The sequence below is a fragment of the uncultured Tateyamaria sp. genome (genome assembly GCF_947488715.1).
GTDB lineage: Bacteria > Pseudomonadota > Alphaproteobacteria > Rhodobacterales > Rhodobacteraceae > Tateyamaria.
The window spans coordinates 1-56839 of sequence record NZ_CANLAG010000006.1; the positions used below are offsets into that span (position 1 = coordinate 1).

Here is a 56839-nt window from a genome sequence, read left to right on the forward strand (position 1 = left end):
GGCCGAGGTCCAGGCCCTCTGCGCACGCTTCCCGATGTATCCGAATTTGTGAGATAAAGACAAAAAGCCCGCGGCGTGTTCAGCTCACGCCCCGGCCACCCGCAACGGCTCAAAGGACACCATCACATGTTCCGCATAGGCCGGGCGATCACACAGTTGGTCATAGTACCGCCGCAGATGCGGATAATCCGCACGCTCAAATGGTAGCGTGAAATACCGATACAGGGATGTGCCAAACGCTATGTCCGCCAACGACATCTCTGGCCCCGCCAACCACCCATGTTGCGCAATCTGCGCCTCTGCGACCTGCATCAGGGCTTTGGCCTCGGCCACACCTTCGGCAAGGGTCGCGTGGTCGCGGTCTGCCTTGGCAGTGCGCACAAGCTGCCAAAACACCTTGTAGACCACCGCCGGGGCAACAGCCGTCTTGGCCCACTCCATCCACTGATCCACCGGTGCACGCGCCACGGCGCCCTCCGGCCAGAACGCCCCTGTGCCATAACGCGCCGCAACATATCGCAAGATCGCCTGGCTTTCGAACATCGTCACATCGCCGTCCTGCAACACCGGCACGCGGCCCATCGGGTTCATAGCCCGAAACGCATCTGTGTCCGTGCCGCCAAAGGCTCCGCCCACGTCGCGGCGTTCATGCGCCAGGCCCAGCTCTGCCACTGCCCACATCACCGCCTGCACATTGCTCGACGTGGCCCGTCCATGGATTGTCAGCACGCTTTGGTCCTCACCTCTGGGAAATCTGGCGCGACCTTACGACCGCCCGCAGCGACTGCAAACACAGATTTTCTAAACGCACCTCAGACCATACAACAACGGCAGGGTGCCGCACCCAATCGCGTACGGCACCCCAAATGCTGGCGTCAGTTGATGTCCTGCACATCCATCACCAGATCACCCCACTTGCGCTGGTTCTCGATGTCGTGCTCCAGCCCCTGCTCATCCGCAATGGTGAACCGCTTGATCGCGGGCGTCTTGCTGGTCGCCTGATAGAGCCAATAGGCCTCGGCCTTCAGGGCATCCGCAATTGGCGTGTCGATCGATTCATAAACCATCTGCTTGCAGGCATTGATCGAGTCCGCCGGGAATTGCGCAATCCGTTGCGCCAGCGCGTCCACATATGGCCCAATCTCATCAGGGTCCAACGCCTTGTTTATCGTACCCAACCGCTCCGCATCATCCGCGTCATAGTCCTGCGCGCTCAGAATGATCTCCAGCGCCTTGCCCAACCCGGTCTGACGCGCCATCCGCGACGCACCGCCACCACAGGGCAGGATACCCATGCCGACTTCCATCTGCATGAACTTGTACTTGCCCCGCGCCGCGAACCGCATGTCCAGCGCCAGCGCCAATTCATGCCCGCCGCCGCGCGCAAACCCTTCGAGCTTGGCAATCGTGGCCTGTGGCACCTTGCTGATCCGCTCGCACACGGCTTGCAGGTCCAGCAGCTGCGCCTCATCGCGCGACACCGCCTCTTGGGACATGTCCTTGAGCAACTCGGTGTCGTAGTGGCACACCCACACTTCGGGGTTGGCGGATTGGAACACCACAACCTTGACCGTCCGGTCACGTTCCAGCCGCATCGCAAGGCTGTTCAGATCCGCCAGCATTTCCTGGCCCTGCACATTCACAGTGCCAAAATCAAAAGTCACGGTTGCGATGGCACCCGCCACATCTACCGTAAACGTCTGGAAATTCTCATACTTCATCTTGCGTCCTCATTTAGGTCACCAACCCGTTTCAGGTGTGGTGAGGTTGAGTTAGGCCAGCGATCCCGCCGCTGGTGACACAAATATATTTGACGCTATTTCAGAATAAACATGCCGTTTTTGGATACAGTTTTCGGATTTTAAATCTAATCGAATGGCATAGCTCGAACCCACCACGCAATCACCGAGGCATACAAAAAAACGGGCGCGGTCGGACGTGAGCCATTGGTTCGCTCACATCCCACCGCGCCCGTAAAATGACGCACCTACAGGTTGCCCTCAGGCGCCCAATGGTCCGGCAAGGTCGGCCAACGCCTGCATCACCGCACGCACTTGCGCCGGATCGGACGCAGCACCATGCGGGGCTGCAAATTGTCCGCTGTCATTGTCAAAATACCGGCCAGAGGCCTGCGCAAACCTGTCACCAAGGGCCGCGTCGATCAGAACATCGGCACCGACGTTCAGATCACTGCCCGCAACGCCAAACCCTTCCTTGACCATCTTCGACGCCAAAAGAGAGCCGGGGTTGACCGCGATGATCGCCGGGCCATCCGGCAGGGACTTGGCCATTTCCGCAGACCAGATGGTGATCGCCAGTTTGCTCTGGGCATAGGCATCCATATCGCCCATCGCGCGGAAATCCGTCATGGCCGCAACTTCCACGGGCGCCTGCGCCGCCGACGACAGGTTCACAACACGGGCTTCGGGCGGCAGGATCGGCAGCAACCGCCGGGTCAGCACGTAGGGCGCGATGGTGTTCACATCAAACCGGATGTCCCGCCCTGCTTCGGTCTGTGTCTGTGCGGTTTTCAGAATGCCTGCGTTGTTGATCAGCACATCAAGACGGTTGTGATCGGCGCGGATTGCGTCGGCCATCGCCGTCACCTCACCCATCTTGCTCAGATCCGCCCGGTAGGTCTGCGGTGTGCCACCCACCTCGGCGGCGGCGGCCTCCAGCTTGGCCTCGCTGCGGCCGTGCAACAGAACCTGATGCCCCTCAGCCGCCAGTTTGCGGGCTGTCAAAAGGCCAATGCCATCTGTGGCACCGGTGATGAGAATGGTCTTGGTCATGTGTTCGTCCTCTACAAGGTGAAATCCGGCAACAGATCAACGGCGATCCGCTGCATCGTGTCTTCGACATCCGCGCCGTTGAACCGCAGGTTCAGCGCGACGTGGTTGATCCCGAGATCCCGCACCTCAATCAGGTATTGGCGCAGGAATTTTGTGCCCGAGGCAAAACCCAGATGGATCGGGCGAGGTTCCGCATCTGCGTCGGCCAGCACATCCACATAGAGCGATTGCATCACCGGCTTGTTCTGCCCGCCCGCCGCCGCGATGCGCGCACGGTAATCGGCCACAACCCGGCCTTGGCTGGCAGGGTCACGCGGGTAGGTGATCCAACCGTCACTGCTTTGCGCGACCCAATCGGGGTCCTGTCGCGATCCGCCCGTCACCAACATCGGCAACCGCCCGCCCACGGGCTTGGGCAACATGTCCGCGCCACCGGTCAGCGTACCTTGGTCCGTTTGAACGCGGGGATAGTCGTCAGACATGGCGCGGATATAGGCCACGCTGTCGCGAAACCGGTCGCCGCGGCTGGCAAAGTCCATAGCCATCGCCGGATACTCTTCGGGCCGGTCACCCGATGCGACACCCAACAGCAACCGGCCGCCTGACAACACATCCGCCGACGCGGCCTGTTTCGCCACATGGGCGGGGTGGCGCAGCGGCAGGATGACCGACGCCACACCCAACCCGATTGAGCGTGTCGCCCCCGACAGCAGGCCCAGATACACAAACGGATCAAATGTCTGTCCCGCGTCACCAAAAGACGGCACATTGAACGGCACATCCCGCAGCCACAGCGCCGCAAATCCCAACTGGTCCGCCAATTGAGCGCGCGCCACATGCCGCTCCAGCGTCGGCACAGCACTGTTGCGATGCGCCTCCAGCGGCACAACCAGTCCAAGTGTCAGCTCGCCCGGCTGGAACGCACCCGCATAGGCGCGGTTGATGCGGGGAAAGTCGGTGTGTGCAATGTCCAATTCAGGCCCCTCAGTACCGCACCAATGTGCGGCTTTCGATGCTCTTGCGGATGCGCGTGATGCTGGCGTCTTCGACCCGGTCCACGGCACTGTGCGCCACCGACGCCAAGCCCTGGCTGTCATAGATGTTGAAAAACGCCACCTCGTCCGGTGTCATGTTTGACTGATACACCCACTCATGTTCCGCATTGGCCGCCAAACCCATGATATGCCCCCGCCGATCCGGGTAAATCAGGTCGATCAGGATCCAGTCCTCGGGCTTGACCGTCGCAGGGCGCACAAACCCAAGCGGCGCGGAGTTGATCGACGCACCCACAGGCCGCCACACATTGATGAACCCATAATGCCCCTCGGCCCAGTCGGCCGCACGGTCCGCACCCAGAATGTCGACCACCCGCTTTTGCGCGCCCTCGGCACTGTAATCACTGTGGACGTTGCGCGCGGGCTTGCGATCCGAATTCGGGTCATCCTCGCGCACCGTGTGGTCGAACACCACAACCTCCTGCGCACCCACGGCCCGTGTCAACAGGACCGTCAACTCGGCGTCATACTGCGCCTGCCAGCCGTTACCCGCAAACCCCGTCACCGCACTTGGATTGGTCTCGAACGCCACACTGTCATCCGCAAATGACACTGCCGTGTCACCCGCCCTTGTGTCATGCAAGGCAATCTCTGTCGGGATCAAATCGGGCGCGATAAGCCGCCCAACAACACCGCCCGCGTCAATCACAAACGCTTGGCGCTCTGGCTTGTGAACATGGTAATTGACGGTTCCAACACGGCGCATAGCTCGGTCTCCAACTCTGGATCTTGTCTGCGCCGCAAGATAGCCATTGCCCTTCACGCATAAATGCCGAAGAACTGGAATGATAATTCGGCTTTTGGATATAATACGATGGACACCGACGCCCTCCGTCTCTTCGTGCTCGCCGCGGAAAAGCTGAACATCAGCGCCGCCGGGCGTGACCTCGGGCTGGCCCCCGCCGTTTCCAGCGCACGCCTGGCCAAGCTGGAACAGACCGTGGGCGCTGACCTGCTGCACCGCTCGACACGCAAGGTGTCGTTGTCCCTCGAAGGCTCCGATTTCCTGCCCTTCGCCCGCGAAATCCTGGCCCAGGAGGACGCGGCCCTCGCCGCCCTTGGCAAAGGCGACGCCGCTGCCACCGGCACCTTGCGCTTTACCGCGCCCAGCACCTTTGCCCAGCTCTATATCGCACCGCGCCTGCCCGAGTTTCTGGCACAGCAACCCGGCCTCACGCTTGACCTGCGCCTGTCCGATGCCGAATTCGACCTGATCGAAGGCAGCTTTGACCTCGCCCTGCGCAACATGGTCCTGCAAGACACCAGCCTGAAGGGCCGCAAACTCGCGGATGACACCCGCATCCTCTGCGCCACACCCGCCTATCTGGCCGAACACGGCACGCCATCTCACCCGGACGACCTGCAAAACCACCGGCTTGTCGCGTTCAAGGATCTGTCGCCCCGATCACTGGTACACGTGGACGGCCAGACTGCCACCTTTGACCCACGCAGCGCCAACAGCCGATTGATCGTCGATGACGGCCTCAGCCAAAAGATCACAACCCTGAACGGCGCAGGCATCTCAATCAATTCAGTCTGGAGCGTTCATTGCGAACTGTCCCAAGGCAGCCTCGTCCGCGTCCTGCCGGAATGGAGCGCCGAAGCCGTTTCCGCCCTTTGGCTGGTCTATCCCAAGGCAAACGTGATGTCGGTCAAGGTGCGCGTGTTCATGGATTTCCTTCTGGACCACTTTGGCGGCGGCAAGGCATGGCAGCGCTGACCACGTATCGGGTCACCGCAACAGCACAGCTTGAATTTGGAAAATCGGACCGACGGACCGGATCAGTGTGTCCAGGCACCACGGCGGTTGGTGGCAAAGTTCTCGCCATATCCGCCGGGCCGCACATTGGCCTTGCGCTTGTTCGGCTCTTGCACCTGCGCGTCGATGCCGTGCTCTTTGGCATAATCCAGAGCGGCCTCTTTGCTGTCAAAGGACATGCGCACCTGCGCTTGTGTGTCCGACGAAGATGTCCAGCCCATCAAGGGATCCACCGACCGCGCCGACGCAGGTGCGAATTCCAGCACCCAATGCTTGGTCTTGGCGGTGCCGGATGACATCGCCGTCTTGGCAGGTTGAAAGATACGTGCGCGCATGACGGTTGGTTCCTGAATCAAACGCTGTCCTTATGCCAACCCCTCGCACCGCTGCCAAGCGGTCTTGATGTCTCAGGCCGCATTTGCACGGCGTTGCGATGGAAAACTGCCGCGCATTTGCTGAATTGCATCACCAAGCCGAACGGGCATAGTGCTGGATATGCCCAACACCGCGTCACATATCGACTGGATCCTGCACACCGGCCGCATGCTGGACATGGAGGCGCTGACCCACGGCCTCGGCGACCGCCTGTTGACCGACGGTATGCCGCTGATGCGTCTGCGTTTTGGCATTCGCACGACGCATCCCCTCACCGGCGCCATCAGCGTAATCTGGGAGGCGCGCAGCGCACCGCAAAAACGGCAATCCGCACCGCTGGGATACGAGGCACGCTCAACCTATATCGGCAGCCCGATGGAGATCATCGCCAACACCCGCGCACCCTACCGCAAACGGCTGTCGGACCCGTTGACCGAGGCCGATCATCTGGTGCTACACGAACTCAAGGATCAGGGTGCCACCGACTATTACGGCATGCCCGTCCCCTTTCTGCGCGGCAATGGCGGCATGTTCATCGCGGTCAGCGACGGGCCGGACGGCTTTGCCGATGCGGATATAAAGGCGCTTGATCGCATCGGTGACGTGATGACCCTCGTGGCCGAGGCGCACAGCAATCGGCACCTCGCCGAGGCCATCGCAACCAGCTATCTGGGTGCGCGCACCGGCCAGCGGGTGCTGGACGGTCAGATCACGCGCGGCGACATTCAGACCATCGAAGCCGCGATCCTGTTCAGTGACATTCGCGGCTGGACGGCGCTGAACGCGACACATCCCGCGACCGAAACGCTGCACATTGCCAATCGGTATTTCGAGGTGATGTCGGACGCCGTCGACGACAATGGCGGCGAGATCCTCAAATTCATGGGCGACGGCGTGCTGGCGCTGTTTCCAACGGGCGACAGCGGTGCAACCGCATGCGCCAACGCCATCGCGGCGGCAAATACCGCGCAGGCAATGGCCGAAACGGCCGATCTCGAGGCGCGGTTCGGCATCGGCATCCACTACGGTCAGGTGCTTTATGGCAATATCGGCGCGCGCTCCCGCATCGACTTTACCGTTCTGGGTCAATCCGTGAACATTGCCGCCCGGATCGAGGCCTGTTGCGGCGCGCTGGATGCGCCGGTGCTGATGTCCGACACGGTTGCGCAACTGTGCGGCGCGCCAACGCGCCGTGTCGCGACCCAGACGCTCAAGGGTGTGGACCATCCGATGGACCTCCACGCTCCTGCCAGTTTTTGACAGCAATCGACGCGCGCCCCTTGCACCCGCAGTGCTTTGGGCCAAGTTAGCACCATGCCCCATGCACACACCGATTCCGCCGTCACCTACCTCGCCAACCCTGCCGAGGACGTCCGCACCCGCCTCAAGCTTGAGGGCGGCAAGCAACTGGTCATGCAAACCGAATTCCAGCCCGCAGGCGACCAGCCCACCGCGATCAAGGAACTGAGTGCCGGCGTTCTGGACGGCGACCGCGATCAGGTCCTGCTCGGGGCCACCGGCACGGGCAAGACCTACACCATGGCCAAGGTGATCGAGGAAACCCAACGCCCCGCGATCATCCTCGCGCCCAACAAGACGTTGGCGGCGCAATTGTACGGCGAATTCAAAGGGTTCTTCCCGGATAACGCGGTGGAATACTTCGTCAGCTACTACGACTACTACCAGCCCGAAGCCTATGTCGCGCGGTCGGACACCTATATCGAGAAAGAAAGCCAGATCAACGAGCAGATCGACCGAATGCGCCACTCGGCCACGCGGGCGCTGCTGGAACGCGACGACGTGATCATCGTGGCCTCCGTCTCCTGCATCTACGGCATCGGATCGGTCGAGACCTATGGCGCCATGACCCAGGACCTCAAGGTGGGCAAGGAATACGACCAGCGCCAGGTCATCGCCGACCTCGTGGCCCAGCAATACAAACGCAATGACCACGCCTTCCAACGGGGCAGCTTCCGCGTCCGCGGCGACAGCCTCGAAATCTTCCCCGCCCACCTCGAAGACCGCGCCTGGAAACTCTCCTTCTTCGGCGAAGAACTCGAATCCATCACCGAATTCGACCCCCTCACGGGCGAAAAATGCGACACGCTCGAACACATCCGCGTCTACGCCAACTCGCACTACGTGACGCCCAAACCCACGATGAACCAGGCCATCATCGGCATCAAGAAAGAACTCAAAATCCGCCTCGACCAGCTGGTGAACGAGGGCAAACTGCTCGAGGCCCAGCGCCTCGAACAACGCACCAACTTCGACCTCGAAATGCTCGAAGCCACAGGCGTCTGCAACGGCATCGAAAACTACTCGCGCTACCTCACGGGCCGCGCACCGGGCGAACCGCCCCCCACGCTTTTCGAGTTCATCCCCGACAACGCCATCGTCTTTGCCGACGAATCCCACGTCTCCGTCCCCCAGATCGGCGGCATGTACAAAGGCGACTACCGGCGTAAATTCACGCTGGCTGAACACGGGTTCAGGCTTCCAAGCTGCATGGACAACCGCCCCCTCAAGTTCGAGGAATGGGACGCCATGCGCCCGCAATCCGTCTTCGTCTCAGCCACCCCCGCCGCATGGGAAATCGAACAGACAGGCGGCGTGTTCACCGAACAGGTCATCCGCCCCACCGGCCTCCTGGACCCGCCCGTCGAAATTCGCCCGGTCGAAATGCAGGTCGATGACCTGCTGGACGAGGTGCAAAAGGTCGCCAAACAAGGCATGCGCACCCTCTGCACCACGCTGACCAAACGCATGGCCGAAGACCTCACCGAATACATGCACGAACAGGGCATCCGTGTCCGCTACATGCACTCCGACATCGACACGCTGGAACGCATCGAAATCCTGCGCGACCTGCGGCTGGGCGCCTTCGACGTGCTGATCGGCATCAACCTACTGCGCGAGGGGCTCGACATCCCCGAATGTGGGCTGGTGGCGATCCTCGACGCGGACAAGGAAGGGTTCCTGCGCTCAGAGACGTCGCTGGTGCAAACCATCGGCCGCGCCGCCCGGAACGCCGATGGCCGCGTGATCATGTACGCCGACAAGATCACGGGTTCGATGGAACGCGCGCTGGCCGAGACCAACCGCCGCCGCGCCAAACAAATGGCCTATAACGAAGAACACGGGATCACGCCCGAGACGGTGAAAAAGAACGTCGAGGATGTGCTGGCGGGCCTCTACAAGGGCGACACCGACCAATCCCGCGTCACCGCCAAGATCGACGCACCTCTTGCCGGCGGCAACCTGCAGGCCGTGCTGGACGGGCTGCGCAACGACATGCGCAAGGCTGCCGAGAACCTCGAATTCGAAGAGGCCGCCCGCTTGCGCGACGAGGTCAAACGCCTGGAAACCGTCGATCTGGTGGTGTCCGACGACCCCTTGGCCCGTCAATACGCGGTGGAAAAAGCCGTGGACGACGCCCACAAAGCATCCGGTCGGTCAACGGCGGGGCGTGCCGGTCAACGAGGCGGGAATGTGCAGCGGCGGAAGCGGTGAATTGAAGATGAAAGAATTCGTTAACTTTGACGAATTTTACGATGTTCAGGCTTCACTAACGTCTTTGCTTCAGGCTCTGGAATCTGTGAATCAACAGCCACTTCTTTGGAAACAGGTCATCCTCTCAACGCACTCCGCGCTGCAGGGTTCGTGTGCGTGCATCTTAACGCGTACAGACGGAGGAGGAGCATTGGACAAAAATTCAGAAGAGAGGCTTTACTGGTACCACAAAAACCAAACTGATATTGCCATTGCCCAACAGAAGGGTGCAGAAACGCCAGAGGAAATGGTTTACCCGCAACTCGAAATGCAAGGCCTACCAGGTTTGCTACGTCGACTGCCAGACAACTTGACAGTAGACATACCTAAGAATTTTGAAAATTGTAGCGATGCCGACGTCCAGGACTTCTGGCGTTTACACGATTGGAGAAATAGTTTTACTCATTTCCAAATTATCGACTGGAGCATCGAAATCGCGGGTTTGCCGAGGATCGTTCTAAACGCTCTGCAACTGATAGAAAAGATCATACTATCAGATAGTTATCATAGACGAAATCGCTTCTATGACACCGATGTTTCCGATCTTTTGCTAAGGTGCACCCGCGCGTGCGAAAAATTGTAACCATGCGTGTAGTGTGAGCAGTCTGCCAACCAGATCGCATACCCTGTATTTCACAAACAGTCCGCTCTTTCCAAACTCCGCATATTGCGTATCCTTTTGAGAAACACGGAAATCGACAGGACCACCACAATGCCCATATTACTAGCAATTCTCGCTGCCGTCGGTGGTGCAATCTGGTGGTGGATCCGCTCTAACCCACGCGAAGCCCTTGATACCGCTCAGGATTTGGCGACCACCGCCATCAACGCGCCCCGCCGATTGGCGTTCCGACGCCAGACCAATGCGCACCCGGTCGAAGGCATAGATGACGAGCGCATCGCAATTTGTGCCATTGCCCAGGCCTTTATCGAACTGGACGGCCTGCCCACCAGCGAACAGCGTGACAAGCTACACGCGCTCATGTTGACCCACACAGACTGCACCGACGCCGAGGTGGGCGAGATGGAGGTGCTGGGCCGGTGGCTTTTGACCCAATGCAACGACGCATCGGATGCAGTACGCCGTCTGGCCCGGCGGTTGAAAAAGATCGACAAGGGCGCATCGTGGGATGCCCTTCAGGATGTGTTGTCAGGTTTGGTGACCGCCGATCTGTCCCGTGGGCAGCAAGACGCCATCGAGGATTTGAACAGCGCGTTTCGTCGTTGATCGCCGTACAGACAGAGCCATGCCTGCAATGTCGGCTTTGCCGTCCGGTGCGTTCAGATTCCGTTAACCTTTTGATAACGAACGAGGTTTCGCGCGCGAAACGTCCCAAACTGGTCGCGCAATTTGCATGCGCTATCTCTCCACCATGCGTTTTGCTCTGATGATCTGCCTCTTGCCCGGCGTGGCCCACGCGTGGGACTTTACGCCGACACCGGTCTGCAGCCTGAGCCATTCCGAAAATGCCGCTGATGTGCGCGTGACCTACGATCACAGCTCTCGTCTCTACGCAATTTCCATAAAAGCTGCGGGGGGGTGGCCTGCGGCATCCGCCTTTTCCATCCGGTTCGACGGCCCCGCCCCGAATGTGATCTCGACCACCCGGCACCAGTCGGATGGGCAGACTTTGACTGTCACGGATGCCGGATTTGGCAATGTTCTGAATGGGCTGGAATTCAACACCTCCGCCACGGCCTTTACCCAAACGGCGGCGGTCACAGTGTCTCTGGACGGCGCGCGCGCCCCGGTTCAAGCCTTCCGCGCCTGCGCCACCGCCCCCGTCGCCTAAAAGTCGAAGATATCGCCCAACAGATCGCCAATACCGCTCTTGCGTCGTCCACGGCGCGAATCGTCCATGCGGTCATCTGAATGGCGCGACATTTGCGGTTGCGATGCCGGAGGTGGGGGCGGCGGCGGCGCATAGGCCGTTGCACGCTCGATGATTTTGTCCAACTCACCACGGTCCAGCCAAACACCGCGACACTGCGGGCAATAGTCGATCTCGACCCCGCTTCGATCCGCGATCACCAGCGGGGTTCCGTCGATAGGGCATTGCATGAGCGTCTCCGTTCCAAAACTCTGTGCCTCAAACATGGGCCTTGCGGCACCAATTGCCAACTGTGCGATGCCGTCGCAACGCCTTGTCGCATCCACTAACGTCTTGTTAACCATGATCGGGCCTACTCGGGGTGACCCCGAGCCGGAGCGCATGGCATGCGTCTGCCCCTGATCCTCGCCGCCCTCACTGTTCCCGATCCGTCGGACGCGGGCGCGTGGATGCGTACCCAGGGCGAGGCATTTCTTTCGTACAGCGCAGTGTACGAAGAAACCGGGCGTCTCGATGGGTCTGTGTATTTCGAGTACGGGTTCCGCCCGCGTTTGACCCTCGGCGCAAAGGTCGACATCGACATGACGAACGGCCGCACCGGTGATGGCACTGCTTTCCTGTTCGCCCGAAAACCCATCGGACCAACCGATCGACCCGGCAAAATGGCCTTTGAGATCGGCCTTGGATCGACATTCGGCGACAGTTCTGACGCCCTCTTGCGCACAGGCCTCAGCTACGGACGGGGCATCAAGCTGTGGGACAAATACGGCTGGGTGGCTATTGATGGGGCTGTCGAATGGGATCTGAGCGGCGGCCCTGAAACGTCCAAGCTGGACACAACCGCCGGCCTCGCCCTCAACGACAGGTTCAAGGTGATGATGCAAGTGTTTGTCAGCCATACGGGATCCACCACCAGCACGACACTTGCCCCTTCCGTCATCTGGCAACCCAAAGAAAAGACCCCCAGCTATCAACTGGGGGTCGAGGCAGAAGACGGTGTCTTGGCGGTCAAACTGGGCGTCTGGCGCACTTTCTGACCGCCTCGACTACCTACTTGTCCATGCGCACCGTGGCACGCACCTGTCCGCGCACGTCCGATCCGAATTCGAGCGTGAACGCGTCCTCGTTTGCGCCCGCCCGGCCCTTGCCGACAGGGGCTTGATAGACGCGCACGTTGCTGGTGTTGCGCAAATCCCCGGTCAGAGCGACGGCATCGACAAACTGGCAGAACCCTTCAAAGGGAAGCCGCTTGCTTGTCCCAACGGTCCAGGTCCGTTCGTTCGTGTTTTGCGTATGCAGAACAACCAACGGGTTTTGGGCGTGTTCTTCGACGTTGTGATAGGAATTGCCGTCATAGAACACCGACTGGTTCCGGTCATGGTTCAAATCAGCAAAGCTTGTGTCGACACGTTCTGCGCGGTCAATGGTGCCGTTGATCGACCGGAAACGGTTGCCCTTGACCGTGAGGCCGTTCAGGAAATGCCCCGCGCCGTGCGGTTTCACCACCAGATAGCTGAACCAGGGCGCAACTGAACTGCACAGGAATACGTTGTCCGTCAGGCTGAAGGAACTGAACGAGAAACCTGCGGTAAAGCCCGGCGTGGGGTCACGTTCATTGGTCCACTCGACGAAACAGTTGTCGATGTAGTTCCCCGAAATGACAGACGCGGTAAAGTTGTCCTGCAGGACAATGCCCGCAGTCCGCAAACCGCCAGACACGCCGTCACCCTGGAAGAAGTGATTGCCCATGACCAAATGGTTCTGCCCGGCCAGAATGGCGAAGTGGCGGAACTGTGTCGCACGGCAATCGCGCAGTTTGACGTCGTTGGAATTGACGTTCAACGCAATGGTTGTGCGCTGGTCCACGGTTGCGCTTTCTTCGGTGGACAGGAACTGGCAGCGGTCGATCAACATGCCCTGGCAGCCACCACCGATGGACGTGATCCCCCGGTCTTTTGGACGGCTGATGAAACATTCCTGTAACTCGAATGTCGGACCCGCAGGCGCCAACAGGATACCGGAACACTTGCCGTTACACTGGAATTCAATGTTCGACATGTTGAACTTGGACAGCTTGGAAAAGCCGCTCAGGTCAACGAGGTATTGGAACCGCCGGAACGTGTAGTTCTGTGTGCCTTCCGCGTCATAAAGGGGTGCATTCAGCTCGATCTCGCCAGCGCCGACATTCTTGCTCCGCACATAGATCTCGCGGCCCACGCCGTTGCCGGTGACATAGGCGCCCACGGGGATGTTGGCGATGTTGGTCACATTGGTCAGACGACGCGCGTTGGACGCGCTATAGGTGGCCTGACTGGTGGCGACGATATCATCCCAGTTGTCTTCGGCGGCTTCCAACTGACCATTGCGGATCACACGGCGGGTATTGAACTGATCCCGGTTCGGCACAGCCGCCTGCATGTCCAGCGGCTCGGTGATGCGCACGCGGCGACCACCCAGGTCCAGGCTTTCGTGGTCCGAGGAATTGAACAACGCCTGAAACGCCTTCTTGAACGCCAGCTCTTCGTCCTTGAACGCCTCGATATAGGTCGGCAGATCATAGGATTTGCGCAGCAGCAACATCTTGTCCGTCGGCATGCTCAGCGTGCCTTCGAACTTTACCTGCTCTTCGAATGCGACATCCTTGGTCAGGCGGAACGTGCCTTCGGGCACCAGAACCGTCCGCCCATTGGCCGCCGCGATGGCCGCATCAAAGGCATCGCTGTCGTCGGTGACACCGTCACCCACCGCGCCAAAGTCGCGCACATCGACCAGCGACACCAGATCGCGCAGGAACACCGATGTGACGTCCTCGATCTCGATGTCGTCAATGCGGACAACACCGCCGTTGGGGCCAGTCAGGTCGATGCCAAAATGGCCGTAGACCGCTTCGGTCCCCCACACCAGGTCGACACCGCCACGATTGCCCGCACCCACGATAGCCGACACTTCGAACACATCGCCATAGCTGGTCAGCGTGGTGCTGGACCCGGCCGTGACTACACCAGACACCGCACTGCCATTGGCCTTGGCCGCATAACCGGCAACCCGCACCGACGGCAGGCTGCCGCTGATCGCTTTGACGCGCGCGGTGATGCGCAGATAACATCCGGGCAACAACGGCGTTTCGTTCATGTAACGCAAGCGCGTGGTGTTGGACGTTTTCTGCAGCTCCAAAGCGCCGCCAAAGTCCTGATCCGCAGGCACGAACGCCGCATTGGGCGCATTGGCATAGGTGTCAGAGCCCGGCGTGCCGTCGCCGCTCGACCATATGCCCAGACCCAACGCAAATGCGCGCGGCATCAGCTCGATGCCATCAGTGATCGCCTTGTTCATCCATTCATCCCTTTTCACGCAAAGGCCGGGGGCTCCGGCCGGTTCGGGCGATGGAAGTATCAATGGATGGTTAACGGCAGGTCATGTGGGCGCGCGGTGCCGCCGCCCGTCGGGCAACGGCCAGCGCTCGGAAATCATACCACCATGTGCCGTGCGCGCGACCCGCGTTCAATCGCTGCGGCGTGCAAACGGTCGATGTTCAGCTCGTACCGCATCTCTTCGAGAAGGCGCAGTTCCGCCTCTTCCAACGTGCCATCCGCCGCGGCCACGTCACATGCCAATGCGTAGGCCGTCTCGTACAAACGTTCGGGCAATGCTTCACGCACGAGGCCAAACAGGGCGTCCAACCCGTCTTCTTGCTCGAACAAATCAAACACCATCTGCGACGTGACATTCATCCGGTCCAGATCGTAATCCGCAAACACCGGCAAATGGTTCACAGCCGAGTTGATCTTGACCAACTCCGCTGTGCGGATGTCCTCGTCCGACGCCGAAATCGCAATCATCATCGCGACCAGCGCATCCTGCGGGGTCATCGAAAGCTGTTCTGTCTCTGACATGGCCTGAGGTCCTTTGATCGCTGTTGTCTGACCCTCAATATTGACGCTCATGCCCACCCGCAATAGGTAGCGGCGGGATGTCGCCCCTGTATCGGGGCGACAGCATGGGGCCTTGCGCATCGGGCGCGGGCCAAAACTGTAGGACAAAACCTGATGTCGACGATGCGTGACGCCGCGATGACGAGCAAAGCCTGGCCGTTTGAAGAAGCGCGCAAGGTGCTCAAACGCTATCAGAACGCACCGCCGGAAAAAGGGTATGTCCTGTTCGAAACCGGCTACGGCCCCTCGGGCCTGCCGCATATCGGCACCTTTGGCGAGGTGGCGCGCACAACCATGGTGCGCCGCGCCTTTGAAATCCTGTCTGACATTCCGACGAAACTGATCTGTTTCTCCGACGATCTCGACGGCATGCGCAAAGTGCCCGGCAACGTCCCCGACCCAGACAGCCTGCAAGAGCACCTGCAAAAGCCGCTGACCTCTGTTCCGGATCCCTTCGGTACACACCCCAGTTTTGGGCACCACAACAACGCGATGCTGCGCCGTTTCCTCGACACGTTCGGGTTTGAATACGAATTCATCTCGGCGACCGAATTCTATCGCTCGGGCCAGTTTGACGAAATCCTGCTGCGTGCCGCCGAACGCTATGACGACATCATGAAAGTGATGCTGAAATCCCTGCGCGAAGAGCGGCGTCAGACCTATTCGATCTTTCTGCCGATCCACCCGGATACAGGTCGCGTGATGTACGTGCCGATGAAAAACGTAGATGCGGTAAACGGTACGGTCACCTTTGACGACGAGGACGGCACCGAAATGACCCTGCCCGTCACCGGCGGCAACGTGAAACTGCAATGGAAGCCCGACTTTGGCGCCCGCTGGGCCGCCCTTGGCGTCGATTTTGAGATGTATGGCAAAGACCATTCGACCAACACGCCGATCTACGACCGCATCTGCGAAATCCTGGGGCAGAAAAAGCCCGAGCATTTCACCTATGAACTGTTCCTGGATGAAAATGGCCAGAAAATCTCCAAGACGTCGGGCAATGGCGTCAGCATCGACGAATGGCTGACCTATGCCAGCGCCGAGTCTCTGGCCTATTTCATGTACCAAAAGCCCAAAACCGCCAAACGGATGTATTTCGACGTGATCCCAAAGGCGGTGGACGAATACCACCAGCAACTGCGCGCCTATGCCGGGCAGGACGAAACCGCGCGCCTGAACAACCCCGTGTTCCACATTCACGGCGGCGAGGTGCCGACATCGGATATGGTTGTGCCATTCGCAATGCTGCTCAACCTCGCCTCCGTCAGCAGCGCCGAGACCAAGGATACGCTTTGGGGCTTTATCCAGCGCTACGCCCCTGAGACCGGGCCGGAAACCCATCCCGGCATGGATCAGGCCGTGGGGTTCGCCGTGCGCTACTACAACGACTTCGTCAAACCGGCGAAAACCTACCGCCTGCCCACAGATGCAGAGCGTGAGGCCCTGACCGCACTGCGTGACGCACTGGCGGGTTATGACGGCGCAACCGATGACGAAGCTCTGCAATCGGTAGTCTATGCGATTGGTCGCGACCGGTTCGACCCGCTGCGCGGATGGTTCACCGCGCTTTACGAGGTGCTGCTCGGTGCCAGCCAAGGCCCACGTTTTGGCGGGTTCATCGCGCTCTACGGTGTGCCGGAAACGGTTGCGCTGATCGACAAGGGGCTGAATGGCGAACTGGTCTCCTGACCGCGACACCTCCGGTCTGTCCCCGCGGGGACAGACCAACCGCACCCCTTGGAACAGGGCGCACGCACGCTAGGTCTTTCCTCAGACAGAGGAGATGACAGATGCGGAAATGGATGATGGGCGCGGTACTGGCCGCCAGCATGACCGGGGCGGCCTTTGCCCAAGGCACAGAAATTCAAGGCGTGATCGGCAACCAGATCGAAGCCTTCAAATCCGACAATTTCGAAGAAGCGTTTTCCTTTGCCTCGCCCGGTATTCGCGGGATTTTTGGCACCCCCGAAAATTTCGGGCGCATGGTCACCCAAGGCTATCCGATGGTCTGGCGCCCAGCAGAGGTCACGTATCTGGGCCTTGATGACGAAAACGGCGTCCTGTCGCAAACCGTGCGCATCGTCGACGCAGACGGCGCGACCCACCTGCTGAAATACCGGATGCTGGAAACGGACGACGGTTGGAAAATCAACGGCGTCCAACTGCTCGAGGCACCGGGCGTCAGCGCCTAACCGGCATACCGGGCGATTTGGCGAATGCTCCATTCGACCGAGTCGCGCATCGTGTCACCCAGCGCCTCGTCAAAGGCCTCGACGACGTCACGCGGCGCGTCCGACACCGCTGGCACAACCTCTTCGAAAGACCGGGACGCGATGATCCGGTCCTCGAACGCATCCACGATCTTGATGTTCAACCGCACATCGACATGCAATGGCGCGTTGGGGTCACCATCAGGCACAAACGCCTGAAATTCGCGAATGTCCGTCACAATCAGAAAATCGGCGCGCAGGCCAATGGTGGAACTGCCCACCGCAGGCACTCGGTCACTGTTTTCAAAGCTCTCGATCAACAGCGCCTGCACAATCAACGGCGCCCGGTCGACCCAGCGCGCGTCGGCGAGGTACTGCACCTGTAGCGCATCGGGTTGGACCGCGATGCGATCCGTATCGACAGAGGCCGTCGCAGTCGGTTGCTCAACCACGATCTGAAACTTCAGCTTGGGCAATCCACTGTCAAAGGTGCTCTTGGGTGTCAGCACATAGTTGTCGACCGGTTTGGTGACCTCGGTAAGGCTGGCAAGACCAGAACACCCGGCCAAAGCAATGGTCAAGGCGGCCAGTTGAACGGCTGTGAAAACGGTTTTGATCATCTGCGGAACCTTGAATTCTGCGTACCCAGCAGGAACCGGCCGGGGTCGCGTTCGATTTTGTTGACCAACCGTTCGAGGTTAACAGTCAGACTGCGCGCCTCTTCGGTGAACTTGAGGAATTCCGGCAGGCCAAGGCGCAGGAATTCAGAGATTTGACGCTCGTTTCCGGTCACCACATCGTCGAGTGTGTCCGCAAAACTGGCCGCTGAACGTGACGCCGACAAAACCTCGCCCGAGATCTGTTCGATGTTTTGCGACGCCACTTCGACCGTGTTGGTAAAGGTGGACGCCGCCCGCCGCAGATCACCGATCACACCGTCCTCGGAGTTGCTGAACGTCGACGCGAAATTGGATGCGGCTGTGCGCAGATCGCCCAGGATGCCGCCGATGTCTTCTTCGATCACCCTGTTGGCGCTGGCAAAGGTTTTGGCCGCAACGTCCAGCGTTTCGTTCGCGTTGGTCATCGCCGTGGACACCCAGCCAAGCGTTGTGTTGGCGTTGTTGAACGTGGTGGTGAATGTTGCGATTGCGCCCGACGCCTCACCGGAAAGTGTGTCCAGCCGCGTGGCCAGCGCCGCCGTGCGGGTGCCCACATCGTCAATCACCCGCGTCGCCGTCTGAGACGTCGTGCGCAGGTCATCCGCAAGCGGCGACAGTTGGTCCGTCATCAAACGGTCAAAGCCGGTTGCCGCCTGATCCACCGATTTCATCGTGGTCTGCGCGTCACCAAGCGCGAGGATCGCGCTGTCTGCAACCGCGTCAAAGCGGCCCACAACCCGCGCTGCCTCACCACCTACATCGTCCAGAACACGAGTCGCGGTTTGCGCGGTTGTGCGCAGGTCACTCGCCAGCGGCGTCAACTGCGTGTCGGTAAACTCAGTGATCCCGGCCATCGCACCATTTGCGCTGTCCAGGGTTGTGCTTGCGCGGTCCAACACTGTGCCGCCCTGCACCGCCAGCGCGTCCAAACGGCCCGCAATCCGGGTGACTTCTCCACCTGCGCTGGCCAAGACGTCGGTGGCGGTTTGCGATGTCGTGCGCAGGTCTTCGGCCAGCGGACCGATCCGGTCATTGGCCAGCGCGCTGATATCCGTCAACGTGGTGTTCGCCGTCGTTAACGTGCCCGTTGCCGTGGCAAGCGTCGTTTCCGCCGTGTCCGAAAGCTGCTCAAGCCGCCCGGTGAAATCCGCGATTTCCCGCGCGGCATTGCCCAGGTCATCAGACAGCGTTTCGAAATTCGCCAGCACACCGTCCAGCCGTTCGGAAGACGTGGCAAGGTTGCCGACGAGTGCCCCGACCGCCGCCTTGTTGTCGTCGTTGAACACGTCATTCACGTTTTCCAACAGGGTGATCGCCCGGTCCAACACCTGCGGCGCGCCTTCGAACACCGATTGCAAGGCGGTGCGTTCTGACGGGATCGTGGTGCCTTCGGGCAAGGGCGCAGACGCATCAGACCCGCCGCGTAAGCCGACAAAGCTGACGCCCGTGACACCTTGGGATTGCAACTGGGCCTTGGTCTCTGAATTGACTGGCGCATCCGCTGCGACCTCGATCCTGACACGCACCTTGGACGGGTCATCGGGGTCAAGGTTCAGGTCCACAACCTGTCCAACAGGCAACCCGTTATAGCGCACGTCGCTGGCCGCGCCCAAGCCGGACACATCATCAAAAAGGATGTCGTAATACGCGTATTGGCGGTCTACCTCGACCTTGGCCAGCCACAGCAACAGGCCCAGCGCCCCCAGGATTCCCCCCAGCGTAAACAGCCCGATCAGCGCATAATTGGCTTTGGTTTCCATGGTGGCGGCAGCCTTTGGTCTATGTCTTGGCCTGCGCGGCACGTGCGCGCGGCCCGGTAAAATATTCCTGCACCCAGGGGTGGTCCACGTCCGTCATCCCCTCAATCGGGCCGGTGACCAGCACGCGCTTTTCAGCAAGCACCGCAATTCTGTCGCAGATCGCGTAAAGAGAGTCGAGGTCATGCGTGACCATGAACACGGTCAGCCCAAGCGAGCGTTTCAATTCGCCAATCAGATCATCATAGGCCGCCGCCCCGATGGGATCGAGCCCGGCGGTCGGTTCGTCCAGAAACACGATCTCGGGATCCAGCGCCAGCGCGCGCGCCAGAGAGGCGCGTTTACGCATCCCACCCGACAGTTCCGAGGGCAGTTTCCCGCAGGCCAGAGGCGGCAGGCCCACGAGGCTGATCTTGAGCTGGCCGAGGCTGCGCATCAGCGCGGGGCTGAGGTTGAGGTGTTCGCGCATGGGCGCCATCACGTTTTGCAGCACCGACAGCGAGGAAAAGAGCGCGCCGTCCTGAAAGGCGACACCCCAGCGTTTTTCGGCCGTCAGACGTTCCTCGCGGCTGCCGTTCAGCACATCCGCGCCCAGCACTTCGATGGACCCGGCAGCAGGCCGGTTCAGGCCAACGATGGTGCGCAGCAGCACGGACTTGCCAGTGCCCGACCCACCGACAATGCCCAGCACCTCGCCGCGCCAGACATCGAGATCCAGATTGTCATGCACGACCTGGCGGCCAAACTGGTTGCGCAGGCCGCGCACCTTGATGATCGCGTCGCGGGTCACAGGCCCAGCTCCGCAAAGAAGATGGAGAACACCGCGTCGGCCACGATCACCAGAAAGATCGACTGCACCACCGAGATCGTGGTGTGACGCCCGACGCTGTCGGCGGAGGATTGCACCTGCATCGCCTGCCAACAAGCCACGGTGGCGATGATCGCGGCAAAGACCGGCGCCTTGATCATGCCGATGATCAGGTGCCAGACATCCGTGTTTTCCTGCAACCGCGTGATGAACATCGACGGGCTCACGCCCAGTTCGATCCAGCTCATGATTGCGCCGCCCAGCAGGCCCGAGACATTGGCGATAAAGCCGAGGATGGGCAGCATGATCACCAGCGCGATGACGCGCGGCAGCACAAGGACTTCGATCGGGTCGAGGCCAAGGGTGCGCATCGCGTCCAGTTCCTCGCGGACCTTCATGGACCCGATGGACGCGGTAAATGCCGAACCGGACCGCCCCGCTACGATGATGGCGGTCAGGAGGATGCCCAGTTCGCGCAGGATCGAGATGGCAATGAGGTCGACCACAAACACCTCGGCCCCGAACTGGCGCAGTTGCGAGGCCCCCTGGAACGACAGAACCACCCCGATCAGAAAGCTCATCAGCACCACGATGGGAATGGCGTTAAAGCCGGTCTCTTCCATCTGGCTGACCAGTGCCGCCGTCCGCCAACGGCGCGGACGGAAGAGGCAGGTGACGAGGCTCGCCAGCGTCTGACCCACAAAGCTCATCAGCGACATGGCGGATGCGCCCACACCGGCCGTTTTCTCACCAATCCCCGCCAGCCATGGCACAAGGCCGCTCGGAGGTGCCTCAACGCCTTCCTCGGCGGGCATTGCGGCGACCACTGCGTGGATCAGTTCCAGGCGGGTCTGTGTGCTGTCCGTGATTTCGACTTGCGCGCCTGATGCCTCGAGGCGGGATTTGAGGTCGGACACCATCCACGCGCCGCCCGTGTCCAACGCCTCGAGCCCGTCGAGATCGATGTTCATGGTGCCTGTCCCCGCGGGGACAGAGGCGAAATCGCGCTCAACATGGCTGAGATGTTCGGTCACCAACCGCCCCGACAAACGGATCACGGGCGCGGGGCCGCTGTCATCAATGATCACGGTCGGAGCAGGCATAGGGACTTTCGAAGCGCAGCAGACCGGAGGCATTTCCCCCCGATATCAGCAGACTAGACCAAAGCCCCAGACAGGGAAAGGCGGTCGGAAACGCCCGAAAAACAAGGGGTGGCGCGTTCACGAAAGCAAAGGCCCGCCGTGAGAACAATTCATTTGCACGACTCACCTCATGGCCCCTATATCCATCTCAGTCGCCAAGGCCGACATGGGAGAGCGCGGGACACCCCGCCGCCGAAGGAGCAACGCCCCGGAAACTCTCAGGCACAATGAACCGTGTTGGCCGCGCCTGAGGACAGGCATGACGACGATCTGGAGAGCGGTCAGGGCTGACGTGCCTGATCCACCGAAGGAGAAAGCGCCGACCGTTTCGGCGTCAAACTCTCAGGTCACGCGACAGATGGGGACGCGAACCGGCATGGTGCCGGACGTGTCCGTATCCCTCGCGTCACTTTGGGAGGACATCACATGTCCCATATCGCCGTGATAGGTGCCGGTATCACTGGCATCACAACTGCCTACGCCCTTGCCCGCCGTGGCTATGACGTCAGCGTCTTTGACCGCAACCGCTATGCCGCGATGGAGACATCCTTTGCCAATGGCGGGCAGCTTTCGGCATCGAACGCCGAGGTCTGGACCCGTTGGGGCACGATCTTCAAGGGGCTCAAGTGGATGCTGAAATCGGATGCGCCCTTGCTGGTGAACCCGCGCCCCAGCTGGCACAAGCTGTCGTGGATGGCCGAGTTCATGGGCAACATCCCACACTACGAGGCGCACACGGTCGAGACTACGCGGCTGGCCATTGCCGCGCGGGAACACCTGCTGGATTTCGCAGCAGAGGTCGGCGTCGATTTCGACTGTGAACAGCGCGGTATTCTGCACGTCTACAAGAAACAGTCAGAATTTGATCACGCCCGCCGGGTTAACACGCTGCTGGCCAAGGCCGGCCTAGACCGCCGCGAGGTGACGGCGGACGAGGTGCAGCGGCTGGAGCCCGCGCTCAAGACCGACACGCTGGGCGGGTTCTATACAGAGAGCGATTTCACCGGTGACATCCACCGCTATGCCCGCGCGCTGAGCGATGGGTGCGCGCGGATGGGTGTCACGTTCCACTACAAGGCGGACGTGTCCGACATTCACCACACCGGCACTGGCGTGCGCATCGACTGGCACAGCAGCGACGGCGACCAGCAGCAGCATTTCGACGGTATCGTCGTCTGTGCGGGCGTGGGCAGCCGTGCCATTGCGGCCAAGCTGGGCGACAGGGTCAACATCTATCCGGTCAAGGGCTATTCGATCACCGTCAATCTGGATGATGAGACCAGCCAGGCCGCTGCCCCTTGGGTCAGCCTGTTGGATGACGAGGCCAAGATCGTGACGTCCCGTCTGGGCAAAGGGCGTTTCCGCATTGCGGGTACTGCCGAGTTCAACGGCTACAACCTCGACATTCGGGACGACCGCGTGCGCCCGTTGCGGGAGTGGTGCGAGGCGTTTTTTCCTGACGTATCCACCGAACACTGTGTGCCATGGGCCGGGCTGCGCCCCATGTTGCCATCCATGATGCCCAAGGTGGGTCCGGGGTCGAAACCGGGTGTCTACTACAACACCGGCCACGGGCATCTGGGTTGGACCCTATCGGCGGCCACCGCACAGGCCACCGCCGATGTCGTGGACGTTGCGCGGATGAAAAACGCCGCCTGAGGCGATACGCCAGAGCCGCGTTACCGTACCCGGCTCTGGCTCAACTGCCGTAAAGAGACCCCCAGCGTTCGATCAGCTTTTGCTGCATCGCCTTGGCGCGCCGGTTCCAACTGCGCGCGCCGCGCGGGGCCTCGCGATTGGCCTTGGAGATGCGGCCCCGCGTGGCCTCGTCCGCAGCAAAGATGGCAAAGGCCATTTCGGTCCCGTTCTTGGCCGTCATATACCCCGCCAACCCGGACACAAAGTTCAGCGTGCCGGTTTTGGCGTGCACGTCGATGGGGTGGTTCTTGATCGCGCGGCGCTTTTCATCGAGCATCGCAATGGGTTTGAGGATGGGCCGCAATGTCCGGGACTGGTGTGCCTTGACCAACGCCTGCACCATATCATCGGCCGTCATTTTACTGGCGTCACCAAGGCCTGAATGATCCACCAGTCGCATCGACGCAGTGCCAAGCGTGGCACCCGCCCAGCGGTTCATCTCGGTTGCGGATGCCTTCAGGCTGTTGACCCGCCCCTTGCGTTTGGCTGTCGCCGCGAGCCCAACCATCTCTGCCGTCAGGTTGGTCGAAAACCGCAGCATCGCGCGCAGGATGGTGCGCAAGTCATCGCTCTGACGCGACGCCAGCAATGTTCCGTTGGGTGCGCGGCCCACAACCACGGGGTTCTTGAGCACGATGCCATGGGCGCGCGCCAATGTCTGAAAGACGTCGCCGGCATAAAGCGCAGGCTTGCGCACCGGCAACCAACGCGCGCCGCCATTGCCCAAAGCGCCCTTGGCGACGGACCAATTGTCGGTCCGCCCCCCGTCCTTGTAGGTATAGACTGGCAAGTCACGCGACACGATCTGCATCCGCGACATGGCCACGTCCGGGCGGTATCGGTCGGACCGCGCGTCCATGGTGACGCCGTACGCACCGCCAGACCGACGCCATTCGAAATGAACCCGGTTGAAATTCAGCGCAATGCCACTGATCGCAGGACTGTATCCGACATGATCGGGTTGACCCGGATCAATGGTCTTGATGAACGGCAAGGCTCCGTCGGCCACTTTGAACGCGCCGCGCACCTCGCGGATGCCGCGGGCCTTGAGCGCCTCGGCCATCGCCGCCAGCGCATTGGTGTCGAGCGTCGGATCGCCGCCGCCCACAAGGATCAGATCCCCCTGCACCACCCCCGCCGACACGCCGCCAGTGGCAACGAGTTGCGTCGTAAACCGGTATCCTGCGCCCAGCACGTCCAGCGCATAAAGCGCGGTCACCGCCTTGGCGACGCTGGCGGGTGGTGTGCCGACACTGGCATTGCCCCCCTCGAGCCGCAGACCCGTGCGGGCATCCGCCACCGCATAGGTTACCCGGCCATTCAGCTTGGCCGCGTTGATAATCGCCTGCGGATCGGCGATGGATTTCTTGAAATGATCTGCGCCGCGTGACACCGGGCGCAAGGACGCCGTGGGCGGGGTAGCAACAGCCGTAGATGCAGCAGAACCTGCAACCATGGCCAGGAAAAATCGTCTCGAAACAGCGCGCAACATGTGGGCATCTAACCCCAGCCGCCCGGCGCAAACAAGCGCCCGCAGCATCACGTTTGCGGTGATGTGTCCCAGTTGCCAGCCGCGCGGATGGCCGAGGATGATTGTGGCGACATGGCGACGTTCACAAAGCACCACGCGGGCGCGTCTGCGCGGGCCAGCATCTGGCTCGCCTTGGCCGAAATGCGATGGTCGCGATAGACCCGCGCCGCCCGACTCATCCGGGCGGAAATACGGTCTCCCGGACGGGCCAGAACCCCCAGCGGCACGTTTTCCGTGATCCATGTCCAGTCTTGCCAGCGGTGAAACTGAGCAAGGTTATCGGCCCCCATCAGCCAGACAAACCGCACACCCGGATAGACGTTCATCAAAGCCGCCAGCGTTTGCGCCGTATAGCGCGTGCCAAGACGCGCCTCGATGTCGGTGATGGTCACGCGCGGGTCCTGCATGACAGATTGCGCACGCGCCACACGTTTGTCCAAGGGCGCGGGACCGTGGGATTTGAGCGGATTGCCCGGACTGACCAGCCACCACACCCGGCTCAGGCCAAACCGTTTCATCGCCTCGCGGGTGATGTGGACATGTCCGTCATGCGCAGGGTCAAAAGACCCCCCCAGCAGGCCCACAACCTGTCCCGGCCGTGCCATCGGAAAACTGTGGCGCATCATGGATGTCGTCCCTGTCCCGGCGCCCGATGCGCCCAGGCCAGACGGGACCGCAGCGCGCGTCGATTGTCAATCAAGTGGCCGGACCGCCGCACCCAGCGTCACTTCGCCGGGGGTCACCACTTCGGCACACCAACCGCCATGGCCTCGCATCGCGGCATAGCCGCCATAGCCCAGAAACCGCTCCATCAGACTGCACGGTGCGCAGATCGTGGTAAATTTGACGACTGCCGAACCGATCTCGATGGACCGCCCCTTGAGACCGGCAAGGTTGATGCCCCGCACAACGAGGTTGCGTCGAAACAGAGACGGATCAATGTGGTCACGGCCCAGATAGGATGCGATTGCGGGCAAATGCTCTGCCTGGATCAGGGTCACCGCACGTTTGCCCGCCCGCCCCCTGTCGCCGTCCAACCCGGACATCAACACCGACGCCCGGTCCAACACCGCGATGTCTGCGGCACGGGCGGGCCGCACGCCGATCCACTCGACGTGTCCCGGCTGCGCCCAGCGGGCGATCATGTCGTGCAGTGGCCGCACCTCGGTACGGTCTGTCATCGTTCGTCACGCGCCTGCGCGCGCCGTTCGATGATGTCGAGGTCGGGCAGACGGTCCAGCGGGTAGTTCGGGTGCAGCACCCACACCCCGCCCTCGTCCTGTTCCAGAGGTCGCAATGTGCCGCCGGGAAACGCGCGTGTCCGCAAGGCCAATACAACATCCGATAGCACCGCTGGGTTGTCCCTGAAATACGCGTGGCCAAACCCACCCCGCACGTTCTCTACCCTGATGAAATGCACCAGCGATTGCTTGCCCAGAATTTCCAGCTCTCCGGGTTGAAAGTCCGAATTCTTGAGCGCGCCCAAACGGGTCGAGCGGGTTAGGTAGGCGGACAAGCGCAAGGCCCCATCGTCGGGGTTGATATACAGGTTCACCTGTTCGAACGCCTCGGCGAACCGTTCGGCCTGCAGGCGTTGGCGTACGATGTCCACGTCCAGATCGGGGGCCGCCATGATCAAAGTCCCGGTCTTGAGCGCCAGTTTGGGATGCCGGTTGCCACCACGCGCCTCGATGATCAACTCGCGCAGCGCCGTTGTGGCGACATCGGTGCCCCGCGAATGGGCCACAATGTCGATCTGATCAACTTCGGGCATCTGCGCCAGCATGCGCAGAAACTCCTTGGCGTGGTGCACTGAAAACGTACCCGCATCCCGGTCGCGGAAATAGCCCAAGGGGCCAATCCCGTTGCCCGCTGGCCAGGTAAAGGAGATCGGGACGGATTCGCGCCCGGCAAAGTGCCAGATATTCGCCAGCGCTGTCAGGCTGTCGTCAAAGTCGTTGTTGAACCCATGCAAATAAACCAACACGGTGCTGTTGCCGGTGCGGGCAATCTCGGCCGCGACTTCGGCCTGAAACTTGCGCGCCTGCCCGTCGTAGATATCGCGGATATCCCTGCGGTGTCCCAAACGACCATCGCGTCGCTCAACGGGCAGCGGTGTGGATTCGAAGCGGACCAGTTCCGTCACCTCGGGCACCCAGAGGGTCGAGATATTATCATCAGAATCGGCACGCGTGCGGCGCAGCAACTCATCCCAATTCAGATCACGGCCAAACTTTACCGTGGCGGCACCAAATGCCATGGATTGCGACCGGTCCGATCCATACCTGTCCCCCTGGGGCGCGCGGTCTGTCATGTAGAAAATGCGCGGTTGAGCCGTGCGCAGCGATTGCGCCACGCGCGCTTCGGGATAGTTGGTGCCTGAACGATACAGGTTGGGCGGTGGCGCCAGACCGATCCCGGCGGCACATGCGCTCAACATCAGGCAGGTGGCAAACAGGACGAACCGCCTCATGTCGCACGCTTTCTTGGATGTGGTGGTGGTATCGCTAGCACAGGTTTGGCCGCATCGCCAAAGAGCTTTTGCACGCGGTGCCGTATGGGCGGTGTTGCGCATTGCCCTTTGGCGTTGGGGTGGCTAGATGATGCTGTCCTAGCCGCAACAGGAGTGTCCCATGGCCGCCTATCAATACGTCTATCATATGTCCGGTGTGTCCAAGACCTATCCGGGCGGCAAGAAGTGCTTTGAAAACATTCACCTGAACTTTCTGCCCGGCGTGAAAATCGGTGTGGTTGGTGTGAACGGCGCAGGTAAATCCACGCTGATGAAGATCATGGCCGGGATGGACAAGGATTTCTCGGGCGAGGCGTGGGTCGCGGAAGGGGCCAAGGTGGGATACCTGCCGCAGGAGCCGCAGCTGGACCCGGCCCTGTCGGTGCGCGAGAACGTGATGTTGGGCGTGGCCGAGAAGAAGGCCGTGCTGGACCGCTATAACGACCTGGCGATGAACTATTCCGACGAGACCGCGGACGAGATGGCCGCGTTGCAGGACCAGATCGACGCCGAAAACCTGTGGGATCTGGACAGCCAGATCGACGTGTCGATGGAGGCGCTGCGCTGTCCGCCGGATGATGCGGATGTGACGACCCTGTCGGGCGGTGAGGCGCGCCGTGTGGCACTGTGCAAGCTGCTGCTCGAGGCGCCCGAGATGCTGCTCTTGGACGAGCCGACCAACCACCTTGATGCCGAGACGATTGCCTGGCTGCAACAGCACCTGATCGACTACAAGGGCACGATCCTGATCGTCACCCACGACCGCTATTTCCTCGACGACATCACCGGCTGGATCCTCGAATTGGACCGCGGCAAGGGTGTGCCGTGGGAGGGCAACTATTCCTCTTGGCTGGAGCAGAAGGCCAAGCGGCTGGAGCAGGAAGCCCGCGAAGACAAGAGCCGCCAGAAGACGCTGGAGCGCGAATTGCAATGGATGCGGCAGGGTGCCAAGGCACGCCAGGCCAAGTCCAAGGCACGGATCAACGCCTATAACGAGCTGGCAGACCAGTCCGAGCGCGAAAAGCTGGCCTATGCCCAGATCGTCATCCCGAATGGTCAGCGGCTGGGATCAAAGGTGATCGACGTCGAAGGGCTATCCAAGGCCATGGGCGACAAGCTGCTGGTTGAGGGGCTCGATTTCTCCCTACCGCCCGGCGGAATTGTCGGCGTGATCGGCCCCAACGGCGCGGGCAAGTCCACGCTTTTCAAGATGCTGACCGGGCAGGAAACGCCCGATGCCGGCACGGTCGAGATCGGGGACACGGTGCAATTGTCCTATGTCGATCAGTCACGCGATGACCTGAACGCGGAGGACAACGTCTGGCAGGCAATCTCGGGTGGTGCGGAACTGATCCAGCTGGGCGATGCCGAGGTGAACAGCCGCGCCTATTGCTCGTCGTTCAACTTCAAGGGCGGCGATCAGCAAAAGAAGGTTGGCCTGCTGTCAGGCGGTGAGCGCAACCGCGTGCACATGGCCCGCCTGCTGAAATCAGGCGGCAACGTGCTACTGCTTGACGAGCCGACCAACGACCTGGACGTGGAGACGCTGCGCGCGCTGGAAGACGCATTGGTGGATTTTGCCGGGTGTGCTGTGGTGATCAGCCACGACCGTTTCTTCCTCGACCGGATCTGCACGCATATCCTGGCCTTTGAAGGGGATGCACATGTGGAGTGGTTCGAGGGGAACTTCGAGGACTACGAAGAGGACAAGAAGCGACGGTTGGGGCCAGACGCGCTGGAGCCGAAGCGGTTGAAGCACAAGAAGTTTGTGCGGTGACACGGCCTTAGGCCAGCCAACAAGTTCGTGTGATGCTTACAGGGTAGGGTGCGCAGTTTCGCGCTCCCTAAATAACTCTGACCAAAAGTGCTTTGGACTACAGCAAAACCCACCACACCAGAAACGGCGGCACAGCGCACCCGAATGCGATCATGAAGAGTTTCGCGGCATGGCTTGTCTTGGCAAACAAGCCGTCGCCCAGCGCACCTTCGCCGTAGTTCATGGCGCCGCCGATCACGACATATCCCTGACGCTCCGTCTCGCGGCGGGACGCGGCAAGCGACTGCATCGCGGCTTGGTACACGGCATCCTGGCGGGTCTGTTCGTCCAGATCGGGCTGCAAATCTTCCATACGTGTCATGTGGTGCGCTCCTGTGTCAGCGTCAAGAAATGGAGCGGCGCGTGGCAAAGTCCAGCCCAACAGGCACAAAAAAGGCCAGCCCGAAGGCCGGCCTTTTCCAATTTCCGGAAATGCGGGCTTAGTTCAACGCCTTGTCCGTGATCGCATGCGTCCAGGCCCCTTCAGGTGCCTTGGAAATCACCGGGTCCGACCCACCGGACAGCAACGATGCCACCGTGCGTTCGTAGTCGGCGGGATCCAGCGATCCGTTCGACCCTGCGGTCAGCTTGGCAATCTCGCCCATCATCCGCTTTTGGTGCTTTTCGGTCTGTGCGCCAGAGGCGTCATTGTCCAACACAATCTCTGCCGCTTCATCCGGATTTTCCTCGGCGTATTTCCAGCCTTTCATCGAGGCACGTACGAACCGCACCATCTTGTCTTCGAATTCCGGGTCGGCGAGGTTTTCCTCGAGCGCATAGAGGCCGTCCTCGAGCGTGGCGACGCCCTGGTCCTCATATTTGAACACCTGCAATTCCTCGGGCGTGAGGCCTGCATCGATGATCTGCCAGTATTCGTTGTAGGTCATCGTCGACACGCAGGCCGCTTGGTTTTGCAGGATCGGATCCACGTTGAACCCTTGTTTCAGCACGGTCACACCCGCATCAGAGCCATCTGTTGGGATCCCCAGCTGGCTCATCCACGACAGGAACGGGAACTCGTTGCCAAAGAACCAGACGCCCAGCGTCTTGCCGGGGAAGTCGTCCGTGCTGGTCACACCCGCATCCTTGCGGCAGGTCAGCATCATGCCCGAAGATTTGAACGGTTGCGCGATGTTGACCATCGAAAGGCCCTTTTCCCGTGCGGCCAGGGCTGCAGGCATCCATTCGACGGTCACATCCGCGCCGCCCCCGGCCAGAACCTGCGTGGGTGCGATGTCGGGGCCACCGGGCTTGATGGTGACGTTCAGGTCTTCTTCCTCATAGAACCCCTTGTCGAGCGCCACGTAGTAGCCTGCAAATTGCGCCTGCGTGACCCACTTGAGTTGCAGCGTGACATCGTCTGCGGCTTGCGCAGCCATGGCCGACAGCCCGAGTGCTGCGCTGGCGGCGAAGGCGGTAATGATTTTCATGTGTACTCTCCTTGTTGATGGTAAAGTCGGGCCTCTAGGATCGGGCCCGTTGGGATGGATGCCAGAATGTCACGGCCCGCTCGATCAGGGCAACACCGCCATAAGCGGCCGACCCCACGAGGGCAGCGACGACAATTTCGGCCCAGACAAGGTCCAGCGCAAGCTGCCCCACCGAGACCGAGATGCGAAAGCCCATGCCACGGATGGGCGAGCCGAAAAATTCGGCAACAATTGCGCCGATCAGGGCCAGCGTGGTCGCGATCTTAAGCCCGTTGAAGATGAACGGCATCGCCATGGGCAGCCGCAGTTTCAAGAGCGTCGTGGCCGAGGACGCCGCATAGGTGCGCATCAAGTCGCGCTGCATGGCACTGGCGGCCTGCAACCCTTCGACCGTGTTCACGAGCACCGGGAAGAACACCATGACCACAACCACGGCGGCCTTGGACTGCCAGTCGAACCCGAACCACATCACCAGGATCGGCGCCATGCCGACAATGGGCAGTGCGGCCACGAAGTTGCCCACCGGCATGAGCCCGCGGCGCAGGAAATCCGACCGGTCGATGGCAATCGCGGTCAACACGGCACTGCCGCACCCGATGATATAGCCAGTCAACGCGCCCTTGATGACCGTCTGCACAAAATCCTCCCACAGGATCGAGGTGGACGCAGCAAAGGTCTTGGCGATCACCGACGGGGCGGGCAACAGAACCGCCGAGACGTCAAAGCCGCGCACGACCCCTTCCCAGATCGCGATGATCGTCAAACCAAAAAGGACAGGCATCGCCAGTCGCACGGCCCGTGAGGGCACAAGCCGGGCCAACCGGACGTTCAACGCCCAGCCCACAATCCACGCACCCAGGGCAAAAAGGATCCATCCCATCACGCCATCCCCATCCGCGACAGGGTCACCCGCTGAATGACACCGATGATGGCGACCAGAACGGCCGCTAAAGCCGCCGCCATGATCAGAGCCGACCAGATCTGGATCGTCTGGCCGTAATAGCTGCCCGCGAGCAGACGCGCACCAAGACCCGCTACCGCACCCGTCGGCAACTCACCGACAATGGCCCCCACAAGGCTCGCCGCCATGCCGACCTTGAGCGACGCAAAGAGGTAAGGCATCGAGGCCGGCAGCCGCAGCCGCCAAAACGTCTGGGACGCACTCGCGTTCCATGTGCGCATCTGGTCCAGCTGCATCACTTCCGGACTGCGCAGCCCTTTGACCATACCGACCACAACCGGAAAGAACGACAGATACATCGAGATCATTGCCTTGGGCAGCAAGCCGGAAATCCCGACCGCATTCAGAACAACGATGATCATCGGTGCCAATGCAAGGATCGGTATCGTCTGACTGGTGATCACCCAAGGCATGACCGACCGATCCATGACTGTGTTGTAAACGATGCCCACCGCCAACAGGATCCCAAGCCCGGTGCCCAAGGCAAAGCCCAAAAGCGTCGCACTCAACGTGATCCAGGAATGGTAAATCAATGATCGCTTGGAGAAAGCGCGCCCTTTGGCCACCATCGCCCCGGTGGTCTTCCATATCTCTGCCCCAACCTGATGCGGGGCGGGCAGCCGCGGCTTCTCCTGGGCCCAGGTGTCGGCCACCAACGCGCTTGTGCTCAACGTGACATCGGCGCGCTTGGCCTTGTCATAGGCCCAAGCCGCGTTCAGCCAGATCGCGGCCGCGTACCACAGGGCAAAGATCACCCCTACCACGGTCAACACTGGCACTATGCTACGCATGGCAGCGCCCTCCGCAGGCTTCATTGTTCCACAAATATGCAAAACCCTGCGCCAGCAACCAGCCGGGCTTTTTGCATATTTTAAGAACAATGAAAGGATTACGTGCAGAATTGGCCCCACGGTACAGGCAGGCATGCCGATGACCGTGAACGATGAAGCGGGTGGCCGCGCCTTCACCCAAACAGCGGTTCGGTGGCAGGGTCCGGGCGAATGTCCGGCCCTGCGCCGGTGATGTAACCCTAGACATGCGCATGCCCTGCCCGCAGCCCTTCTCGCACGCGGTGCGCCACTTCCAGAAAGGCCGGGCTTTCGCGAATGTCGAGCGGGCGTTCCTTGGGCAGCGGGCTTTCGATGACGTCTGTGATCCGACCCGGACGGGGTGACATGACAACAATCTTCGTGCTGAGGTACACCGCTTCGGGGATCGAGTGGGTCACAAAGGCGATGGTCTTTTCCGTGCGCGCCCATAGATGCAGCAGCTGTTCGTTCAGGTGATCCCTGACAATTTCGTCCAACGCGCCAAAGGGTTCGTCCATGAGCAGGATATCCGCGTCAAAAGCCAGCGCCCGAGCGATCGACGCACGTTGCTGCATGCCACCGGACAACTGCCAAGGAAACTTCTTCTCAAACCCCGAAAGCTCGACCAGCTCCAGAACACGGGCCACACGCTCCGCCTGCTCGGCCTTGTTGTAGCCCATGATCTCCAGCGGCAGCGAAATGTTGCGCCCAATGGTACGCCATGGGTAAAGCCCTGCGGCCTGAAACACATAACCATACGCCCGCGCCATACGCGCCTGCTCTGGCGTCACCCCATTCACGACAATCGACCCACCTGTCGGCTGCTCCAGATCAGCCATGCAACGCAGAAAGGTCGTCTTGCCACAGCCCGAAGGGCCAATGAAGGACACAAAGTCCCCCTTCTCAATGTCCAGCGACACGCCCTTGAGCGCATGGACCGGACCATCATTGGTCTGGAAGGTCAGGTCTAGATTCTGCGCCGAAACAACCGGTGCTGTGGATGCGACCGCGGCCGCAACCGTAGTGCCATGTGCCATCAAATCCCCGCCGGAATATTCAAAGGATCACGCTCGATCATCTTGGGTGCGGTCAACGCCTTCCACTTGCTCAGCGCCTGAGACGCCGACGAAAACGCGGGGCGCGGTACGAACTTGCCCCGCCCAGGCGAAGGCTGTGAATTCTGCCCCCAGGCCCAGATCACTTCACCACGGCTGAGGGTATAGCGCGACTGCGCCTTCACCTCGAACCCTTCGAACACGTTGTAATCCAACACCGAATGATGGTTCGCAGGCGAAATCGTCTTGGTGATCTTGGGATCCCACACGACGATGTCGGCATCCGCCCCTTCGACTATCGCGCCTTTCTTGGGGTAGATGTTCAGGATCTTCGCCACATTGGTCGAGGTTGCAGCGACAAACTCGTTGGGTGTCAGCCGCCCCGTCTCCACCCCTTCGGTCCAGAGCACGGCAAGGCGTTCCTCCAGCCCGTTTGACCCGTTGGGGATGATGCGGAAATCGTCACGGCCTGCGCGCTTCTGTTCTGTGTTGAAGGCTGCGTGATCCGTGGCCACCACCTGCAACGATCCGGACTGCAAGCCAGCCCAAAGCGAGTCCTGATGGTCTTTGGATCGGAAGGGCGGCGACATCACGCGCCGTGCCGCATAGTCCCAATCGGTGTCGAAATACACGCTCTCATCCAGCGTCAGGAACTGGATCAGCGGCTCGCCGTAGACGCGCATGCCCTTCTGACGGGCGCGCCGGATGGCCTCATGCGCCTGCTCGCAGGACACATGCACAATGTACAAAGGCACACCCGCCGCATCTGCAATGGTGATAGCGCGGTTTGCCGCCTCACCTTCAAACTCGGGCGGACGGCTATACGCATGCCCCTCAGGTCCCGTAATCCCCTGGTCGAAATACTTCTGCTGCATCTCGGCCACCAGATCGCCGTTCTCGGCATGGACCATGGGCAGCGCACCCAACTCGGCGCAGCGCTTGAACGACGCGAACATCTCGTCATCCTCGATCATCAGCGCGCCCTTGTAGGCCATGAAATGCTTGAAGGAATTGACGCCCATATCGACGGCATCCTTCATCTCGTTGAACACATCCTCGTTCCAGCCGGTGATCGCCATGTGATAGCCGACATCCGAACAGATCTGCGGCGCCGACTTGCGGTGCCACTCGTTGATCGCGTTCTTGATCGACCCATCCGCACCGGGCAGGCAGAAATCCACGATCATCGTGGTGCCGCCCACCGCGGCGGCCCAGGTGCCGGACTCAAACGTCTCGGCGGCTGTTGTGCCCATGAACGGCATCTCGAGATGGGTGTGCGGATCGATCCCGCCCGGAATGACATAGGCCCCCTCGGCGTCGATGTATTCATCGCCCACCAGGTCTTCGCCGATGGCCTTGATCACTTCGCCTTCGATCAGCACGTCCGCTTTCCACGTCCGATCGGCGGTGCACACCATGCCACCCTTGATCACTTTGCTCATCTCAATCCTCCTTCATCTTGCCAGATAAACTCCGGGGTCCGGGGCAGAGCCCCGGTGTCACACGCTTGCAAAACACCCCAGAGCTGGCCCATGCACCCCAATGTCGAGGGGTCCGAAATCGCTCTCTGCGCAGAGCGAGAAATATCCCGCCCGCGGCAAGTATACCACGCGGTATGCGCCGTCGCTGCGCGTGACAGTCCAGCATCGTTGCGTGATGCCGCCGCTAAAGTTCACTGTGGTTTCAAACGGTTGGATCAGCGCATCCTCGAAGGCGCGCACGGTCGCGCGCTCGGCGGCGCTGGTCCGTGGCGCATCCAGCGCCTCAGCTGCGACCAGATCCGCAATACGGTCCGCCAGGCTCAAGTCGGGGTCAATCACGCGACAATCTCCGCCGTTTCGACCACTGCATGCATCAGCACATCCGCCCCGGCTGCGGCCCACTCTTTGGAAATCTCTTCCGCCTCATTGTGGCTCAGCCCATCGACGCAAGGGCACATCACCATCGCCGTCGGGGCCACCTGGTTGATCCAGCACGCATCGTGACCGGCGCCCGAGATGATGTTCTGGTGGCTGTATCCCAGCCGTTCTGCCGCTGACCGCACCGCGCTGACGCAGCCGTCGTCAAAGGCCACGGGGTCAAAGCCGCCAACCTTTTCAAAGGCAATTGTCAGCCCCATGTCGTCGGCGATCTTCTGGCCCTCGACGCGCAGGCGCGCCTCCATATCCTCGACCACGCTGAGGTCCGGCGAGCGGAAATCGACCGTGAACACGACCTTGCCGGGGATCACGTTGCGCGAGTTTGGATAGACGTCGATATGGCCCGCAGCGCCCACAGCATGGGGCGCGTGGGACCACGCAATCTCATCGACTTTCTCAAGCACCCGCGCCATGCCCAGTCCGGCATTCTTGCGCATGGGCATCGGCGTCGATCCGGTGTGGCTGTCCTTGCCCTCAATCGTCACCTGCGTCCACGACAAGCCCTGCCCGTGCGTGACCACGCCAATATCCTTGCCCTCAGCCTCCAGGATCGGGCCCTGTTCGATATGCAGCTCAAAGAACGCATGCATCTTGCGCGCGCCCACGTCCTCATCACCGCGCCAGCCGATGCGCGTCAGCTCATCACCAAATTTCTTCCCATCCGCGTCGACCCGGTCATAAGCCCAGTCTTGCGTATGGATGCCCGCAAACACGCCCGAAGACAGCATCGCGGGCGCGTAGCGCGTGCCTTCCTCGTTGGTGAAGTTTGTCACCACGATGGGGTGTTTCGTCTTTACGTCCAGATCGTTGAGCGTGCGGATGATCTCAAGCCCGCCCAAAACCCCCAGCACGCCGTCATATTTTCCACCCGTAGGCTGTGTGTCGAGGTGGCTGCCCACATAGACGGGCAGCGCATCGGGATCGGTGCCAGGACGCTGCGCAAACATGTTGCCCATCTGGTCCAATCCCATGGTGCAACCCGCCGCCTCGCACCACGACTGGAATAGAGCGCGGCCTTCTGCGTCTTCGTCGGTCAGTGTCTGGCGGTTGTTGCCGCCTGCCACGCCGGGGCCGATCTTGGCCATCTCCATCAGACTATCCCACAGCCGCTCACCATTGATCCGAAGGTTTTCGCCCGGTGCCGCCATGTGATGTCCCCTTGTTGCCGATGGTCGATTGCTTTTTGACCAATTGGTAAAGCCACGATTGCCAGCCAGCTCTTTTCTGTCAAGAACTGCTTTGATGTGAATTGCCCAACAGGGGTGCATTTGCCTAGTGTTGCAGCATCCTACCAGAACAGGACCACTGATGGCCGCCGGGACCGACAAAAAACCAAGCCGCATCCAGATGCGCAACCGCAGCCTGATCCTGGATGCGGCGCTGGACGTGTTCTCGGTTCACGGGTTTCGCGGTGCCACTCTGGATCAGATCGCCGAAGCGGCGGGGCTGTCGAAACCGAATATCCTCTACTACTTTTCCGGCAAAGAAGAGATCCACGTCACGCTGTTGAGCCAGTTGATGGAAACGTGGCTGGACCCGCTGGTCGAGATGGACGCAGACGGTGATCCGATGACCGAACTGCTGGCCTATGTACAGCGCAAGCTGGACATGTCCCGTGAATTGCCGCGCGAAAGCCGGTTGTTCGCCGGTGAAATATTGCAAGGCGCGCCCCGCATGCGGCCACATCTGGAGTCGGACCTAAAGCCCCTGTTCGACGAGAAATGCGCCGTCATCCAGCGGTGGATCGAAGTTGGCAAACTGGCACCCGTCAATCCGCAACACCTCGTATTTTCGATTTGGGCGACCACGCAACACTATGCTGACTTTGCGGCGCAGATCGGTGTTTTGCTGGAAACGGACGAACCCGCACCGATGGCGGATGCGTTCCTGCGCGACCTCTTTACCAAGCTTCTGGCGCCAACGATTCCTTAACCTTCATAAACGAAACCCACCCGATTTAACCTTTCGTTCATGCGGTGAGGGCAATTTGTCTGTGGGTGAGCGGGCGTAAAGTTAAGTGAGTGAGCAATGAATATTCTACCAATCCTCGGGGCAGGTGCCACACCTGCGTCGCAACCAAACGTGTCAGAGCAACCGACCGAAACCGAGCAATCCAATCCACAGCCCGCGGCGGCGGAAACCGAAGACACCGCGCCACCGGCACCCGCATCTCAGGCGGCAGAGACGGCGACACAGACAACAACGCGTCCCTCAGATCCGCAAAACGAACCGGATAAAGTCGCAGCATTCGCCACATCTGATCGTGGGTCCGCCGTGCAATCTGCCGTCGAATCCGCATTGCTGGAAGCGCCAGAAACCTCCGAGGACCAAGCCCGCCGCTTTGCCGAAGCAGCGCAAAGCCGCCAGCGGCTCGAACAACTGATTGAAGCGGTCAACACGCCGGTGCAATCACCCACGACCTTGTCCGCAGCAACGGCTAATCAAGCCGCCGCCGGACCGACTGAAACGGATGGCGTTCCGGTCTAGCGTGTCACTCGGCGGCTTTGACCGCTGCCGGATTGTTGGGGTGCGTGGTCCAGTTGGCATAGTCCGCTGCGACCTCGCGCCCTGTCCGCGGATCGGTCAGGCCCGGCTCCATCGCTTCCATCGTAATGCAGTTTTCCACCGGACAGACGTTGACGCACAAATTGCATGCCACACATTCCGCGTCGATCACTTCGAACACGCGGTCTGCCGACATTGAAATGGCCTGGTGCGACGTGTCTTCGCACGCGGCATAGCACCGCCCGCAAGAGATGCACGACTCCTGATCTATTTTGGCTTTGCTGACATAGTTCAGGTTCAGATATTGCCAGTCGGTCACGTTCGGCACGGCGGCACCGGAAAAGTCCGCGATGCTGCTGTGTCCCTTTTCGTCCATCCAGTCAGACAGACCGCTGATCATCTCTTGGACGATCTTGAAGCCATAGGTCATCGCCGCCGTGCAGACCTGTACGTTGCCGCACCCCAGCGTGATGAACTCTGCCGCATCGCGCCAGGTTGTGACCCCGCCGATGCCCGAAATGGGCAGGCCACGTGTGTCCGCCCCGCGCGCGATTTCCGACACCATCGACATCGCGATGGGTTTCACTGCTGGACCGCAATAGCCGCCATGCGACCCCTTGCCGTCAATGGACGGCTCGGGCGACATCGTATCCAGGTTCACGGACGTGATCGAATTGATCGTATTGATCAGGCTGACAGCATCCGCACCACCCGCCTTGGCCGCTGCGGCAGGTTTGCGAATATCGGTGATGTTGGGCGTCAGTTTCACGATGACTGGCTTGGAATAGTACTGCTTGCACCACCGCGTCACCATTTCAATGTATTCAGGCACCTGCCCCACGGCAGCACCCATCCCACGCTCTGACATCCCATGTGGACAGCCAAAGTTCAGCTCGATCCCATCCGCGCCAGTGTCCTCGACCAGCGGCAGAATGGCTTTCCACGCTTCTTCCTCACAGGGCACCATGATGGACACGACCACCGCCCGGTCGGGATAGTCGGCCTTGACCCGCTTGATCTCTTCGAGGTTGGTGTACAGGTCGCGGTCGGTGATCAATTCGATGTTGTTCAGACCCAGCAACCGCCGGTCCGCCCCATAGATCGCGCCATAACGCGGCCCGTTCACATTGACGACGGGCGGCCCTTCGGACCCCAGGGTCTTCCAGACGACACCGCCCCACCCCGCCTCGAACGCGCGGCGGACATTGTATTCCTTGTCCGTGGGTGGCGCGGATGCCAGCCAGAACGGATTGGGGGATTTGATCCCGACGAAATCGCTTTGCAAATTTGCCATTACATCCTCCGTAGGGTGCGCATTTACTGCGCAGCGCCCGTCAGGGCTTCGTGAATATCCATCGCCGCATCGCGGCCCTCGGCCACAGCAGTTACCGTCAGGTCGTCGCCGCCCGTGGCACAATCGCCACCGGCCCAGACACCGTCAACCGACGTGCGGCCCGCGCCAGTGACCGCGATCTTGCCCCGTTCCAGGGCCGGCAATCCGTCCCCTTCAAGCGTTTGGCCAATCGCGCGCAGCACCTGATCCGCAGCAACACGCACCGTTTGCCCGGTGCCCGACATCTCGTCGTTGACGTATTCAAACTCGATTTCGCGGACCGACCCGTTGCCATGCACGGCCTTGGGCACAACATGAGTCATGATCCGCACACCCTTTGATGACGCCAGATCCTGCTCAAACACGCTGGCGTTCATCCGGTCGCGCCCGCGCCGATAGGCCAGCGTCACATTCAGCGCACCCAACAGCTTGGACTGCACCGCAGCGTCCACCGCTGTCATGCCGCCGCCAATCACCACCACATCGCGTCCAACTGGCAATGCCGTCAAATCCCCTGCCTGACGCAGGTCAGCGATGAAATCCACCGCGTCCAGAACACCAGCCTTGTCGCCGCCTTCGACGCCCAGGGCGTTCACACCGCCCAGCCCCATGCCCAGGAACACCGCATCATACTGCGCCGACAACTGCTCCAGTGTCACATCGGTGCCCAAAGCGGTGTCATGGGTCAACGTGATACCCCCAACCTGCATCAGCCAATCCACTTCAGCCTGTGCGAACCCTTCGGGCGTTTTGTATGCCGCAATGCCATATTCATTCAGCCCACCGGGTTTCGGCTGCGCATCAAACACAGTCACATCATGCCCCAAAACCGCCAACCGGTGCGCACAGGACAGGCCCGCCGGTCCCGCTCCCACCACGGCCACCGTTTTACCAGTGACCGCAGCGCGGGAGAACGGATGAATGCCCTGACCCTGCAAATGGTCGGTGGCATAGCGTTGCAATTGCCCAATCAGCACGGGTTTGCCCTCGGCAACCTCGCGGACGCAAACCTCTTCGCAGAGCGTCTCGGTGGGACAGACACGGGCGCACATACCCCCCATGATGTTCTGGCTCAGGATGGTCTTGGCCGCCGCATCAGGTGTGCCTGTCGCAATCTGGCGAATGAAAAGCGGGATATCGATGTCAGTGGGACAGGCCGTCACACAGGGCGCATCATGGCAAAAATAGCACCGATCCGCCGCCACAAGCGCCTCATGCGCGTCCAGTGCGGGATGCAGGTCAGAAAAATTTTCACGCAGTGCCGCATCGTCCAAACGGCCCGCCGTCACGCCCGGTGAGAAAGGAGATTGCGTCATATCCGCTCCGTTGCATCTATCATTACGTAAACAAACGCTTTCACAGCTCATTATTTTTATCAACTGGTAAAAAATGTTCGCATACGCAAAATCAGCCACGCTGCCCAAAGAAGCAGCAACCTGCCGCAATCGTCCATAGGTTGTCGAATGACTTGCAAAACAGCCAACTTGCGCCATATGTGACCATGCTACCTCATCTATCGACCTACTGCTCCTATCGGCTCAGTCATTCGATCTTTTGACAACGCCACGCTGCCGCATAGTGCGGGCAGGTTTATTTCAGGAGTAACGACGATGGCCAACGGCACCGTCAAATGGTTCAACACCACCAAAGGCTACGGCTTCATTGCACCCGAATCGGGCGGCAAGGACGTATTCGTGCACATTTCTGCAGTCGAGCGTTCGGGCCTCACCGGTCTGGCCGACAACCAGAAAGTCACCTTTGACCTCGAAGCAGGCCGTGATGGCCGCGAGAGCGCGGTGAACATCGCACTCGCCTAACGGCTTTGCGATGACATGGTTTTGGGCGGCGCACGGGTTCGGGCGCCGCTTTTATTTTGTCCGATGATGATCGGACGAGCGCACCACCCGTCCCAGATGTCTCCGGGGGGAGTCGCGCCAGCGACGGGGCGCAGCCCCTGAAACATCGCGTCGCGCACCGCGCGGCCTTTGGATCACGGCCCGTCCCAGTTCACGCCGTGGGCTTTTTCGATGTGCAACCTTCCGTCAGGCCACGGCACCATCAGCGCCTTGGCGGCCTCCAGATCCGCACCCATCCAAACCGCGATATCCGATTGCTCCAGCAACACACCCATGCGGTGATGGATCGGGGCGACATCACCATTGGGCGCACATGTCACCGCCGCCACCTGCGGCACCTCCAACCCACCCGGCGCTGTCCAGACGTCCGTGATCGCGGCAAAATACAACACGCCGCCGCCCTTGGGGCCAATCCGCCACGCCGTCTTTTTGCGCGTTTCGCCCGTCCACTCGTACCATCCGTTGACCGGGATCACCGCACGCCCCACCCCATCAAAGGCGCTCTTGTCAAACACAGTTTCCGAGCGTGCATTGATGATCTGCTCCATCACCGGACGCCCGCGCGCATTCACGCGCCCAACCGGGACGATGCCCCAACGCATGCGTAGCAACCCGCCATCAAACACCACAATCTCTTGGCCCGGAGCGATGTTCTCGCGCGCTGGCTCGTTGGACACGACACCCGGCGCGACTCCTAGTGCGTCGGCCAACGCCGCCACAGGATCGGTCAGAAAGAACCGGCCCGGCATACCTATTGAACCCGCACAATCAACGCCTGGACGCTGGGTCCGATCCCGCCCACGATCCGCGTCACACCATCTGCGTTGGGATGTACCCCATCCGCCTGCATGAACGCCTGCACTTCCGCAGGATCAATGCCCACGCCGCCCAAACCCGCGAAAAAGCTGTCGAGATACAGCGCGCCATAGGCCTCTGCGATCTCGGGGTACATGGCGTCAAACGCGGCCTTGTAGTCCGGGCCATAATTGCCCGGCGCCTGCATGCCGATCACAAGCACTGCAACCCCCGCCGCCTCTGCGGCCTGGACAATGCCCTCAAGGTTTGCGCGGCTGACCTCTGGGCTGATCCCCCGCAAGAGGTCATTGCCACCCAGTGTCACGATCAAGGCATCCACATCCGGCGTCAGCGTCCAGCCCACACGCGACAGCCCGCCCTGTGTCGTGTCACCGGACACACCGGCATTGATAACCGTCACGTCCTCGCCCTGCGCCCGCAACCAGCCTTCAAGCTGCGGCACAAACCCCTGTTCAACGGGTAATCCGTACCCTTGGGTCAAACTGTCACCCAACGCCGCAATGGTAACCCGGTCAGCCCAAGCAAAACCGGACCATAAAATCAGGACAATCGCGCCCATTACCTTGCCCATGTTGATCTGATCTCCATATGACCACGTAAGCGTCGCATAGCGACGTGTCCTAGTGACAATAAAGGCGATGCTTCATGTCCGATCCAGTCCTGTCCCTCAAAAATGCGGCGCTGAGCCTGGATGGCAATGCCGGGCGGGTCGATATCCTGCACGGCGTGACGCTGGACGTGGCGCGCGGTGAGACGGTCGGACTGGTCGGGCCCTCCGGGTCGGGCAAGTCATCGCTGCTGATGGTGATGGGCGGGCTCGAACGCGCAACTGGTGGTCAAATCACCGCCCTGGGCCAGGACCTGACGGCCATGAACGAGGACGCGCTGGCCCGTTTTCGGCGCGCACACATGGGCGTTGTGTTCCAGTCCTTTCACCTGATCCCGACGATGACCGCACTCGAAAATGTCGCCACGCCGCTCGAGTTGTCCGGCGCGCGCGATGCCTTTGACCGGGCCTCCGCAGAACTGGAAGCGGTTGGGCTGGGCCACAGATCCGGGCACTACCCCAGCCAGATGTCCGGCGGTGAACAACAACGCGTTGCACTGGCACGCGCGTCCGTCACCCGCCCCGACATCCTGTTGGCCGACGAACCCACCGGCAATCTGGACGGCACCAACGGGGCCGCGATCATGGACCTGCTCTTTGGCTTGCGGGACCGTCACGGGGCGACCCTTGTTCTGGTCACGCACGCCCCGGACCTGGCCGCACGATGCGACCGGGTGATCCGCCTTGCCGATGGCAATATCGCACCCGACAACCGGGCCGCCGCCGAATGAGCCTGCGCACCTCTGCCCGTTTCGCCCGCCGCGAGTTGCGCGGAGGCCTGCGCGGCTTTCGCATCTTTCTGGCCTGTCTGGCCCTTGGTGTTGCGGCCATCGCCGCTGTGGGTTCAGTCCGCTCAGCCATTGAGGCGGGGCTGCAACGCGAGGGCGCGGCCCTACTGGGCGGCGACGCCGAACTCGACTTTACCTACCGCTTTGCCACACCCGAAGAACGCGCGTGGATGGAAGGCATCGCGGACGGTCTGTCAGAGATTGCCGATTTCCGCTCCATGGCCGTGGTTGACCGCAACGGTCAGGCCGAGCGTGGCCTGACCCAGATCAAGGCCGTCGACACCGCCTATCCGCTCGTCGGAGACGTCGCATTGACGCCGGATATGCCGTTGGCCACCGCTCTGGCAGGCAACGGCGACCTGCCCGGTGCCGTGATGGAACGTGCGCTGATCGACCGGCTGGGCCTCAACCTTGGTGACACGTTTCGCCTCGGCACACAGGACTTTGTACTGTCCGCGACACTCGCGCGGGAACCCGACAGCGCCGCGGGTGGCTTTGGCCTAGGCCCTCGCACCATTGTCTATCGCGATAGTCTGGCAAATGCGCAACTGCTGGCCCCCGGTACGCTCTACAACTCGAAATACCGGCTGGATTTGCCGGATGGCACCGACCTCGCGGCGCTCGAAACCGAGGCTCGTCAGCAATTTGAAAACAGCGGCATGCGCTGGACGGATGCGCGCAATGGTGCCCCCGGCGTGGCCGAATTTGTCAACCGGCTGGGTGCTTTTCTCGTTCTGGTCGGGCTGTCCGGCCTCGCAGTGGGCGGGGTGGGCGTATCCGCCGCTGTCCGCGCCTATCTTGCTGACAAAACAAGCGTGATTGCGACCCTGCGCACTTTGGGCGCAGAGCGGCGCACCATTTTCCAGACGTATTTCCTGCAAATCGGCGCTTTGTCAGTGCTGGGGATTGCCATTGGGTTGGCCTTGGGGGCCGTGGTGCCAGTGTTGCTCGCCCCATTGATCGAAGCGCGACTGCCCATTCCGGCCCAATTCGCGATCTTTCCCGCCCCCTTGGCAGAGGCGGCAGTCTACGGGGTCCTGACTGCGTTTGTATTCACCCTGTGGCCACTGGCCCGCGCCGAGGACGTGCGCGCTGCTACTCTGTTCCGCGACGCGCTGGACAAGGCACGCCTGCTGCCCGCACCGCGCTACCTCTTCTGGATTGGCCTTGGGTTGGCCGCGTTGATCGGCACAGCGGGGCTGTTTTCCGGCACATGGCGCCTGACACTCTGGACCGCGGGCGGCATCGCCTTTGCGCTTGGGCTGCTGGCACTGGCGGCGACGCTGGTGCGTTGGGTGTCACGCCTGTCCGCGCCGCGCGCACGCGGACGCCCGGCCCTGCGTTGGGCGTTGGGTGCCATTTCCGGTACGCGTGAAGGTGCGGCATCCGTAGTCCTGTCGCTGGGTCTGGGCCTGTCCGTGCTGGCCGCCGTGGGCCAGATCGACGGCAACCTGCGCAACGCGATTTCGGGCAACCTGCCTGACGTCGCCCCCAGCTATTTCTTTGTCGACATCCAACGCGACCAAATGCCCGGCTATATCGAGCGACTGGAAAACGACCCCGCCGTCAGCCGGATCGACAGCGCGCCGATGCTGCGCGGCATCCTCACCCAGATCAACGGCAAACCCGCCCGCGAGGTGGCAGGCGACCATTGGGTGATCTCGGGGGACCGTGGCATCACCTATTCGGCTACGCCGTCTGAAAACACCCGCATCACCGCTGGTGAATGGTGGCCCGAAGACTACACCGGATCGCCACAGATCAGTTTCGCCGCCGAAGAAGCCGAAGAGATGGGCCTGTCGTTGGGCGACACCCTCACCCTCAACATCCTCGGGCGCGACATCACCGGCACCATCACATCATTCCGCGAGGTTGACTTTTCGACGGCGGGCATCGGCTTTATACTATCAATGAACCCCGCCGCGCTGCAGGGCGCGCCGCACACGTTCATTTCCACCGTCTACGCCGAGGAAACCGCCGAAGCGCAGATCCTGCGCGACCTTGCAAACGCCTATCCGAACATCACCGCGATCCGTGTCCGCGACGCCATCGACCGGGTCAGCGACGTACTGGCCGGACTGGCCGCCGCCACATCCTATGGTGCCGCGGCCACGCTGCTGACCGGGTTCCTGGTGTTGATCGGGGCCGCTGCTGCCGGAACGCAGGCCCGCACCTACGAGGCTGCGGTCCTCAAGACCCTGGGCGCCACCCGCCGCCGTATCCTCCTCAGCTTTGCCACCCGTGCTGCCCTTTTGGGCCTCAGCGCAGGCGCAGTAGCGCTGGCCGCCGGGATTGCAGGCGGCTGGGCTGTCAGCCGGTTCGTCATGGATACGGATTTCACGGTGATCTGGCCTTCTGCACTGGCCATTGTCATCGGCGGCGTGTTTGCAACGCTCCTGGCGGGCCTCGCCTTTGCCTGGGGTCCATTGGCGGCGCGGCCCGCCCAGGTCCTGCGGGGGCGCGAATAAGCCGCGTTGCGGCCATCGCCCCGCCGTGCCACACCCGGTCCAAGCACCCGGAATCAAGGATAGACACCCCCATGACTGACCAGTTGCCCATGCCCGTGACGGCCCCATTGTCGCCCGCTCAGAAGTCCCAACTTCTGAACCTGGTGCGACGCGCCGCCAAGGCCGAAATCATGCCACGCTTTCGCCAACTGGATGCCGGTGACATCGATCAAAAGAAAGACGAAAACGATCTGGTGACACAGGCCGACATCGCCGCCGAGGCGATGATCACCCGTGGCTTGCAGATGGCCTTTCCTCACGCGCTTGTCGTCGGAGAAGAAGCGGTAGCGACCAATCCCGACTTGCTGAACGGGATCGGCGAGGCAGAGCTGTGCTTTATCATCGACCCGGTCGACGGCACCTGGAATTTTGCCAAGGGCATGCCGCTCTTTGGGACGATGGTGTCTGTGTGCCGGTTCGGGCAGCCGGTGCTGGGCCTGATCTATGATCCCGTGGGCGATGATGTGATCCTGGCCGACAACACGTCGCCCGCGATCTGGCAAACCCGGTCCGGGCGGCAAAAACCGATCCACACCGGCGCCACAAAACCGCTGGACCAGTTGGCAGGGTATTTGCACATCCGTCTGATGCCGCCAGAGGACCGCGCGCTGATGTGGACCAAAGTGGGTGCCATTGCCTTTGCCGGTGCGCTGCGGTGTTCGGCACATGAATACCGGCTGCTTGCCACCGGGGCCGTCGACTTTGTCCTGTCGGGCCACCTCAACAGTTGGGATCACGCCGCAGGCGCGCTGATCTGCCAACAGGCCGGCGGCAAAGTCGCGATGCTGGACGGGACCCCCTATGACGCAACGGTGTCGACCGGTTACCTGCTCAGCGCCTCAACTCCCGAAGTCTGGGACACGCTGGCCACCCACTTTGCCGATCTGATGTCCGATACATGACGCCTTGGTTCTTTGGCTACGGCAGCCTGGTCAATCGCGCGACACAGGACTACCCCTCGGCCCAAACGGCGACTCTGCACAACTGGCGGCGCGTGTGGGTGCGGACGGAACTGCGTGACGTTGTGTTCCTGTCGATCCACCCTGCACCCGGTCATCAGATCGACGGGCTGATCGCGGCAGTTCCTGATGCGGACTGGGCCGCATTGGACCTGCGGGAAACCGGCTATCAACGCATCGACGCGACGGCCTCTGTGACGCACAAATCCGACGCCACGACCATCGCCGCCTATCAAGTCCCGACGGGCGCGCAGCGCACGGGTGGTGATCACCACATCCTGCTCAGCTATCTCGACGTGGTTGTGCAGGGGTTCCTGCAGGAATTTGGCCCCGACGGCGCGCGCGCCTTCTTTGAGACCACGGATGGTTGGGACACGCCCGTACGCAATGACCGCGCAGCACCTCTCTATCCGCGCGCCCAATGCCTGACCACAGAGGAAATGGCCGTGACCGACGCGCTACTTGCGCAGGTTCAACAGCGACAATAGGCGACCCTCGCGGGCAAAACTGTCGCGGGCAGACGCGGTACCACCTTCGGCAATGACACGCCGCGCCAGCACCCACGCCAGACCACCAAACAGCACGCCCGCCAAGGATTGCCCAATCAGGACGCCCGGCGCCCCAAACAAATGCGCGCCCAGCCACACCAGCGGTATCATCGCCACGGTGTTGCGCCCCCAGTTCATCCAGGTGGAATAAAACGGATGGCCAAGGTTGTTGAACGCCGCATTGGACACGAACAACACGCCGTTGAAAAAGAACAGCAAGGCCAGCGGGCCGCAAAACAGAAACACAAGATCTCGCGTGATACCTGTCGCATCAAACAATTGCGCAATCACGCCCCGCAGGCCGAACAGTACGCAAGCGATCAAGACAATGACAGCCGCGGCAAAGATCAGCGCCGCATTGAACCCCCGCCGCACCCGATCGCTCTGACCTGCACCAAAGTTCTGGCCAAGGATCGGGCCAACTGCCCCCGACAGGGCAAAGATCACGGCAAAGGACACCGGCATCAATCGGCCCACAATGGCCATGCCCGCCACCGCCTCGAGCCCGTATTGCGCCATCGACCGCGTAACAATCGCCTGTCCAACCGGTGTGGCAAGCTGGGTCAGAATGGCGGGAAACCCAATGGTGACAAGCGGGCGGAAATCGCGGGCCATGCCGCTCATGTCGGGGCGCGGCAGGCTCCCGTGATGCCGTACAATCGGCACCAAGGCGGTCACACCAATGACCACCCGCGCCGCAACCGATGCCAACGCTGCACCGGTCAGATCAAGGCCCAGACCAAAGATCAGGATGGGATCAAGCACGGCGTTCACGCCGCCACCATAGATCGTCGCCATCATCGCGCGCCGCGCATCCCCATGCGCCCGCAGAATACCGCCGCCCATCATCCCGACCACCAGAAACGGCAGCGACGGGACAATGATCCGCAGGTAGGTCTGCGCCAACGCCGCTGTCTCGCCTTCGGCACCGATCCAGCGCACAAAGACCGGCACATTCAGCCACACAAACAACGCAACAACAGACCCCAGTGCGACACCGTAGATCAAGCCATGACTGCTGCGCGCACGCGCCGCGTCAACATCACCCGCCCCCAATGATCGCGCGACCAGCGCACCCACGGCAATGGCCATGCCGATGGAAAAGGACGTGGTGAAAAACAGGATCGATCCGGCATAGCCCACCGCCGCCGCCAATTCGGCCTTGCCCAGCATCGAGATGAAAACCATGTCGATGAAATCGACAAGAAACACAGCCATGATGCCCACGCTCGACGTGAGCGACATAACCGTCACATGCCGCATGAGCGATCCGCTCAGGAACTTGGCCTGCGCCTCAGCCACGCGGGGTCACCGCGGTCGGGTGGGTCAAACACTGCCCAACGGGCCGATCTGCCATCTGCCCCCCTTGCGTGCCTCAGCGCGCCTTGACCACTTGCAACAACGGCATCAACGCGGCCATGTCCGGCCCATGCGCCTGCCCCGTCAGGGCCTTGCGCAACGGCATGAACAGGCCCCGGCCCTTGCGGCCCGTCGCGTCCTTGACCGCCGCCGTCCACGCACCCCATGTACCGCCGTCAAACGGCGCATCCGGCAACAGCGCCATGGCCTCGGCCACAAAGTCGCGGTCCTCGTCCTCGATCACAGGGTCGGCACCGTCGCGGCACAGGTCCCACCAACCCTGCAAATCGTGCAGTGTCTCGATGTTCTCGCGGGTCACGGTCCAGAACGGTTCGGCCAACGCATCAGGCACGCCCAGTTCTGCAATCTGATCCGCAACCGCCGACAGCGGCAGGCCTTGCAGATACCGCCCCGTCAACGGGAACAGATCGGCCTCGTCAAATTTGGTCGGCGCGGAACCAAAACGCCCGATATCAAAACCGTCGATCAGCTCGGCCATATCCGAGCGCAGCTCAACCGGGTCAGAGGACCCAAGCCGTGCCATCAGCGACAACAGCGCCATCGGCTCGACCCCGCGTTCGCGCAGGTCGCGCAGCGCCAGCGTCCCCAGCCGTTTGGACAGCGCCTCACCCTGCGGTCCAGTCAGCAGAGAATGGTGCGCAAAGCGTGGCGCTGTGCCGCCCAACGCCTCGATAATCTGAATTTGTGTGGCCGTGTTGGTCACGTGATCCGAACCACGCACCACATCCGTCACGCCCATTTCGGTGTCATCCACAACCGACGCAATCGTATAGAGAACCTGACCATCCTGGCGGATCAGAACGGGGTCAGACACGCTGGCCGCATCAATGCTGATGTCACCCAGAATACCGTCCGCCCACTCAATCCGCGCATGGTCCAGCTTGAACCGCCAGACGCCTTGGCCACGCTCGGCCCGCAACGCTGCGCGCTCATCGTCACTCAGCGCCAGCGCGGCACGGTCATAGACCGGCGGCTTGCCCATGTTCAGCTGCTTTTTGCGCTTGAGGTCCAGCTCGACCGGCGTCTCAAACGCCTCATAGAACCGACCGGCGTCGCGAAGGGCATCCGCCGCAGCCGCATAACGGTCAAGCCGCTCGGACTGGCGTTCCACCCGGTCCCAATGCAGGCCCAGCCATTCCAAATCCCGCTTGATTGCGTCGACGTATTCTTCCTTCGACCGCTCGGGGTCGGTGTCATCAATCCGCAGGATGAACGTCCCCCCCGCTTTGCGCGCAATGAGATAGTTCATCAGCGCAGTGCGCAGGTTGCCAACATGGATGTAACCAGTGGGCGACGGGGCGAAACGGGTGGTGGTCATAATGCTCTCCGGGCTCTCACGCCTGCCTTGTCACAGGGGCGGCACCTTGTCCAGTTTTTGCCCAACCCGCGCGGCTGCAACGCGCTCACCGGGCGGCGCAAAAGTTTGAACCCGATCACCTTCGCAGGATGATTTTTTTGTGATCCCGCGTGACATTCAAACTGGGATACTACCTTGAGTGTATCTGACAGGAAGGATCACACCCATGTCCCAATCTCCCAAATTTTCCCGCCGTTCCGCGTTGATGGCCGCAGCCGCTTTGCCCTTGGCGGCAGCCGGCGCCAAAACCGCGCGCGCAGGCGCACCCATGCTCGGCGTTGCGCAATCCAACTTTCGCCGGGTCAAGGTCGGCAATTTCGAGGTCACAACACTGCTCGCAGGGACCCGTGCCGTCGAAAATCCGCACGGCATCTTTGGCCTGAATGTCGATGATGACACGTTCAACAGCGTCTCCGCCGACGCGGGTCTGTCCACCGACGCGGCCCAGTTCTTCTTTACGCCCACACTGGTGAACAACGGCTCGGAACTGGTGCTGTTTGACACCGGCCTGCAAGGCGCGGCCACAGTCGCGGCGATCGAGGCCGCGGGCTACACCGCCGATCAGGTCGACAAGGTTGTGATCACGCACATGCACGGCGACCACATCGGCGGCCTGTCCACCGATGGCACGCCCACTTTCGCCAATGCGGCCTATATGACTGGCTCGGCTGAATTTGACGCATGGGCCAAGGCCGACAACGAAAACTTCGAGGGCAAGGTACGCCCGCTCGCCGAACAGATGACCATGCTGGATGATGGCGGTGCGGCCGCGTCGGGCATCACGGCAATGGCCGCCTTTGGGCACACACCCGGCCACATGACCTACATGGTTGAGGATGGCGGCACCCAACTGGTGATCGGCGCGGATTTTGCCAACCACTATGTGTGGTCTCTGGCCCACCCCGATTGGGAAGTCCGCTTTGACATGGACAAGGCCGCAGCAGCCGCGACGCGCAAACGCCTGCTGGATATGATGGCGGCGGACAAGACGGCGTTCATCGGCTACCACATGCCGTGGCCCGGTATTGGCTATGTCGAGACAAACGGCGAGGGCGGTTACCGCTATGTCGCGCACAGCTATCAATTGATGCTGTGAACAGATGCGCGGCGGGACATCCCCGCCGCTCCTTCTAAGCCGTCGAGGCGGGTTCAGACCTGCCCGGCGGCGACCATCCGGTCCCACGCATAGCTGAGAAAACTGCGCCGGAACGAATGCCCACCCTCAAAGGTGCAGAACTCGAGGATGTCGCCCTGCGGGTTGCTCTGACGGGCGCAGGACAAATCGCCCGCGTTCGCCGTGCTCTGCGGCGCAAAGGCGCCGTGGCTCTGGTACATGTCCAGCACCTGCATCACGTCACCTTGTTTGGTCTGTGCGATCCTGCGTCCCGCCAGCGGAACTGTGCTGTCCTGGGTGCCGTGAATATGTACGACGCTCGCAGGCGTTTCGCATGTCTCGGGTGGGCCTTGCCAGAACGTACCGGCCACCGGCGCAAACCCGGCAAACAGATCAGGACGATGGCAGGCCAATTCCCACGTCACCATCCCCCCGGCGGAAAAGCCGGACATCATGATCCTGTCCGGATCTATGGCGAACCGGTCCGTCGCATCCGCGATCACCGCGTCGAAATAGGCCATTTCCTCGGTGCCCGTGCTGTCGACATTGCTGGGCACACCGGGGATGTTCCAATCCGGACCGGCGGATTTCACCGCTATCAGGGCCAGCCCCATGTCCGACACCATGCGGCGCAGGTTCATGTTGCGCATCGTGCCACGCGCGGTCCCGCGATATCCGTGGGCAAACACAATCGCCCCCACAGGCTGCGCCGCATCGGCACCGTCTGGCATTGCAATGCGGTAGAAACGGTCGCCGATGGTGCAATCCGTATCCGGCCCACAGGCCATGGCGGGTGCAGCTCCAAAGCTGGCACAAAACAGAAGGGCAGTGGCGAACATGCGTGACGTCATGATGGTCCTCGGGCTTGGTTGTGTCGACGCGACAATGCCCGCGAAACCCCGCACAACAAGTCACAAACCCGTGTCGGCAAAGTCACGCCATCCGCACCAGTTCCGGCCTGCGACCCCCGCGCGAAAGGCTACGCCGCGAACAGGAAACCGGGCGCTTTGACAGAGCTGTCCGACGCGCCCAAGCCCAGGATTGTCCGCACGAGTGGCGCTTCGTGACGGCGCAAGATGCGGCGCGCCGGTTTGGCCGCACGCTTTTTCGGAAATTCTGCGCCAAACGTCGCCTCGAAATCATCGTGGGCGGGTTTGGACATGATGCCCCGCATGTCGTCCCCAAGCAAAAGCGTCTCGCTATAGACACCTTGCGTCCGCACGATCTCGTGCCGCTCGAACAGCAGGTGGTGATAGGTCGTCATGCCCGTATTGCGCCGCACAATGGCATCGCCGTCCACGATATGACCCGCCGCGACCAGAACCTCGTTTGTCCCAAAAAATGGCTCGCAGCGCGGGTCCGACACCAGCAAACGGTGCTGCGCCGACACCTGCACATCGTCGCGCGCGCCAAGCAACCCGGCACTGATTGTCACTGGCGCGCCACGGCCCATGCCCGGCACCTCGGATTTGGCAGCCCATAGAACCGGTTCGGCATCGCTGTCGCGGGTGTGGACCAGATCGCCTTGGCGGATGTCCTCGACCGGCTTGGGGCCATCGACGGTATCAATCAGCGTCCCGGTCATGAAACACGAGAAACGATAGTCCTCGGCATTGCGGTCGTAATTGTAGAACCCCGGCGACTGGCCGTTGTTGAAATTGTCGTAGTACCACTGTTCCAGATCAAAGTTCGGCGACCAGACCACCTGCACCAAATCGCCTTGCGGATTTGTCCCTTCGAACACAATTGCACCCTTGTTCCCGCCAATCGGGTCGCTTCGGATCACCACCGCGTTTTCCAGCGAGGTGCCGCCGTTGCCGACAAAGGACAACGACACCTGATCCCCTACCTCGAAATGGCGCGGGTCGTCGTCATCCGGGTGCGTCGTGATCTGAAGGTCACGGGTCGTCGTCGGTGGATAGTCGAACGAACTGGTCCCATTGCCGTTGTTCACGTTGCTGCCCGTGGACGCGGCGAATTCGTTGTTTTCTGCGTAGAATGTGAATGACATGCCTGTGCTCTCTGTTCAGCACAATGCATCTCTGAGAAATCCTCATTTTCCGTAAAAAGCCAACGGCTTAACGGAGATTAATAGCGAGAGTTTTCCTTAAATCAGCTTGGATCGCGCCAGCCGTTCACGATGGGATAGCGCCGGTCCAGCCAAAACGCCCGCTTGGTCAGGCGCGCGCCCGGTGCGGACTGGAACCGTTTGTATTCGCTGAGATAGATCAGCCGCTCGATCTTGCGTGCAACATCCGCGTCGAACCCGGCGGCCACGCAATCGGCAATCGATCCGTCCTGATCCACCAGAATGTCCAGCAACGCATCCAACTCGGGATAATCAGGCAGGCTGTCGCTGTCCTTCTGATCGTCGCGCAACTCGGCGCTGGGTGGCTTGGTGATGATCCGGTCAGGGATCACTTCGCCCGCATTGCCCATCATCCAGTCGCGGTGATTACCATTGCGCCAGCGGCACGTTTCGAACACCCGCGTTTTGTAGAGATCCTTGATCGGGTTGTACCCGCCCGCCATGTCGCCATAGATCGTGGCATAGCCCACTGCGACCTCGGATTTGTTGCCTGTGGTCAACAGCATCTCGCCGAACTTGTTCGACATGGCCATCAACAAAAGCCCTCTGATCCGGCTCTGGATGTTCTCTTCGGTCAGGCCCGCGTCCAACCCTTCGAACAAGGGCGCAAGGGTGGACGTCACCGCCGCCCGCGTTTCAGCAATCGGAACGTAGTCATAGCTGCAGCCCAGCGCGTTGGCGCAGGCTTCGGCGTCTTCCAACGAATGTGGCGACGTATACTCGGACGGCAGCATAACACAGCGCACATTCTCCGGGCCCAGCGCATCGGCGGCAATGGTCGCAACCAGCGCGCTGTCCACACCGCCAGACATGCCCAGCAGCACCTTCTTGAACCCGGTCTTGCCGCAATAGTCGCGCAGGCTGGTTACCATCACGCGGTAATCCTGCTCCCACACGTCGGGATGGCTTGCAATCTCACCGGTCTTCACCCGCCAGCCGTCGGGACCGCGCTCCAGATCCACATGGGATATCATTTCGTCAAATGTGGGCAGTTGCAGCGCCAGCGCACCACCGGGGTTCAGTGCAAAACTGCCCCCGTCGAACACCTGATCGTCCTGTCCACCCACCATGTTGAGGTAAATCAACGGCAAACCCGTCTCGACAACCCGCGCAACCATGTGGTTCAGACGGGTCTCAAACTTGCCCCTGTAATAGGGCGACCCATTCGGGACCAAGAGGAACTCTGCACCCGTCTCTTGCAGTGTCTCAGACACCTCGGGGTGCCAGGCATCTTCGCAAATGGGGCTGCCCACCCGCGTGTTGCCCACCGAATAGGGACCACCCAAGGGGCCTGCATCGAAAATGCGCACCTCGTCGAACACTGTCTCATTGGGCAGGTTGTGCTTGAGCAACCGGCTCACGATCTTGCCGTCGCGGCAAATCAGGTAGGCGTTGAACAGCTCGGCCCCTTCCGTCCACGGACACCCGATGGCCAGCGCAGGCCCATCCGCGCAGTCCCGCGCCAACGCCTCGACCGCCTGCATCGCAGCGGTGTGAAAGGCGGGCTTCATCACCAAATCCTGCGCATTGTAGCCCGCGACAAACATCTCAGGCAGCGCCACAAGGTCAGCGCCAGCGTCGCGCCCCGCCTCCCATGCGGCACGCGCCTTGGCCACGTTGCCGGGAATGTCGCCAACGGTCGGGTTCAACTGCCCCAGGGTGATGCGGAATGTGTCGGCCATGCGGGTCCCCTTCAACGTCCTGTGCTGATGTAGCAGAAAGGACCGCAGAGGAAACCCACCACCGCCCGCTCTCGCACGGCTCACGATTGCGCAACCCCATTGCCCCGCGCGCAGGGCTGTCTTACCCTCACACCGCTTCCCCCGCGACCGGGTGGGCCAACGAATCTGAGGGATGAGCCATGACCGTGCGCAGTTTGATCTTCTGCCTTGCCTTGATGCCGGGTGCCGCCTTTGCCCAGTCGGGCAATGTGCAGACCAAGCAATACGACGACGGGGGCATCTACGAGGGCACGTTCCGCGGCGGTCTCCAGCATGGTCAGGGGACGTACCGCCTGCCCAATGGCTACGAATATACCGGCGATTGGGTGGACGGCGAAATTCGCGGCGAAGGCACCGCACGCTTCCCCAACGGCTCGGTCTACGAGGGCGGCTTTTCCAAGGGCAAACCCGATGGGTTCGGCAAGATCACCTTTGCAGATGGCGGCACCTATGAGGGCGAATGGCAGGGCGGCGCGATCATGGGAGAAGGTGTCCGCATCTATCCCAATGGCGACCGGATCGAAGGCGCGTTCCGCAATGGCAAGGCCAACGGCAAGGCGATCATGCACACATCGGGTGGGTATGAATACAAAGGTGACTGGGTCGATGGTGCCAAAACGGGCATCGCCACGATCACCTATCCAGACGGCGAACTCTATGACGGCCAGGTCAGCGCGGGCATCCGCACCGGTCAAGGCACGCTGACCACCGCCGACGGCCTGATCCTCGAGGGGACATGGACCGACAACCAACTCAACGGCGTGGGCAAGGTGACCCAACCCAATGGCGACGTCTATGAAGGCAACCTGGTCGACGGTCGCCGCGACGGTGCCGCACGGGTCACCCACGCCAATGGCGACATCTACGAGGGTGAATTCAAAGACGACCAACGCCACGGCCAAGGCACCTATACGGGCAGCGACGGTTTCCAGTATGTCGGCACATTCGTCGAGGGCCAGATCGAAGGCACCGGCCAGATCACACACCCCGACGGCGCGATCTATGTCGGGGCCGTGTCCGGCGGTCAGCCCAACGGCGTGGGCAAGATGACCTACACCGATGGTGCCTCCTACGAAGGGGACTGGGTCGAAGGCCTGATGCAGGGTCAGGGCCGCGCGGTTCTGCCCAGCGGAACAGTCTATGTCGGTGCCTTCAGCGGCGCGGCCAAGAACGGCAAGGGCAAAGTCACCACCGCCGACGGCTATACCTATGATGGCGATTGGGTAAACGACCAGCACGCTGGCACCGGCACCTCCACCTATCCTGACGGATCGGTCTATACCGGCACCTTCAAAGACGGCAAACGCCACGGCACCGGCAAGGTCGTCGTGCCCAGCGGCTTTACCTACGAAGGCGATTGGGACAACGGCGAAATCACCGGCGAAGGCATCGCCACCTACAGCTCTGGCGCAGTCTACGAGGGCAGCTTCAAAAACGGCAAACGCGACGGGTTTGGCACGCTGCGCTACGCCACCGGCGAGGAAACGACAGGCGAATGGGAAAGCGGCACGCTGAACGAAGACAGCTGATGCGCGCCGCAGCCACGGCCCTTTTGTGTATCCTCGCGGGCCCCGCACTGGCCGAGTGGGCCTATCTGCCCAGTTGGACCGACCCCGTGGACGGCTTTGACACGCGCGCGGCCACGACGACAA

55 protein-coding genes and 2 riboswitches (1 of these 57 cut by a window edge) are annotated in these 56839 nt (G+C 61.4%); of the genes, 21 read left to right on the forward strand and 34 right to left on the reverse strand.

Features of this window, described 5'->3' with window-relative positions; translation table 11 throughout:
* Positions 1-84: 84 nt before the first annotated feature.
* The 5 genes from Q0936_RS14040 to Q0936_RS14060 form a co-directional block, all read right to left on the reverse strand.
* Entirely contained in the window at positions 85-729 is a 645-nt protein-coding gene (locus tag Q0936_RS14040) for a glutathione S-transferase family protein (protein ID WP_299294215.1), read from the reverse strand.
* Between the two features lie 146 nt (positions 730-875).
* Positions 876-1721, reverse strand: coding sequence for an enoyl-CoA hydratase/isomerase family protein (locus tag Q0936_RS14045; RefSeq protein ID WP_299294213.1), 846 nt, complete (start codon positions 1719-1721; stop codon positions 876-878).
* A gap of 279 nt (positions 1722-2000) precedes the next feature.
* Positions 2001-2792, reverse strand: coding sequence for an SDR family NAD(P)-dependent oxidoreductase (locus Q0936_RS14050; RefSeq protein WP_299294211.1), 792 nt, complete (start codon positions 2790-2792; stop codon positions 2001-2003).
* Between the two features lie 11 nt (positions 2793-2803).
* Entirely contained in the window at positions 2804-3766 is a 963-nt protein-coding gene (locus Q0936_RS14055; protein ID WP_299294209.1) for an LLM class oxidoreductase, read from the reverse strand.
* A gap of 10 nt (positions 3767-3776) precedes the next feature.
* Entirely contained in the window at positions 3777-4553 is a 777-nt protein-coding gene (locus Q0936_RS14060) for a CmcJ/NvfI family oxidoreductase (protein ID WP_299294207.1), read from the reverse strand.
* Positions 4554-4661: 108 nt separating this feature from the next.
* Between Q0936_RS14060 and Q0936_RS14065 the strand changes: the two genes are divergently transcribed.
* Positions 4662-5567, forward strand: a complete 906-nt coding sequence (locus Q0936_RS14065) for a LysR family transcriptional regulator (protein ID WP_299294205.1) — start codon at positions 4662-4664, stop codon at positions 5565-5567.
* A gap of 62 nt (positions 5568-5629) precedes the next feature.
* On the opposite strand, the gene Q0936_RS14070 is transcribed toward Q0936_RS14065, so the two are convergent.
* Complete coding sequence (locus Q0936_RS14070) at positions 5630-5941, reverse strand: ETC complex I subunit (RefSeq protein WP_299294203.1); 312 nt, start codon at positions 5939-5941, stop codon at positions 5630-5632.
* Positions 5942-6101: 160 nt separating this feature from the next.
* On the opposite strand from Q0936_RS14070, the gene Q0936_RS14075 reads away from it, so the two are divergent.
* From Q0936_RS14075 to Q0936_RS14095, 5 genes are all read left to right on the forward strand, one after another.
* Positions 6102-7241, forward strand: coding sequence for an adenylate/guanylate cyclase domain-containing protein (locus Q0936_RS14075; protein WP_299294201.1), 1140 nt, complete (start codon positions 6102-6104; stop codon positions 7239-7241).
* A 54-nt stretch (positions 7242-7295) separates the two neighbouring features.
* Positions 7296-9494, forward strand: coding sequence for an excinuclease ABC subunit UvrB (gene uvrB, locus Q0936_RS14080; protein WP_299294199.1), 2199 nt, complete (start codon positions 7296-7298; stop codon positions 9492-9494).
* A gap of 7 nt (positions 9495-9501) precedes the next feature.
* A complete protein-coding gene (locus tag Q0936_RS14085; RefSeq protein WP_299294197.1) occupies positions 9502-10116 on the forward strand; it encodes a hypothetical protein in 615 nt (204 codons plus the stop codon).
* Positions 10117-10245: 129 nt separating this feature from the next.
* Positions 10246-10761: a hypothetical protein gene (locus tag Q0936_RS14090; RefSeq protein ID WP_299294195.1), complete on the forward strand. Its 516-nt coding sequence runs from the start codon at positions 10246-10248 to the stop codon at positions 10759-10761.
* Between the two features lie 127 nt (positions 10762-10888).
* Positions 10889-11326 carry a hypothetical protein gene (locus tag Q0936_RS14095; RefSeq protein WP_299294193.1) on the forward strand — a complete coding sequence of 146 codons (438 nt, stop codon included), beginning with the start codon at positions 10889-10891 and terminating at the stop codon, positions 11324-11326.
* Here Q0936_RS14095 and Q0936_RS14100 read toward each other — a convergent pair.
* Positions 11323-11595 (reverse strand): zf-TFIIB domain-containing protein, encoded by a 273-nt coding sequence (locus Q0936_RS14100; RefSeq protein WP_299294191.1) that lies wholly within the window; start codon positions 11593-11595, stop codon positions 11323-11325. The two genes, Q0936_RS14095 and Q0936_RS14100, sit on opposite strands and share 4 nt — an antisense overlap.
* Positions 11596-11751: 156 nt before the next feature.
* On the opposite strand from Q0936_RS14100, the gene Q0936_RS14105 reads away from it, so the two are divergent.
* Complete coding sequence (locus Q0936_RS14105) at positions 11752-12402, forward strand: hypothetical protein (RefSeq protein ID WP_299294189.1); 651 nt, start codon at positions 11752-11754, stop codon at positions 12400-12402.
* Between the two features lie 13 nt (positions 12403-12415).
* Here the strand turns inward: Q0936_RS14105 and Q0936_RS14110 are convergent, their stop codons facing one another.
* Both Q0936_RS14110 and Q0936_RS14115 read right to left on the reverse strand, forming a co-directional pair.
* Complete coding sequence (locus tag Q0936_RS14110; protein ID WP_299294187.1) at positions 12416-14698, reverse strand: glycosyl hydrolase family 28-related protein; 2283 nt, start codon at positions 14696-14698, stop codon at positions 12416-12418.
* A 134-nt stretch (positions 14699-14832) separates the two neighbouring features.
* Entirely contained in the window at positions 14833-15258 is a 426-nt protein-coding gene (locus Q0936_RS14115) for a tellurite resistance TerB family protein (protein WP_299143204.1), read from the reverse strand.
* Positions 15259-15411: 153 nt separating this feature from the next.
* Here Q0936_RS14115 and Q0936_RS14120 point away from each other — a divergent pair, with 153 nt between their 5' ends.
* Together Q0936_RS14120 and Q0936_RS14125 are read left to right on the forward strand one after the other, a co-directional pair.
* Complete coding sequence (locus tag Q0936_RS14120) at positions 15412-16989, forward strand: lysine--tRNA ligase (protein ID WP_299294185.1); 1578 nt, start codon at positions 15412-15414, stop codon at positions 16987-16989.
* A gap of 101 nt (positions 16990-17090) precedes the next feature.
* Positions 17091-17492, forward strand: coding sequence for a DUF4864 domain-containing protein (locus Q0936_RS14125; RefSeq protein ID WP_299294183.1), 402 nt, complete (start codon positions 17091-17093; stop codon positions 17490-17492).
* On the opposite strand, the gene Q0936_RS14130 is transcribed toward Q0936_RS14125, so the two are convergent.
* Genes Q0936_RS14130 through Q0936_RS14145 form a run of 4 tightly spaced genes read right to left on the reverse strand, consistent with a single transcriptional unit; the run spans position 17489 to position 21837 of the window.
* Entirely contained in the window at positions 17489-18130 is a 642-nt protein-coding gene (locus Q0936_RS14130) for an ABC-type transport auxiliary lipoprotein family protein (RefSeq protein ID WP_299143211.1), read from the reverse strand. The two genes, Q0936_RS14125 and Q0936_RS14130, sit on opposite strands and share 4 nt — an antisense overlap.
* On the reverse strand, positions 18127-19929 hold the full coding sequence (locus Q0936_RS14135) for an MlaD family protein (RefSeq protein WP_299294181.1): 1803 nt from the start codon (positions 19927-19929) through the stop codon (positions 18127-18129). The genes Q0936_RS14130 and Q0936_RS14135 overlap by 4 nt, the downstream gene beginning before the upstream one ends.
* Positions 19930-19948: 19 nt before the next feature.
* Positions 19949-20716, reverse strand: a complete 768-nt coding sequence (locus Q0936_RS14140) for an ABC transporter ATP-binding protein (protein WP_299143219.1) — start codon at positions 20714-20716, stop codon at positions 19949-19951.
* Positions 20713-21837 carry an MlaE family lipid ABC transporter permease subunit gene (locus Q0936_RS14145; protein WP_299294179.1) on the reverse strand — a complete coding sequence of 375 codons (1125 nt, stop codon included), beginning with the start codon at positions 21835-21837 and terminating at the stop codon, positions 20713-20715. The genes Q0936_RS14140 and Q0936_RS14145 overlap by 4 nt, the downstream gene beginning before the upstream one ends.
* A 196-nt stretch (positions 21838-22033) precedes the next feature.
* Positions 22034-22121, forward strand: a riboswitch (glycine riboswitch).
* A gap of 15 nt (positions 22122-22136) precedes the next feature.
* Positions 22137-22244: riboswitch (glycine riboswitch) on the forward strand.
* A gap of 58 nt (positions 22245-22302) precedes the next feature.
* Here Q0936_RS14145 and Q0936_RS14150 point away from each other — a divergent pair.
* Complete coding sequence (locus Q0936_RS14150; protein WP_299294177.1) at positions 22303-23535, forward strand: D-amino acid dehydrogenase; 1233 nt, start codon at positions 22303-22305, stop codon at positions 23533-23535.
* A 40-nt stretch (positions 23536-23575) separates the two neighbouring features.
* Here Q0936_RS14150 and dacB read toward each other — a convergent pair whose 3' ends face one another.
* From dacB to Q0936_RS14170, 4 genes are all read right to left on the reverse strand, one after another.
* Positions 23576-25066 (reverse strand): D-alanyl-D-alanine carboxypeptidase/D-alanyl-D-alanine-endopeptidase, encoded by a 1491-nt coding sequence (dacB, locus tag Q0936_RS14155; RefSeq protein ID WP_299294175.1) that lies wholly within the window; start codon positions 25064-25066, stop codon positions 23576-23578.
* Positions 25067-25113: 47 nt separating this feature from the next.
* Positions 25114-25728, reverse strand: a complete 615-nt coding sequence (locus Q0936_RS14160) for a nicotinate-nucleotide adenylyltransferase (RefSeq protein WP_299294225.1) — start codon at positions 25726-25728, stop codon at positions 25114-25116.
* Between the two features lie 69 nt (positions 25729-25797).
* Entirely contained in the window at positions 25798-26286 is a 489-nt protein-coding gene (locus Q0936_RS14165) for an MOSC domain-containing protein (protein WP_299294173.1), read from the reverse strand.
* Positions 26283-27578, reverse strand: coding sequence for an alpha/beta hydrolase (locus Q0936_RS14170; protein WP_299294171.1), 1296 nt, complete (start codon positions 27576-27578; stop codon positions 26283-26285). Before Q0936_RS14170 ends, Q0936_RS14165 begins: the two co-directional genes overlap by 4 nt.
* Positions 27579-27738: 160 nt before the next feature.
* On the opposite strand from Q0936_RS14170, the gene ettA reads away from it, so the two are divergent.
* Positions 27739-29394, forward strand: a complete 1656-nt coding sequence (gene ettA / locus Q0936_RS14175) for an energy-dependent translational throttle protein EttA (RefSeq protein ID WP_299294169.1) — start codon at positions 27739-27741, stop codon at positions 29392-29394.
* A 97-nt stretch (positions 29395-29491) separates the two neighbouring features.
* Here ettA and Q0936_RS14180 read toward each other — a convergent pair whose 3' ends face one another.
* The 8 genes from Q0936_RS14180 to Q0936_RS14215 form a co-directional block, all read right to left on the reverse strand.
* Positions 29492-29755, reverse strand: coding sequence for a hypothetical protein (locus tag Q0936_RS14180; protein ID WP_299294167.1), 264 nt, complete (start codon positions 29753-29755; stop codon positions 29492-29494).
* Positions 29756-29873: 118 nt separating this feature from the next.
* Positions 29874-30863: an ABC transporter substrate-binding protein gene (locus tag Q0936_RS14185; protein WP_299294165.1), complete on the reverse strand. Its 990-nt coding sequence runs from the start codon at positions 30861-30863 to the stop codon at positions 29874-29876.
* Between the two features lie 34 nt (positions 30864-30897).
* On the reverse strand, positions 30898-31743 hold the full coding sequence (locus Q0936_RS14190) for an ABC transporter permease (RefSeq protein WP_299294163.1): 846 nt from the start codon (positions 31741-31743) through the stop codon (positions 30898-30900).
* Positions 31743-32615 (reverse strand): ABC transporter permease, encoded by an 873-nt coding sequence (locus Q0936_RS14195; RefSeq protein ID WP_299143245.1) that lies wholly within the window; start codon positions 32613-32615, stop codon positions 31743-31745. Before Q0936_RS14195 ends, Q0936_RS14190 begins: the two co-directional genes overlap by 1 nt.
* 239 nt (positions 32616-32854) lie before the next feature.
* Positions 32855-33670: an ABC transporter ATP-binding protein gene (locus Q0936_RS14200; protein ID WP_299294160.1), complete on the reverse strand. Its 816-nt coding sequence runs from the start codon at positions 33668-33670 to the stop codon at positions 32855-32857.
* Positions 33670-35130 (reverse strand): dihydropyrimidinase, encoded by a 1461-nt coding sequence (gene hydA, locus Q0936_RS14205; RefSeq protein ID WP_299294158.1) that lies wholly within the window; start codon positions 35128-35130, stop codon positions 33670-33672. The genes Q0936_RS14200 and hydA overlap by 1 nt, the downstream gene beginning before the upstream one ends.
* Positions 35131-35187: 57 nt before the next feature.
* Positions 35188-35508 (reverse strand): hypothetical protein, encoded by a 321-nt coding sequence (locus tag Q0936_RS14210; RefSeq protein WP_299143250.1) that lies wholly within the window; start codon positions 35506-35508, stop codon positions 35188-35190.
* Positions 35505-36755 (reverse strand): Zn-dependent hydrolase, encoded by a 1251-nt coding sequence (locus Q0936_RS14215; protein WP_299294157.1) that lies wholly within the window; start codon positions 36753-36755, stop codon positions 35505-35507. Before Q0936_RS14215 ends, Q0936_RS14210 begins: the two co-directional genes overlap by 4 nt.
* 160 nt (positions 36756-36915) lie before the next feature.
* Here Q0936_RS14215 and Q0936_RS14220 point away from each other — a divergent pair, with 160 nt between their 5' ends.
* A complete protein-coding gene (locus Q0936_RS14220; protein WP_299143256.1) occupies positions 36916-37539 on the forward strand; it encodes a TetR family transcriptional regulator C-terminal domain-containing protein in 624 nt (207 codons plus the stop codon).
* Between the two features lie 96 nt (positions 37540-37635).
* A complete protein-coding gene (locus Q0936_RS14225; RefSeq protein WP_299294155.1) occupies positions 37636-38094 on the forward strand; it encodes a hypothetical protein in 459 nt (152 codons plus the stop codon).
* A 4-nt stretch (positions 38095-38098) separates the two neighbouring features.
* Here Q0936_RS14225 and preA read toward each other — a convergent pair whose 3' ends face one another.
* A complete protein-coding gene (preA, locus tag Q0936_RS14230; RefSeq protein ID WP_299294153.1) occupies positions 38099-39406 on the reverse strand; it encodes an NAD-dependent dihydropyrimidine dehydrogenase subunit PreA in 1308 nt (435 codons plus the stop codon).
* Positions 39407-39429: 23 nt separating this feature from the next.
* A complete protein-coding gene (locus Q0936_RS14235; RefSeq protein ID WP_299294151.1) occupies positions 39430-40761 on the reverse strand; it encodes an NAD(P)-dependent oxidoreductase in 1332 nt (443 codons plus the stop codon).
* 294 nt (positions 40762-41055) lie between these two features.
* Here Q0936_RS14235 and Q0936_RS14240 point away from each other — a divergent pair, with 294 nt between their 5' ends.
* Positions 41056-41262 (forward strand): cold-shock protein, encoded by a 207-nt coding sequence (locus tag Q0936_RS14240; protein ID WP_039685727.1) that lies wholly within the window; start codon positions 41056-41058, stop codon positions 41260-41262.
* 173 nt (positions 41263-41435) lie between these two features.
* Here the strand turns inward: Q0936_RS14240 and Q0936_RS14245 are convergent, their stop codons facing one another.
* Both Q0936_RS14245 and Q0936_RS14250 read right to left on the reverse strand, forming a co-directional pair.
* Positions 41436-42050 carry an SOS response-associated peptidase gene (locus Q0936_RS14245; protein ID WP_299294149.1) on the reverse strand — a complete coding sequence of 205 codons (615 nt, stop codon included), beginning with the start codon at positions 42048-42050 and terminating at the stop codon, positions 41436-41438.
* 2 nt (positions 42051-42052) lie between these two features.
* Positions 42053-42688: an arylesterase gene (locus tag Q0936_RS14250; RefSeq protein ID WP_299294147.1), complete on the reverse strand. Its 636-nt coding sequence runs from the start codon at positions 42686-42688 to the stop codon at positions 42053-42055.
* 74 nt (positions 42689-42762) lie between these two features.
* On the opposite strand from Q0936_RS14250, the gene Q0936_RS14255 reads away from it, so the two are divergent.
* The 4 genes from Q0936_RS14255 (at position 42763) to Q0936_RS14270 (ending at position 47466) form a co-directional block, all read left to right on the forward strand.
* The gene (locus Q0936_RS14255; RefSeq protein WP_299294145.1) at positions 42763-43455 is read left to right on the forward strand and encodes an ABC transporter ATP-binding protein; all 693 of its coding nucleotides are present in this window, start codon (positions 42763-42765) and stop codon (positions 43453-43455) included.
* Positions 43452-45980, forward strand: coding sequence for an FtsX-like permease family protein (locus Q0936_RS14260; RefSeq protein WP_299294143.1), 2529 nt, complete (start codon positions 43452-43454; stop codon positions 45978-45980). The genes Q0936_RS14255 and Q0936_RS14260 overlap by 4 nt, the downstream gene beginning before the upstream one ends.
* A gap of 71 nt (positions 45981-46051) precedes the next feature.
* Positions 46052-46921 (forward strand): inositol monophosphatase, encoded by an 870-nt coding sequence (locus Q0936_RS14265; protein WP_299294141.1) that lies wholly within the window; start codon positions 46052-46054, stop codon positions 46919-46921.
* The gene (locus Q0936_RS14270) at positions 46918-47466 is read left to right on the forward strand and encodes a gamma-glutamylcyclotransferase family protein (RefSeq protein ID WP_299294139.1); all 549 of its coding nucleotides are present in this window, start codon (positions 46918-46920) and stop codon (positions 47464-47466) included. The genes Q0936_RS14265 and Q0936_RS14270 overlap by 4 nt, the downstream gene beginning before the upstream one ends.
* On the opposite strand, the gene Q0936_RS14275 is transcribed toward Q0936_RS14270, so the two are convergent.
* Both Q0936_RS14275 and gltX read right to left on the reverse strand, forming a co-directional pair.
* Positions 47437-48828, reverse strand: coding sequence for an MATE family efflux transporter (locus tag Q0936_RS14275; RefSeq protein WP_299294137.1), 1392 nt, complete (start codon positions 48826-48828; stop codon positions 47437-47439). The two genes, Q0936_RS14270 and Q0936_RS14275, sit on opposite strands and share 30 nt — an antisense overlap.
* A gap of 73 nt (positions 48829-48901) precedes the next feature.
* Complete coding sequence (gene gltX, locus Q0936_RS14280; protein ID WP_299294135.1) at positions 48902-50224, reverse strand: glutamate--tRNA ligase; 1323 nt, start codon at positions 50222-50224, stop codon at positions 48902-48904.
* A gap of 205 nt (positions 50225-50429) precedes the next feature.
* On the opposite strand from gltX, the gene Q0936_RS14285 reads away from it, so the two are divergent.
* Entirely contained in the window at positions 50430-51359 is a 930-nt protein-coding gene (locus Q0936_RS14285; protein ID WP_299143301.1) for an MBL fold metallo-hydrolase, read from the forward strand.
* Positions 51360-51412: 53 nt separating this feature from the next.
* Here the strand turns inward: Q0936_RS14285 and Q0936_RS14290 are convergent, their stop codons facing one another.
* From Q0936_RS14290 to Q0936_RS14300, 3 genes are all read right to left on the reverse strand, one after another.
* Positions 51413-52228 (reverse strand): prolyl oligopeptidase family serine peptidase, encoded by an 816-nt coding sequence (locus tag Q0936_RS14290; protein ID WP_299294133.1) that lies wholly within the window; start codon positions 52226-52228, stop codon positions 51413-51415.
* Positions 52229-52356: 128 nt separating this feature from the next.
* Positions 52357-53388, reverse strand: a complete 1032-nt coding sequence (locus Q0936_RS14295; protein WP_299143305.1) for a Hint domain-containing protein — start codon at positions 53386-53388, stop codon at positions 52357-52359.
* Positions 53389-53489: 101 nt separating this feature from the next.
* Positions 53490-55148, reverse strand: a complete 1659-nt coding sequence (locus Q0936_RS14300) for an NAD+ synthase (protein WP_299294131.1) — start codon at positions 55146-55148, stop codon at positions 53490-53492.
* Positions 55149-55327: 179 nt separating this feature from the next.
* Here Q0936_RS14300 and Q0936_RS14305 point away from each other — a divergent pair, with 179 nt between their 5' ends.
* Both Q0936_RS14305 and Q0936_RS14310 read left to right on the forward strand, forming a co-directional pair.
* Complete coding sequence (locus Q0936_RS14305; RefSeq protein WP_299294129.1) at positions 55328-56716, forward strand: 2-isopropylmalate synthase; 1389 nt, start codon at positions 55328-55330, stop codon at positions 56714-56716.
* Positions 56716-56839 carry the 5' end (the start) of a hypothetical protein gene (locus Q0936_RS14310; RefSeq protein WP_299294127.1) on the forward strand. Its footprint extends 563 nt past the window's final position, so 124 of the gene's 687 nt are visible here — the first part of the coding sequence; the start codon lies at positions 56716-56718; its stop codon lies off the right edge, out of view. The genes Q0936_RS14305 and Q0936_RS14310 overlap by 1 nt, the downstream gene beginning before the upstream one ends.

Coding starts and splice junctions, on each gene's coding strand:
- Q0936_RS14045 (WP_299294213.1), bottom strand. CDS start 1,721: ATGAAGTATGAGAATTTCCAGACGTTTACGGTAGATGTGGCGGGTGCC.
- Q0936_RS14050 (WP_299294211.1), bottom strand. CDS start 2,792: ATGACCAAGACCATTCTCATCACCGGTGCCACAGATGGCATTGGCCTT.
- Q0936_RS14060 (WP_299294207.1), bottom strand. CDS start 4,553: ATGCGCCGTGTTGGAACCGTCAATTACCATGTTCACAAGCCAGAGCGC.
- Q0936_RS14065 (WP_299294205.1), top strand. CDS start 4,662: ATGGACACCGACGCCCTCCGTCTCTTCGTGCTCGCCGCGGAAAAGCTG.
- Q0936_RS14070 (WP_299294203.1), bottom strand. CDS start 5,941: ATGCGCGCACGTATCTTTCAACCTGCCAAGACGGCGATGTCATCCGGC.
- Q0936_RS14075 (WP_299294201.1), top strand. CDS start 6,102: ATGCCCAACACCGCGTCACATATCGACTGGATCCTGCACACCGGCCGC.
- uvrB (WP_299294199.1), top strand. CDS start 7,296: ATGCCCCATGCACACACCGATTCCGCCGTCACCTACCTCGCCAACCCT.
- Q0936_RS14085 (WP_299294197.1), top strand. CDS start 9,502: ATGAAAGAATTCGTTAACTTTGACGAATTTTACGATGTTCAGGCTTCA.
- Q0936_RS14090 (WP_299294195.1), top strand. CDS start 10,246: ATGCCCATATTACTAGCAATTCTCGCTGCCGTCGGTGGTGCAATCTGG.
- Q0936_RS14095 (WP_299294193.1), top strand. CDS start 10,889: ATGCGCTATCTCTCCACCATGCGTTTTGCTCTGATGATCTGCCTCTTG.
- Q0936_RS14100 (WP_299294191.1), bottom strand. CDS start 11,595: ATGCAATGCCCTATCGACGGAACCCCGCTGGTGATCGCGGATCGAAGC.
- Q0936_RS14105 (WP_299294189.1), top strand. CDS start 11,752: ATGCGTCTGCCCCTGATCCTCGCCGCCCTCACTGTTCCCGATCCGTCG.
- Q0936_RS14110 (WP_299294187.1), bottom strand. CDS start 14,698: ATGAACAAGGCGATCACTGATGGCATCGAGCTGATGCCGCGCGCATTT.
- Q0936_RS14115 (WP_299143204.1), bottom strand. CDS start 15,258: ATGTCAGAGACAGAACAGCTTTCGATGACCCCGCAGGATGCGCTGGTC.
- Q0936_RS14120 (WP_299294185.1), top strand. CDS start 15,412: ATGTCGACGATGCGTGACGCCGCGATGACGAGCAAAGCCTGGCCGTTT.
- Q0936_RS14125 (WP_299294183.1), top strand. CDS start 17,091: ATGCGGAAATGGATGATGGGCGCGGTACTGGCCGCCAGCATGACCGGG.
- Q0936_RS14130 (WP_299143211.1), bottom strand. CDS start 18,130: ATGATCAAAACCGTTTTCACAGCCGTTCAACTGGCCGCCTTGACCATT.
- Q0936_RS14135 (WP_299294181.1), bottom strand. CDS start 19,929: ATGGAAACCAAAGCCAATTATGCGCTGATCGGGCTGTTTACGCTGGGG.
- Q0936_RS14145 (WP_299294179.1), bottom strand. CDS start 21,837: ATGCCTGCTCCGACCGTGATCATTGATGACAGCGGCCCCGCGCCCGTG.
- Q0936_RS14150 (WP_299294177.1), top strand. CDS start 22,303: ATGTCCCATATCGCCGTGATAGGTGCCGGTATCACTGGCATCACAACT.
- dacB (WP_299294175.1), bottom strand. CDS start 25,066: ATGTTGCGCGCTGTTTCGAGACGATTTTTCCTGGCCATGGTTGCAGGT.
- Q0936_RS14160 (WP_299294225.1), bottom strand. CDS start 25,728: ATGCGCCACAGTTTTCCGATGGCACGGCCGGGACAGGTTGTGGGCCTG.
- Q0936_RS14165 (WP_299294173.1), bottom strand. CDS start 26,286: ATGACAGACCGTACCGAGGTGCGGCCACTGCACGACATGATCGCCCGC.
- Q0936_RS14170 (WP_299294171.1), bottom strand. CDS start 27,578: ATGAGGCGGTTCGTCCTGTTTGCCACCTGCCTGATGTTGAGCGCATGT.
- ettA (WP_299294169.1), top strand. CDS start 27,739: ATGGCCGCCTATCAATACGTCTATCATATGTCCGGTGTGTCCAAGACC.
- Q0936_RS14180 (WP_299294167.1), bottom strand. CDS start 29,755: ATGACACGTATGGAAGATTTGCAGCCCGATCTGGACGAACAGACCCGC.
- Q0936_RS14185 (WP_299294165.1), bottom strand. CDS start 30,863: ATGAAAATCATTACCGCCTTCGCCGCCAGCGCAGCACTCGGGCTGTCG.
- Q0936_RS14190 (WP_299294163.1), bottom strand. CDS start 31,743: ATGGGATGGATCCTTTTTGCCCTGGGTGCGTGGATTGTGGGCTGGGCG.
- Q0936_RS14195 (WP_299143245.1), bottom strand. CDS start 32,615: ATGCGTAGCATAGTGCCAGTGTTGACCGTGGTAGGGGTGATCTTTGCC.
- Q0936_RS14200 (WP_299294160.1), bottom strand. CDS start 33,670: ATGGCACATGGCACTACGGTTGCGGCCGCGGTCGCATCCACAGCACCG.
- hydA (WP_299294158.1), bottom strand. CDS start 35,130: ATGAGCAAAGTGATCAAGGGTGGCATGGTGTGCACCGCCGATCGGACG.
- Q0936_RS14215 (WP_299294157.1), bottom strand. CDS start 36,755: ATGGCGGCACCGGGCGAAAACCTTCGGATCAATGGTGAGCGGCTGTGG.
- Q0936_RS14220 (WP_299143256.1), top strand. CDS start 36,916: ATGGCCGCCGGGACCGACAAAAAACCAAGCCGCATCCAGATGCGCAAC.
- Q0936_RS14225 (WP_299294155.1), top strand. CDS start 37,636: ATGAATATTCTACCAATCCTCGGGGCAGGTGCCACACCTGCGTCGCAA.
- preA (WP_299294153.1), bottom strand. CDS start 39,406: ATGGCAAATTTGCAAAGCGATTTCGTCGGGATCAAATCCCCCAATCCG.
- Q0936_RS14235 (WP_299294151.1), bottom strand. CDS start 40,761: ATGACGCAATCTCCTTTCTCACCGGGCGTGACGGCGGGCCGTTTGGAC.
- Q0936_RS14240 (WP_039685727.1), top strand. CDS start 41,056: ATGGCCAACGGCACCGTCAAATGGTTCAACACCACCAAAGGCTACGGC.
- Q0936_RS14245 (WP_299294149.1), bottom strand. CDS start 42,050: ATGCCGGGCCGGTTCTTTCTGACCGATCCTGTGGCGGCGTTGGCCGAC.
- Q0936_RS14250 (WP_299294147.1), bottom strand. CDS start 42,688: ATGGGCAAGGTAATGGGCGCGATTGTCCTGATTTTATGGTCCGGTTTT.
- Q0936_RS14255 (WP_299294145.1), top strand. CDS start 42,763: ATGTCCGATCCAGTCCTGTCCCTCAAAAATGCGGCGCTGAGCCTGGAT.
- Q0936_RS14260 (WP_299294143.1), top strand. CDS start 43,452: ATGAGCCTGCGCACCTCTGCCCGTTTCGCCCGCCGCGAGTTGCGCGGA.
- Q0936_RS14265 (WP_299294141.1), top strand. CDS start 46,052: ATGACTGACCAGTTGCCCATGCCCGTGACGGCCCCATTGTCGCCCGCT.
- Q0936_RS14270 (WP_299294139.1), top strand. CDS start 46,918: ATGACGCCTTGGTTCTTTGGCTACGGCAGCCTGGTCAATCGCGCGACA.
- gltX (WP_299294135.1), bottom strand. CDS start 50,224: ATGACCACCACCCGTTTCGCCCCGTCGCCCACTGGTTACATCCATGTT.
- Q0936_RS14285 (WP_299143301.1), top strand. CDS start 50,430: ATGTCCCAATCTCCCAAATTTTCCCGCCGTTCCGCGTTGATGGCCGCA.
- Q0936_RS14290 (WP_299294133.1), bottom strand. CDS start 52,228: ATGACGTCACGCATGTTCGCCACTGCCCTTCTGTTTTGTGCCAGCTTT.
- Q0936_RS14295 (WP_299143305.1), bottom strand. CDS start 53,388: ATGTCATTCACATTCTACGCAGAAAACAACGAATTCGCCGCGTCCACG.
- Q0936_RS14300 (WP_299294131.1), bottom strand. CDS start 55,148: ATGGCCGACACATTCCGCATCACCCTGGGGCAGTTGAACCCGACCGTT.
- Q0936_RS14305 (WP_299294129.1), top strand. CDS start 55,328: ATGACCGTGCGCAGTTTGATCTTCTGCCTTGCCTTGATGCCGGGTGCC.